The 51,861-nt window shown below is 59.8% G+C and carries 35 protein-coding genes and 2 tRNA genes; 15 read left to right on the plus strand and 22 right to left on the minus strand.

Annotated features, from left to right (window positions below):
- Window positions 1–312 precede the first annotated feature (312 nt).
- From RCI20_RS13825 to RCI20_RS13845, 5 genes are all read left to right on the plus strand, one after another.
- Window positions 313–2,382 (plus strand): site-specific recombinase, encoded by a 2,070-nt coding sequence (locus RCI20_RS13825; RefSeq protein WP_306606454.1) that lies wholly within the window; start codon window positions 313–315, stop codon window positions 2,380–2,382.
- On the plus strand, window positions 2,382–4,067 hold the full coding sequence (locus RCI20_RS13830) for an autotransporter assembly complex family protein (protein WP_306606455.1): 1,686 nt from the start codon (window positions 2,382–2,384) through the stop codon (window positions 4,065–4,067). The genes RCI20_RS13825 and RCI20_RS13830 overlap by 1 nt, the downstream gene beginning before the upstream one ends.
- On the plus strand, window positions 4,021–7,797 hold the full coding sequence (locus RCI20_RS13835; RefSeq protein ID WP_306606456.1) for a translocation/assembly module TamB domain-containing protein: 3,777 nt from the start codon (window positions 4,021–4,023) through the stop codon (window positions 7,795–7,797). Before RCI20_RS13830 ends, RCI20_RS13835 begins: the two co-directional genes overlap by 47 nt.
- 152 nt (window positions 7,798–7,949) lie before the next feature.
- Complete coding sequence (locus tag RCI20_RS13840) at window positions 7,950–9,173, plus strand: hypothetical protein (RefSeq protein ID WP_306606458.1); 1,224 nt, start codon at window positions 7,950–7,952, stop codon at window positions 9,171–9,173.
- A 77-nt stretch (window positions 9,174–9,250) separates the two neighbouring features.
- A complete protein-coding gene (locus RCI20_RS13845) occupies window positions 9,251–11,560 on the plus strand; it encodes a CHAT domain-containing protein (RefSeq protein ID WP_306606459.1) in 2,310 nt (769 codons plus the stop codon).
- A 41-nt stretch (window positions 11,561–11,601) separates the two neighbouring features.
- Here the strand turns inward: RCI20_RS13845 and RCI20_RS13850 are convergent, their stop codons facing one another.
- The 12 genes from RCI20_RS13850 to RCI20_RS13905 all read right to left on the minus strand — a co-directional run bounded on the left by RCI20_RS13850 (window position 11,602) and on the right by RCI20_RS13905 (window position 27,492).
- The gene (locus RCI20_RS13850) at window positions 11,602–14,685 is read right to left on the minus strand and encodes an efflux RND transporter permease subunit (protein ID WP_306606460.1); all 3,084 of its coding nucleotides are present in this window, start codon (window positions 14,683–14,685) and stop codon (window positions 11,602–11,604) included.
- Window positions 14,682–15,806, minus strand: coding sequence for an efflux RND transporter periplasmic adaptor subunit (locus tag RCI20_RS13855; RefSeq protein ID WP_306606462.1), 1,125 nt, complete (start codon window positions 15,804–15,806; stop codon window positions 14,682–14,684). Before RCI20_RS13855 ends, RCI20_RS13850 begins: the two co-directional genes overlap by 4 nt.
- Window positions 15,807–15,875: 69 nt before the next feature.
- Complete coding sequence (locus RCI20_RS13860; RefSeq protein WP_306606464.1) at window positions 15,876–17,531, minus strand: acyl CoA:acetate/3-ketoacid CoA transferase; 1,656 nt, start codon at window positions 17,529–17,531, stop codon at window positions 15,876–15,878.
- Window positions 17,532–17,610: 79 nt separating this feature from the next.
- A complete protein-coding gene (locus RCI20_RS13865; protein WP_306606465.1) occupies window positions 17,611–18,195 on the minus strand; it encodes a CBS domain-containing protein in 585 nt (194 codons plus the stop codon).
- Between the two features lie 178 nt (window positions 18,196–18,373).
- The gene (locus RCI20_RS13870) at window positions 18,374–20,998 is read right to left on the minus strand and encodes a hybrid sensor histidine kinase/response regulator (RefSeq protein WP_306606466.1); all 2,625 of its coding nucleotides are present in this window, start codon (window positions 20,996–20,998) and stop codon (window positions 18,374–18,376) included.
- A 235-nt stretch (window positions 20,999–21,233) separates the two neighbouring features.
- A tRNA-Ala gene (locus tag RCI20_RS13875) sits at window positions 21,234–21,309 on the minus strand.
- A 105-nt stretch (window positions 21,310–21,414) separates the two neighbouring features.
- Window positions 21,415–22,413 (minus strand): L-threonylcarbamoyladenylate synthase, encoded by a 999-nt coding sequence (locus RCI20_RS13880; RefSeq protein WP_306606468.1) that lies wholly within the window; start codon window positions 22,411–22,413, stop codon window positions 21,415–21,417.
- Window positions 22,413–23,564: a 5-(carboxyamino)imidazole ribonucleotide synthase gene (locus RCI20_RS13885; protein ID WP_306606495.1), complete on the minus strand. Its 1,152-nt coding sequence runs from the start codon at window positions 23,562–23,564 to the stop codon at window positions 22,413–22,415. The genes RCI20_RS13880 and RCI20_RS13885 overlap by 1 nt, the downstream gene beginning before the upstream one ends.
- 5 nt (window positions 23,565–23,569) lie before the next feature.
- A complete protein-coding gene (gene purE / locus RCI20_RS13890; protein ID WP_306606470.1) occupies window positions 23,570–24,067 on the minus strand; it encodes a 5-(carboxyamino)imidazole ribonucleotide mutase in 498 nt (165 codons plus the stop codon).
- On the minus strand, window positions 24,067–24,936 hold the full coding sequence (gene folD / locus RCI20_RS13895; RefSeq protein ID WP_306606471.1) for a bifunctional methylenetetrahydrofolate dehydrogenase/methenyltetrahydrofolate cyclohydrolase FolD: 870 nt from the start codon (window positions 24,934–24,936) through the stop codon (window positions 24,067–24,069). Before folD ends, purE begins: the two co-directional genes overlap by 1 nt.
- 73 nt (window positions 24,937–25,009) lie before the next feature.
- The gene (locus tag RCI20_RS13900) at window positions 25,010–25,621 is read right to left on the minus strand and encodes an indolepyruvate oxidoreductase subunit beta (protein ID WP_306606473.1); all 612 of its coding nucleotides are present in this window, start codon (window positions 25,619–25,621) and stop codon (window positions 25,010–25,012) included.
- Window positions 25,618–27,492, minus strand: a complete 1,875-nt coding sequence (locus RCI20_RS13905; protein WP_306606475.1) for a thiamine pyrophosphate-dependent enzyme — start codon at window positions 27,490–27,492, stop codon at window positions 25,618–25,620. Before RCI20_RS13905 ends, RCI20_RS13900 begins: the two co-directional genes overlap by 4 nt.
- Before the next feature lie 297 nt (window positions 27,493–27,789).
- On the opposite strand from RCI20_RS13905, the gene aceE reads away from it, so the two are divergent.
- The 4 genes from aceE (at window position 27,790) to RCI20_RS13925 (ending at window position 34,506) form a co-directional block, all read left to right on the plus strand.
- Window positions 27,790–30,459, plus strand: a complete 2,670-nt coding sequence (gene aceE, locus RCI20_RS13910; protein WP_306606477.1) for a pyruvate dehydrogenase (acetyl-transferring), homodimeric type — start codon at window positions 27,790–27,792, stop codon at window positions 30,457–30,459.
- Window positions 30,460–30,474: 15 nt separating this feature from the next.
- Window positions 30,475–32,115, plus strand: coding sequence for a dihydrolipoyllysine-residue acetyltransferase (aceF, locus tag RCI20_RS13915; protein ID WP_306606478.1), 1,641 nt, complete (start codon window positions 30,475–30,477; stop codon window positions 32,113–32,115).
- 12 nt (window positions 32,116–32,127) lie between these two features.
- Window positions 32,128–33,930 carry a dihydrolipoyl dehydrogenase gene (gene lpdA, locus RCI20_RS13920; protein ID WP_306606479.1) on the plus strand — a complete coding sequence of 601 codons (1,803 nt, stop codon included), beginning with the start codon at window positions 32,128–32,130 and terminating at the stop codon, window positions 33,928–33,930.
- Window positions 33,931–34,014: 84 nt separating this feature from the next.
- The gene (locus RCI20_RS13925) at window positions 34,015–34,506 is read left to right on the plus strand and encodes a thioesterase family protein (protein WP_306606480.1); all 492 of its coding nucleotides are present in this window, start codon (window positions 34,015–34,017) and stop codon (window positions 34,504–34,506) included.
- Between the two features lie 3 nt (window positions 34,507–34,509).
- On the opposite strand, the gene ppk2 is transcribed toward RCI20_RS13925, so the two are convergent.
- Entirely contained in the window at window positions 34,510–35,622 is a 1,113-nt protein-coding gene (gene ppk2 / locus RCI20_RS13930; RefSeq protein WP_306606481.1) for a polyphosphate kinase 2, read from the minus strand.
- A 58-nt stretch (window positions 35,623–35,680) separates the two neighbouring features.
- Complete coding sequence (locus RCI20_RS13935) at window positions 35,681–36,136, minus strand: histidine phosphatase family protein (protein ID WP_306606498.1); 456 nt, start codon at window positions 36,134–36,136, stop codon at window positions 35,681–35,683.
- A 25-nt stretch (window positions 36,137–36,161) separates the two neighbouring features.
- Here RCI20_RS13935 and RCI20_RS13940 point away from each other — a divergent pair, with 25 nt between their 5' ends.
- Together RCI20_RS13940 and RCI20_RS13945 are read left to right on the plus strand one after the other, a co-directional pair.
- Window positions 36,162–36,464, plus strand: coding sequence for a GIY-YIG nuclease family protein (locus tag RCI20_RS13940; protein ID WP_306606482.1), 303 nt, complete (start codon window positions 36,162–36,164; stop codon window positions 36,462–36,464).
- Window positions 36,465–36,466: 2 nt separating this feature from the next.
- Window positions 36,467–37,150, plus strand: a complete 684-nt coding sequence (locus RCI20_RS13945) for a HugZ family protein (protein ID WP_306606483.1) — start codon at window positions 36,467–36,469, stop codon at window positions 37,148–37,150.
- 50 nt (window positions 37,151–37,200) lie between these two features.
- Here RCI20_RS13945 and RCI20_RS13950 read toward each other — a convergent pair.
- The 8 genes from RCI20_RS13950 to RCI20_RS17750 form a co-directional block, all read right to left on the minus strand.
- A tRNA-Phe gene (locus RCI20_RS13950) sits at window positions 37,201–37,276 on the minus strand.
- Window positions 37,277–37,363: 87 nt separating this feature from the next.
- Complete coding sequence (locus RCI20_RS13955; RefSeq protein WP_306606484.1) at window positions 37,364–38,878, minus strand: sensor histidine kinase; 1,515 nt, start codon at window positions 38,876–38,878, stop codon at window positions 37,364–37,366.
- Window positions 38,856–39,527 carry a response regulator transcription factor gene (locus RCI20_RS13960; RefSeq protein ID WP_306606485.1) on the minus strand — a complete coding sequence of 224 codons (672 nt, stop codon included), beginning with the start codon at window positions 39,525–39,527 and terminating at the stop codon, window positions 38,856–38,858. The genes RCI20_RS13955 and RCI20_RS13960 overlap by 23 nt, the downstream gene beginning before the upstream one ends.
- A 269-nt stretch (window positions 39,528–39,796) precedes the next feature.
- Window positions 39,797–41,479: a cation acetate symporter gene (locus RCI20_RS13965; RefSeq protein WP_306606486.1), complete on the minus strand. Its 1,683-nt coding sequence runs from the start codon at window positions 41,477–41,479 to the stop codon at window positions 39,797–39,799.
- Window positions 41,464–41,793, minus strand: coding sequence for a DUF485 domain-containing protein (locus RCI20_RS13970; protein WP_306606487.1), 330 nt, complete (start codon window positions 41,791–41,793; stop codon window positions 41,464–41,466). Before RCI20_RS13970 ends, RCI20_RS13965 begins: the two co-directional genes overlap by 16 nt.
- 149 nt (window positions 41,794–41,942) lie before the next feature.
- The gene (gene groL / locus RCI20_RS13975; RefSeq protein WP_306606488.1) at window positions 41,943–43,595 is read right to left on the minus strand and encodes a chaperonin GroEL; all 1,653 of its coding nucleotides are present in this window, start codon (window positions 43,593–43,595) and stop codon (window positions 41,943–41,945) included.
- A gap of 76 nt (window positions 43,596–43,671) precedes the next feature.
- Window positions 43,672–43,962: a co-chaperone GroES gene (locus RCI20_RS13980; protein ID WP_306606489.1), complete on the minus strand. Its 291-nt coding sequence runs from the start codon at window positions 43,960–43,962 to the stop codon at window positions 43,672–43,674.
- Window positions 43,963–44,168: 206 nt separating this feature from the next.
- Entirely contained in the window at window positions 44,169–44,342 is a 174-nt protein-coding gene (locus tag RCI20_RS17750) for a hypothetical protein (protein WP_373691526.1), read from the minus strand.
- Here RCI20_RS17750 and RCI20_RS13985 point away from each other — a divergent pair.
- The 4 genes from RCI20_RS13985 to RCI20_RS14000 all read left to right on the plus strand — a co-directional run.
- Entirely contained in the window at window positions 44,341–44,490 is a 150-nt protein-coding gene (locus tag RCI20_RS13985; protein ID WP_373691527.1) for a hypothetical protein, read from the plus strand. The genes RCI20_RS17750 and RCI20_RS13985 overlap by 2 nt on opposite strands.
- A gap of 53 nt (window positions 44,491–44,543) precedes the next feature.
- Window positions 44,544–44,846 carry a hypothetical protein gene (locus RCI20_RS13990; protein ID WP_306606490.1) on the plus strand — a complete coding sequence of 101 codons (303 nt, stop codon included), beginning with the start codon at window positions 44,544–44,546 and terminating at the stop codon, window positions 44,844–44,846.
- Between the two features lie 186 nt (window positions 44,847–45,032).
- Entirely contained in the window at window positions 45,033–46,112 is a 1,080-nt protein-coding gene (locus RCI20_RS13995) for a TIGR03032 family protein (protein ID WP_306606491.1), read from the plus strand.
- 44 nt (window positions 46,113–46,156) lie between these two features.
- The coding region (locus tag RCI20_RS14000) for a DUF4347 domain-containing protein (protein ID WP_306606493.1) at window positions 46,157–51,861 on the plus strand (5,705 nt) is incomplete at its 3' end.

Here is a 51,861-nt window from a genome sequence, read left to right on the forward strand (position 1 = left end):
GTCCAGTAGCCGGTACGCCAGCACAGGTCGAAGCCGCTCTTGGCGACAACGTCACGCTGGTCGATCACATAAACGCGCTCTTGGGCAACGGCGGAAAAACCGATACCAGCGAGCAGGGCAACTGCCAGGGTTTTCTTGACGAAGTTCATTTATTTCTCTTCCTATTTGGATTCAGGGATTTGAGTTATGTGGCGCGTATTCTATTACGAATCGTTACTCACTCGACAAGCGTAGCCACGGGATATATGCATCATCCGCGTTACCATAGCATCATCGTCATTCGAGCGCCGCAGAACCAGCCGCACAACAAATTTGAAAACCGCCCTCTATCGACTGATCAGCCGCCTGCAAGGCCATCCCGCAACGACCAATCTACGCTTGATCAAAGCGCTGGATGATTTTCGCCAACCCGACATCGACGAATTGGCATTACTGCGCCAGCTTGTCGCTGTACTGCGTCCGGTTCATCCGGGCGACGAAAGCAGCAATCAGCGCTACACCCTGATGCTTGAGCGACTGGAGAACGATCCAGGCTTATGCGATGCATTTCGCCGTCACGTGATCCGCTTCATCGGTAGTCGACGCCTCCTCACCTTCTTCACAGACAGCGGCATTCTGCCGGGCACCGGTTTCTTTTCCGAATGGTGGCGCATTCTCGGCAATCGCATCCTGCCCGAAGCACCAGATGAACGGCGGATGAAAGACTGCCTTCACCTGATATTCGATCAGTGCGACGATTGGCGCTGGCTGGAAGACGTACCCACCGAACTATCGCAACGCCTCTGGGAGATCCTGGCGCCGGCCGAAAACGTCCTTGAAATGGACCGGCGTGGCATTCAGGAACAAATGCTTGATGCCGTGCTGCTCCTCGCCCATCGGGTCAGCGGCCTCGGGGTTGAAGGCGAACTGATGCGTGCCTCGCCCAATCTTGACGATGACTCGCCACGCTTCATTGCCCTGTCGGCAGAAGCGTTGGACTTCGTCAGTAGTTTCCGGGCCGGGCTGAATGGCGACGCGACCCGCTTCGACACAGGGGACCAATTGCTGGTCATAGCCGAGCAATGCACAAATACGCTGAACAAAATCAGAAAGCGGGCGCTGACAATTGGCACGAGCCTACATCTTTCCTATGTACTGACACGCAGCGAACAAAGCCTTACGCGCATTGCCGAACTGGTCTCCATACTTACCGCAGGTTTGCGATCAACCCCACACGAAACGGCAATTCGCGACTGGTCGGCCTTCTCCCGTGCCGTATTTCTGGCTGAAAACCGCCGCCACAGTCTGTCCCATTATCTGCAACAACTGTCTGGCGTGCTGGCTGTTCGAGTCACCGAAAATGCCGCGCGCTCCGGCGAACACTACATTTGCGACACCCATGCCGATTACCGCCGGATGTGGGGTTCGGCTGCCGGCGCCGGCGTCCTGATCGGCCTGATGGCGCTACTCAAGATCAAGGCCGCCGCACTCGGTGCCCCACTATTCGTCGAAGCCTTCATCTTCAGCATGATTTACGGCCTCGGTTTCGTGGTCATTTACTTGCTCGGTTTCACCGTCGCCACAAAGCAACCGGCCATGACGGCACAAACACTGGCAGGCATGCTCGGCGACCTGAAACCAACCCGACAGGCGGACCTCGAACGGATTGCCGATGTCGCCTCTGCGGTCAGCCGCAGCCAGGTAGCAGCAATCGGTGGCAACATCATGGTGGCTTTTCCGGTGGCAATTGCCGTCGGTACCGGACTATCGATGCTGTTCGGTCAACCGCTGGTCGGACTGGAAAAAGCAGCACACCTGATGGCCGATCTCGATCCTTTATCCTGGGCCATTCCGCACGCCGCCATCGCCGGCTTTTATCTCTTCCTGTCCGGCTTGATCAGCGGCTATTTCGACAACCGTGCGGCCTATGCCAGTATCGGCCCGCGCATTGCCCGCCTGCGCTGGCTGCGGCGACTGGCCGGGGATGAACGGGCAACGCGCATCGGCAGCGACATCGAGAATCGGCTGGGCGGCATCATGGGTAACTTCCTGTTCGGCTGCATGCTCGGTTCGACCGGCATGGTCGGTACGCTGCTCGGCTTGCCGCTGGATATCCGGCATATCGCCTTCTCGTCGGCCAATCTCGGCTATGCACTGACCGGCTTCGAGTTTGCCATGGCCTGGCAAGCCCTCTTGTGGGGCGCGCTGGGCGTCGCACTGATCGGCCTGACCAATCTCGGCGTCAGTTTTGCACTTGCCTTGCGTACTGCAATGGGTGCCCGGCATATCGAATTTGCCCACTGGTGGCCATTGATCAATGCCCTGTGGCGACGTTTCTGCCGACAGCCTGGCAGTTTCCTGCTACCACCCCGCCCCGCCAAGGACAACGAAACAAATCACTGATGCGCAAGAGCAGCGGCCTGTTTGTCCTGTTGTCAGCACTCACTGCCCCGGCAGCAATCAGCCAGGTCAGCATCAATGCACCAGCCGATCTGGCCGGGAAAATCACGCCTTACCTGCGGGGCAACAACAGTGCGCAGGGCAGCAAGAAACTGGCGGGTGAAATCCTCGCCACCGAAGGCTATTTTTCCCCCAGCTACGAACTGCTCGATGCAGAGGATGAGGATGGCCGGGGAAGTCTGAAAATCGATCCCGGACCACGCACCCTGATTAATCGGGTCGATCTTGCGGTCGACGGCCCAATCGACCCAAAAATCCGGCAAGCCTTGATCGACGATTGGCGCCTGCCGGTTGGCCAGCCGTTCCGGCAAGCCGACTGGAATAGTGCCAAACAACAGCTCCTGAGCGACTTGCTGGCCGTCGAATACGCCAGCGCCCGCCTGCTCGACAGTCAGGCCGCAATTGATCTGGAAAAACACCAGGCAGCACTCAGCGCCCATTACGATACCGGCCCACGCTATCGTTTCGGCCCCTTGCAGATCGACGGTCTGACGCGCTACTCACCCGAACTGATTGCGCGCTACAACCACAGCGTCCTGCCCGGTGAGCCCTACCAGGCGGAAAGCCTGACGAGACTGGTCAGCACTTTGCAAGCCAGCCCCTACTTCGCCTCAGTACAGGCCGAACTCGACCTTGTCACAGCCCGGGTCGCCGACGATGGCACGGCCGTAGCGCCAGTCCATCTGCGCGTCCGCGAACGCCCGGCGCACCGCGCCGCCTTCGGCGCCGGCTTCAGCTCCAACACCGGTGCCCGCGTCGAAGCCAATTACAAGACGCCGGACCTGTTCGGCCAAGCCTGGGCACTGGACAGCGGCTTGCGCCTGGAACAAAAACGGCAAACGCTCTACGGTGATGTCTTCCTGCCCCCGGATGCCCGACAGCGTCGACACAGCATTGGCGCGATGAGCGAAAGCAGCAATATCGAAAAGCTGAAAATCGACCGTTATGCACTCGGCGTGCAAAGCGTGCAACAACGCGGCAGCGTCGAACAACGACTGTCGCTGAACTGGCAGCATGAACGACGCACGCCGGAGGGCGCCGAAGCCGTAAGCAGCCGTGCCCTGGTGCCGAATGTCACGTGGACCTGGCGCCAGGTGGATCATCTGCTCGACCCGCGCGCCGGCAATGTCTTGCAACTGAGCCTGGGTGGCGGCGCCAAAGCCGCGCTGTCCGACCAGAACTTCCTGCGCCTGCATGGGCGCTGGCAACATTACCAGCCAGTCGGCCAGCGCGACACGCTGGCCTTGCGCGCCGAACTGGGCCGCACGCTGGCCGACTCGCGTCTGCGCATTCCCCAGGATTACCTGTTCCGTACCGGCGGCACCGGCTCGGTCCGTGGTTACGGCTACCAGAGCCTGGGAATCAAGGAAGGCGAAGCAACCGTCGGCGGGCGCTACCTGGCGGTCGGCAGCGTCGAATATACGCACTGGCTGGACAACGCCTGGGGCATCGCCGCCTTTGTCGATGCCGGTGATGCGGTCGACGCACTGCGCGAGGCAAAACTGGCCGTCGGTTACGGGCTGGGGGTACGTTGGCGTAGCCCGGCCGGACCAATAGCCGCCGACCTCGCCTACGGCGAGCGTGAGCGGCAACTTCAACTGCATTTTTCACTGGCTATTCCGTTCTGACATGCGCCGCCGCCTGATCCTTTTCACCATCCCGCTCATGCTGGCCGTCGCAAGCATTGTTTTCTGGTCGCTCAACAGCCAGAGCGGTTTGCAGGCGCTGCTCGGACTGGCCGGTAGCGCGACCGGCGGGCGACTGGAAATCAGCGGCGTCACCGGCCGGTTGAGCGGCCCGCTGGAAATCGAAGCGCTACGCTGGCGCGACGAAACGTTGCAAATTTCACTGACGCAGGTACACATCGACTGGTCGCCGGACTGGTTGAGCCAAGGGCGCATGTCGATCAAAACGCTGGAGATCGACAGCCTGCGCATCGACAGCATTCCTGGCAAAACCAGCAGCAAGCTACCGGATGAGATCGGCCTGCCTTTTGCGGTCGACATCGAAAAACTGCAGATTTCCCGCCTGTTCTATGGCGAACAGCTCGTAGCCAATGCGCTGAGCACGCGTTTTGGCAGCGACAACAAGGAATACCGGCTGGCTGACTTGCGTGCCCGCAGCCGCGATGTCCAACTGCACGGCAACGTACAGTTGGCCACCCGCACACCATTTCATCTGGAAGCCGGCATTGAGCTGCAGGGCCAACTGGAGCGCCATCCACTCGCGCTGGCCATCCAGGCCAGCGGACCGCTTGAGCGACTGCCACTGGTACTCACCGCCCGAGCTGGCATCGAGGGGCAAGCGCAAGTCGTCCTGACACCATTTTCACCAGCCATGCTTGCCAGTGCCCAAGTCAGCCTGCACAACATCAACCCGGCGGCCTGGCAGGATGGTCTGCCAAACGCCCGGATCACCATCACCAGCGATCTGGCCCCGGCCCCCGAGGGCGTCGCCGGCAGCTTTCACATCGTCAATCAACAACCCGGTCGATTCGACCAGCAGGCCCTGCCGTTCAGCCAGCTCGGCGGCGCACTGCTCTGGCACGGAGAGCAACTGAGCTTCCCGAAACTACATGCCATTTTGGCCGGCCAGGGCGAGTTGACCGGAAAAGGCGAATGGTTGGCGGCTCGGCCAGATCAAACGACCGATGGCGCACTGCAACTGGCACTGCAAGCGCGCCGGCTCGACGCGGCCCAACTGTTTTCCCGCCTGCGCCCGACCCAGCTCAGCGGCCCCTTGTCAGTCAGCATCGGGCAAAACCGGCAGACCCTGAACTTTGAACTGAAGGACAGCCGTTTTGCGCTGCGCGGCGAAGCCAGCCACATGAATGCTGCGGTCGACATCAAAAAAATCGAAATTAGCGCTGGCGAGGCTAGTCTGCATGGCACGGCCTCGCTCCAACTGGATGAACAGCGCTTCACGCTGGATGCCGCACTGCGCCACTTCGACCCAAGCCGTTTTGCCCACACGCCCGCCGCCCGGATCAATGCGCAGATTTCAGCCAGCGGACAGTTTGCCCAGCAAACCAGGATCGCCGCGCAATTCACCTTGCAAGATAGCCAATACAACGCACAACCCCTCAGCGGTCGGGGCGAACTGAAACTGGCCTGGCCACAGATTTCCGGCATCGACCTGGCGTTCGCGCTGGGCAAGAACCGGATCGATGCCAGCGGCGCTTTCGGGCGCCCTGGCGAACAAGTGAAAATCCGCATCGACGCACCGAAACTCGACGCCTTCGGTGCCGAGGGCGGCATCACCGGCCGACTGGCGCTGGGCGGCACAGCCAAACAGCCGACGCTCGATGCCGAATTGCGCGCGGACCAGCTTGGTCTGCCCGGCATATTTCGCCTGTACGGGCTGAACTTGACGGCCGGGTTAAACGAAAGCGCGAGAGGGGCCGAGACGAAAAATGCCCCGCTACGCCTCGAACTCGCGTTGGATCGACTGGAGGATGGCGCACGCAACGAACTCGTGCAACACATCCGGCTCATCGGCCACGGCAAACGCGAGCAACACCGCCTGCAGTTGGCAGGCGACTTGCCAAGTGGCGAACAATTCACGCTGGCCGCAGCGGGAGGGCTGTTCGACAAGGCATGGCGCGGCCAGTTGAGCGAGCTCCAACTGACGGCCAAAACCCCGGCCCGCAATATCCGGCTCGCCGAGGCGGCACCGCTGCATCTGGCCAGCACCGGCTGGTCGCTCGGCCCACTTCGCCTGAACGGCGCGCCGCTCGACTGGCAAGCCAGTATCGAAGCCAGCAGCAAGAACCAGCGTTTGAATCTGAATATGCAGGCCAGCGGCTCAAGGATAGGGCGCCTGGCCGGCCAGCTGGATGCCGCGCTGAAAACGCCCTGGCAACTGGCCGAAAACCAGGCCTGGCAAGGCAGACTGACGGCCGCTATCGCCGATCTCGACTGGCTGGGCGAACTGATCGGCGAAGGCTGGCATGGCGCGGGGCGCCTCGATGGCGAACTGCAACTGGCCGGCACGCCAGCCCAGCCGCTGCTCAATGGTCAAGTACGCGGCAAGGCACTGAGCATCCGCCAGGATGAAGGACTGAGCCTGACCGATGGCGAGTTGAACGCCGAGATCACGAACAATCTGCTCAGCGTGCGTCAACTCGGCTTCAACAGCCCGCACCGCCCCTTGCCCGGCCCCCTGCGCCAGGCGCTGGGCGCTGCCGCCGGCCAGCATGAAACGGCGGGACGACTGGAAATATCGGGCGAATTCCGCGTTGACCGCAATAATGCGGACGGCCAGGGCGCGCTGGACATCCGCCTGGAGCGGGTTGCCGCCTGGCAACGGGCCGACCAGTGGATCAGTCTTTCCGGCCAAGGCCGGCTGGGCTGGCAAAAAGACAAGACCAAGGAGCAGAGCGGAAAAGCTGACGACAGTTCCGACTTGGCACCGGAGAACACCCTGAACATCCAGGGCCAACTCGGCGTCGATGCCGGCTATTGGCAACTGGCTCCCAGCGGCGCCCCCCGACTATCCGACGATGTCGTGATCCTGCACCCCGGCAGTGAGGCGAAAAACAAGCTGCGGCCCCGCTTGGCGCTGGCCCTGGAGATCGATCTCGGCCGTCACTTCCTGTTTTCCGGCGCCGGCCTGAGCAGTCGCCTGGCCGGCCAGGTCCGCCTCAGCGCCAGCGGCCGCGACCTGCCGCGCGCCAGTGGCAGCATCCGGGCACGCGATGGGCGCTTCGAAGCCTATGGCCAACAACTGGAAATCGAGCGCGGCATCCTGACGTTCCAGGGCCTCCCGGACAATCCGGCCCTCGATGTCCACGCAGTCCGCAAAGGCCTGGCCGTCGAAGCCGGCGTGCAGGTGAGCGGCACAGCCCAAAAACCCGTCATCCGCCTGACCTCCGATCCCGAATTGCCTGATGCCGAAAAACTCTCCTGGCTGATTCTCGGGCATGGTCCGGAAAGTGTCGGCAGCGGGGATGCGACGGTTTTGCTATCAGCCGCCAGCAGCTTGCTCGGCAACAATTCAGCTAACGTCGTACAGCAATTGAAACGGACTTTCGGTTTCGACGAATTCGGTGTCCGCCAAGGCGCCCTGGATGGGAGTGGCGGACGCCAGGCAGCCAGCCGGATTGCCGGCAGCCGCATCGACACCACCGCGGCAACCGGCCAGCAGATTCTGAGCATCGGCAAACGACTCTCTTCCAACGCCACACTGAGTTACGAACACTCGCTGGGTTCGGCCGAAAGCATCGTCAAGCTGTCCATCGCGCTGACCCGCCAAATCACCCTGATCGGCCGGGCCGGCAGCGACAACGCGCTGGATATTTTCTACACCCTTACCTGGGGACGCCCGCCCGTCCGACGGGCCGAAAAAACCGGCAAGTAAGCACTTCGTGCAACGCATTCACCCGGTTAGCAACAAAAACAATTTTTTGCCGGGAAAAGACAGGGCTTTTCTTGAAAAGAAGGAATCGCATCGCTACTATCCAGCGCTATTGTTCGATGCTTCAAACCAAAACATACCCAGGGGGGAAATTCATGAAACTGTTCAAATTTTCGGTTGGTGCCTTGATGCTGGCCAGTGCCGCCGCAGCCTCGGCAGACGTCAGTTGCAATAAGTCCTATGCCTTCCGCGCCGACGTCAACAACACGGTTGGCCACACCATCTGTGACTCAAGTGCTGAAACCTTCCTCGACACCCTGTCCAACTTCAAAGCCAGCAATCTGAACTACACGGACATCTCGCAAGCCACCGTAGCCGGTCGTTTCAGCGATGTTTCGCTCAACCTCGCCTATTCCGCCAATTCGACCACCCTGCATTACAATTTTGTCGAACTGGGTGAATCCGGCAGCTTCACCGGCGCCACCCGCAAGGAGTCAGAAGACCAGTTCGAAGACTTCATCAAGAAAAAAGGCATCATCGGTCGCATCATGAACTATGAAGCCAAGCATTCCCCGACCAGCCCGATCACCGGCGCCGGTGGGATGATTCCGATGACCATTGCCGCCGATTTCGGTGCCAGCTTCAACCAGTCGCCGACCAGCGGCGCAGGTGCAGCGGCAAGCGGCTCGGCAAACAACAATCTGATCGGCGCATCGATCAATTACGGCTCCTACAAGGTCAGCGGTCGCGGCGATGACATCACGACGACCTCGATCCCCTTGTCTTACACGATCCGTAACGGCATTGATCCACGTCGCCAGTTGAATATCAGCGTGCCGATCACCCTCGTTCAGGTCGGTGATGCCAAAACAGCCCATGCCGGGCTCGGCGTTTCCTATCGCCTGCCAATGAGCGATCAATGGACACTGACCCCTGGGGTTCGCTACTCCGTCGTTGCCTCCGCCGACCGCGCCACCGTGGCGAGCGTTTACTCTGCCTCGCTGGCCAGCACCTACGTGATTCCGCTTAACAGTTTCGACGTCACCATCGGCAACATGGTCGGTTATTACACCACCGGCAAGATTTCCGCTGGCGACTACTCGTTCAATCCGGATATCAAGAACATCGCCGTGCGCAACGGCGTCATGCTGTCGCAACCGGTGAATATCGGGCGCAAGCTGACGGCTGAATATTCGCTGATCGATACACGCTACCTGGGCAGCGACAAGCCGTTCCTGGATAACTATCAGGAAATCGGCATCACCCTCGGCACCAACAAGAGCGCAATGGATGCCCGCAGCTTCGTGCGCGGCGGCCTGACCTTCATGCAAGGGCCGAAAACCTCCGGTGTCACGGCAAACCTCGGATACTGGTTCTAAAAACCGGTAGTCCTGACCCGAAGCGGCCGCCACTGTGCGGCCGTTTTAATTTCCGCAACCGATCCGGCAAAACACTTATGCGTACTCATAAAATTTTTACCAGTTTGCTGTTATTGATGCTCGGCATCCATCAAACGGCATTTGCGGACTTTTCCGGCGATCAGGTCCGACTGGCGGCAAGCGGGCGCTTCGATCTGCTGGAAAGCAGCATCGAAGACTATGCAAAAACCACGCCCCTGAAGACGCGGGATCTGCATGCGCTGTGTTTTGCCTATTCAAAGACCAAACGCTATTCACAACTGCAACAATGTCTCGATCAACTGGAAACCAAAATCCAGGCTGGGGACCGACGCACCCTGCTGTTCGGCCTGCACGATGCAACCCCGGCCCTGCATCTGATGCGCGCCGAAGCCATGATCGAGTTGGGCCAGTACGCAACAGCCATTGACCACGCCAACAAGGCACTGACCTGGTTGACCGATGACGACAGCGACGATCTTGATCTTTTCGCCAATGCGCTGTCCGCCTTGTCTATCGCCCACGCCTTCAAAGGCAATACCGAGCAAGCCTGGAATTACGAAAAACAGTTGCTCAAGCTCAAGATCGGCATGATGAGCGATTACGCCAGTGCCAAGGCTGTCGCCTTGGCTCGGACACGCATGGCTTTGCAAGATTACCGTGGCGTGATCGATGCCATTCAGGGCGATGCCACATTCGGCGTCAATGTCTTTCTCGACAAGTTATTCAGCGGCAGTTTTTTTACCGGCACCAATAACTGGGTCTGGGCTGAACTGCCGCGCGCCTTCATGCTGAACAAGGCCTTGCTGGAAACCGGCAGGACTGAAGAAGCCAAAGCCGGCTTCGACAAATTGCTCGGCATCCGTCAGGTTCAGGAAAACGGTGAAATCTACTGGCTGTTGCTCAGCGACAGAGGACGTATCGCCGAAGAAGCCGGGCAATTTGAAACGGCGTTGTCATTGTTTCGCCAGGCCATCGATGTGGTTGAAACCCAGCGGGCAAATATCAACACTGAGGCCAGCAAAATCGGTTTTGTCGGCGATAAACAGGCGCTCTACGGAAAAGTTGTCAAGCTAGCCCATCGCTTGCAGCAGCCCAAGCTGGCACTCGAATACATGGAGCGCTCAAAGTCTCGGGCACTGGTCGATCTGTTGGCGGCGCGCAATGAACTGACTCTGGAAGCCGCACGGGATGATGAATCAAAACGCGTTCTGAAGGATTATTACGCCCAACAATCGGAAGCCAGCGTTCAACGACCGATTGACATGCAGGCCGCCTTGTCCAAAACCCGCACCACGCTCAGCAGCCAAGCCTCGGCGCTGCGTCAGCAAAATGCCGAACTCGCCTCTCTGGTAACGGTTCAGGCACTCAGCTCACAGGAACTGGTCTCCCAAATCGCTGCCGATGAGGTGCTGCTGGAGTTCTTCAGTCACGGGAATGTGTTTTTCGGTCTGATCGCCGACCAGAAGGAAAGTCTGCTACTGGAAATCAAATCTGCACAACTCGAAGCCGACATCCGCGAATTCAGGAAACTGATTCAAGACCAGAGCCCGTTAGCCGCTGCTTTGGCCAGCAAGTTATATGGGCAACTTATCGCCCCGTTCGAGAAAATCATTGGTCAACGCAATCTGCTGATCATCCCGCACGGCCCGCTGCATTATCTGCCGTTTTCGGCCTTGAACGATGGTAAGCAAGTCTTGATCGCGCAGCGCAGCCTGCGTTTTTTACCCAGCAACAGCGTCCAGCAATACATAGCCAAGGAAAAAAATCGCAACAGCTTCAAGCTGCTGATCTTTGGCAATCCGGACCTGGGCAAGGCACAACTCGACTTGCCCAGCGCCGAAGAAGAAGCCAAGGCCATTGCAAAATCCATCCCGCAGAGCGAATTGCTGACCAGGAAAAATGCCACCGAGTCCGCTTTCAAGCAGAAAGCCACGCAGTTCAACTACCTGCACATTGCATCGCATGGGCAATTCAAGGCAGAAAATGCCCTGGATTCACGTCTGTTGTTGGCATCCGATGTTGAAAACGATGGCTCTCTGACGGTTCGGGAACTCTATCAACTGAACATCTCTGCCGACCTGGTGACTTTGTCAGCCTGCGAAACAGGATTGGGCAGCGTTTTGAATGGTGACGACATTCTTGGGCTGACTCGCGGGTTTCTTTACGCCGGTAGCCGGAACATCGTGGCCAGCCTCTGGGAGGTGGACGACGAAGCTACATCGCTGCTGATGCAAGGGTTTTACAGTCGTTTGCAGCAGGGGAAATCAAAGAAAGCCGCCTTGCGTGAAGCCCAACTGCAATTGCAGAAAACGCATCCGGACCCGTTTTACTGGTCGGCTTTTTACCTGACCGGCGCTGGCACCTGATGGCACCGCGTGAATCGCATCGCCCCGGTGGGCGATTCGATTCACGCAGCCCCGACCTGACGCTTTCTCAGCAAATACTGCCGACCCTTGACGATCAAGTCATCCACGTAAGTAAACACCACCGGAATCACCAGCAGACTGAGGAAAGTCGAGGTAATCAGGCCGCCAATCACGACAATCGCCATCGGCGCGCGGAAACTGGGATCGGCACCGATACCCAACGCAATCGGCATCATGCCAGCGCCCATCGCAACCGTCGTCATGATGATCGGCCGGGCCCGCTTGCGGCAGGCATCGAGCAAGGCCGGCCAGCGTTCGAGGCCGGGATGGCCGTCGATGCCACGGCGGGCGAGAATGACGTAATCGATGAGCAGGATGGAGTTCTTGGTGGCGATGCCCATCAGCATGATCAGGCCGATCATCGACGGCATCGACAAGGCCTGCTGCGTGATGAACAGCGCCAGGAAAGCCCCCGGCACCGACAGCACCAGCGCGGCGAGAATGGTCACCGGCTGGACGAAATCCTTGAACAGCAGCACCAGCACGACGTAAATGCACAGCACGCCGGTCGCCATCGCCAGGCCGAAGCTGGCAAACAATTCTCCCATCGCCTCGGCATCGCCGACCGTCGTCTGGATGATACCGGACGGCAAGTTCAGCAAGCTCGGGCTGCCCAGCACGGCTTTCTCCACCTCGCCGAGCGCCAGCCCGTTCAGTTCGATTTCGAAATTGATGTTGCGCAAACGGTCGTAGCGGTCGATTTCGGCCGGTCCGCCGCCGAGCGAAATATCGGCGATATTGGACAGCCGCACCGGCCCATGCTGGCCGGGCACGGTCAATTGACGCAACAACTCCAGGTCGGCGCGCGCCGCCACCGGCAACTTGACGACAATGGGCACCTGGCGCTGCGCCAGATTGAGCTTGGCCAGACCCTGATCGTAATCGCCAGCCGTGGCGATGCGCAGCGTGTCGGCAATCGCCGCCGAGGTCACGCCAAGATCGGCCATGCGCGCGAAATCCGGGCGAATGACCAGTTCCGGACGAACCAGGCTGGCTGTCGTCGTCACATTGCCGATGCCGGGAATCGCCCGCAGGTCGCGTTCAACCAGCCGCGCGTGTTCGGTCAGCAAAGGCCCGTTCTCGCTGGCCAGCACCAGCACGTATTTTTCGTTGGCCGAACCGAGGCCGACCTTGATGCGCGCCCCCGGAATGGCCTGCAAGGCATCGCGGAAAGTGGCTTCGATGTCCTGCTTGGTAGTCCCGGAGCGTTCGTTGCGCGGCGTCAGATTGACCGTTAGCGTGGCCTTGCGGACTTCGGCCGCGCCAGCCGGGGCGAACGGATCGCTGCCCGAAGCACCGCCCCCGATCGCCGTGTACACCAGACGAACATGCGGATTGGCCTGAACGATGCGCCGCGCCTGCTCGGCCGCCGCCAGTGTTTCGTCGAAACGCGCACCGGGTGGCAAGGCGATGTGCACCTGGGTTTGCGACAGGTCGTCCGGCGGCAGGAAGCCGGTCGGCAGCAGCGGTACCAACATGAACGAGCCGACGAAAAACGTACCGGCGGCGAGCAGCGTCAGTACCCGATGGCGCAGACACCAGTCCGCCCAGGATTCGTAAATCCCCAGCCAGCGCGGCGGCGCGTGATCGGCCACCGGCTTCAGCAGGTAGGCGGCCATCATCGGCGTCAGCATGCGCGCGACGACCAGCGAGAAAAACACGGCAATTGCTGCGGTCCACCCGAATTGGACAAAGAATTTGCCGGCGACGCCGCTCATGAACGCCGTCGGCAGGAATACGGCGATCAGCGTGAAAGTGGTGGCGATAACCGCCAGCCCGATTTCGTCGGCCGCTTCCATCGCCGCCTGCATGGGCGGTTTGCCCATGCGCAGGTGGCGCATGATGTTTTCGATTTCGACAATCGCGTCATCGACTAGGATGCCGACAACCAGCGACATCGACAGCAGGGTCACGACATTGAGCGTGAAGCCCATCAAATGCATCGCGGCAAAACTCGGGATGATCGACAGCGGCAAGGCCGTCGCCGCAACAAAGGTGGCCCGACCATCGCGCAAGAACAGCCAGACCACGATGACCGCCAGGATGGCGCCTTCAATCAGCAGCCACATCGAACCTTCATAATTTTCCGTCACCGGATCGACGAAATTGAAGGCTTCGGTGATCTCGATATCCGGATGCTCGGCGCGCAAGCGGGCCAGCACGACGGCCACGCCATCGGCCACTTCAACCTCGCCGGCGCCCTTGCTGCGCGTGATTTCAAAACCGACGACCGGCTGCCCGTTGAGCAAGGCAGCGCTGCGTTGCTCGCCGACCGTATCGCGTACTGAAGCCACCTGATCGAGGCGCAGCGTCCGCCCATCGGACAGCATGATGTCCATGGCCGCCAGATCGGCTGACGACTGCACCGTGGCAATCGTGCGTACCGATTGCTCGGCACCGCCGATATCGGCCCGGCCGCCCGAGGCTTCCTGCTGGATGCGGCGCAACTGGCGCGAAATATCGGCCGCCGTGGCATTCAGCGCGAGCATGCGGGCCGGGTCGAGTTCGATACGGATTTCCCGCGTCACGCCGCCCACCCGCGCCACCGCGCCAACCCCGCGAGCACTCAGAATGGCCTTGCTGACCGTGTTGTCGACAAACCAGGACAGCGCCTCGTCATCCATCCGGCTCGACGCCACCGTGTAGGTCAGGATAGGTGCGCCAGCCAGATTGGCCTTGGTGATGACCGGATCACGCAAGTCGCCAGGCAGGTCGGAGCGGATGCGCGACACGGCATCGCGCACGTCGTCGAGCGCTTCCTGTGGCGGCTTTTCCAGCCGGAACTCGACGGTTACGGTCGCCGTACCGTCCTGCACCTTGGTGTAGATGTGCTTGATGCCCTGCAAGGTCGCCACCGAATTTTCGATCTTGCGCGCCACCTCGGTTTCCATCTGCCCCGGCGCAGCGCCGGGCAGGCTGGCGACGACGGTGACCATCGGCAGGTCGACGTCCATGAACTGCTGCACCTTCATCGCCTTGAAGGCCATCAGACCAGCCAGCGTCAGCATGATGAAGAACAGGATGGCTGGTGTCGGATTACGGATCGACCAGGTGGAAACGTTCATTTGGCGCCATCCGCGACGATACGCACGCGGTCGCCGTCGGCCAGGAAGCCGGCGCCGCTGGCGACAATGCGGGCATCGGCCGGCAAGCCATCGACGATTTCCAGCAAATCGCCCTGCCGCCGTCCGGGCACGACCTTGGTTTGCGCCACGCGGTCTTCGCCCTCCAGTCGGTAAACGTAGGCGAAACCCTCGCGCAGCACGACGCTGGCTTGCGGCACGGCCAGCGCCGGGCTGGCCCCCAGATCGAACTCGCCGCGCGCGAACATGCCGGCCTTGACCGCGGATGCTGCGGTCGACGCCGGCAAATCGACATAAACCAGACCATTGCGGGTTTGCGGATCGACGCTTGGTGCCAGACTGCGCACCTTGCCCTCGACGGTCTCACCGGACGGCCCGGTCAGGCGGGCCAGCGTGCCGACCTTGAGTTTGCCGAAATCGGCCGAGGGCAGTTCCGCCCGCCACTCCAGCCGGCCGCCGCGAATCAGCCGGAACAACTCCTGCCCCGGCTGGGTCAGCGAACCCGCCGTGGCGCTTTTGGCCGAGATCACACCAGCATCCGGCGCAACCACCTGCGTCTTGTCCAGACGCAGTTGCGCTGACTGCAGACGCGCCCTGGCCGCCGCCAGACGGGCAGCGCTTGTCTGTTCGGCGCTCTGGTACTGGCTGTTCATCTGTTGACTGTAAAAACCGCGCGCCTGCAAATCACGCGCCCGTGCCGCATTGCCGCGCGCTTCGCTCGCCGCGGCTTGCTGTTCGAGTACTGCGGCTTGGGCCTCGGCCAGTTCGCTGGCCAGCGTGCTGGCATCGATGCGCGCCAGCACCTGTCCCTTGCCGACCGTATCGCCAACCTGGACCAGCACTTCGGCAATCCGCGTATTGGCCACTTCAGCGCCGATCGCCGCTTCCTGCCAGGCCGCGACATTGCCGTTGGCGGCCAGCGTCTGCGGCCAATCGGTTTTTTTCGGGCTCACCAAGGTAACGGTCAAGGCCGGCTGTGTTGCGGTTTTTGCCGCTTCGGTTGGGGCTGACTCGCCGCATCCCGCCAAAGCAAAAGCCGCCAGCGCAAACAAGGCATGGCTTGCCGTGCGCACAAGCAACAAGCGGGTGGATTGATTATTCATGCTGGGCCTGCATCGATCACAAAACCGGCTGATCATACCGCGTTGCAGCCAGGTCAGCAGCCAATGACATCAGCTTGGTGCTGACTGGCGCTCGATATCCGGTCGAAGATGCATGGGCAGATCGGAAAAAATGCGGGCATCCATCAATTTGGGCGCCGTATACATGATCGGACGAAAGGCCATCCGGTCGAGAATATCCCGCTGCAAATCGACGCCGGGGGCAATTTCACTGAGGACCAGCCCTTCCGAAGTCAGTTCGAAGACGCAGCGTTCGGTAATGTAGAGCACCGGCGTTCCGCGCTTGACGGCTTGCGGCCCGGAGAAAGTGCGATGCTCGACCGCACCGACAAATTTCTGTGCTGCACCATCCTGCAAAATACGCAGTTTTCCATCGTCGACCGCAATATTCAGCTTGCCCGCCGTAAACGTCCCGACGAACACCACCTTGCGCGCACTTTGCGAGATATTGATGAAGCCGCCAGCACCCGCCAAACGAGGGCCGAAACGGGAGACATTCAGATTGCCTTCTCGGTCGGCCTGGGCCAGACCGAGAAAGGCGATATCCAGACCGCCGCCGTCATAGAAATCAAACTGGCTGGGCTGGTCGATCACTGCCTGGGCATTGGTTGCCGCACCGAAACTGAGACCACCGGCCAGCACGCCGCCGATGACACCTGGCTCAGCCGTCAGGGTCAAGAGGTCAATGATGCCCTCCTCCGCCGCAACATCGGCAATGCCCTCCGGCATGCCAATACCGAGATTGACGATGGCACCGGGCGTCAGCTCCATCGCCGCCCGCCGCGCAATGATTTTGCGTTCGCTCATCGGCATGGGCGGAATGGCCGACATCGGCACCCGGATTTCACCCGCATATGCCGGGCTGTATTGCTCGACGAAAGTCTGCATGTGGTATTCGGGCTTCTCGGCCACCACCACGCAATCAACCAGAATGCCGGGAATCTTGACCTGGCGCGGGTTCAGCGAACCGCGCTCGGCAATGCGCTCGACCTGCACGATGACCATCCCGCCAGAATTCTTTGCTGCCATCGCAATAGCCTGCGCCTCCAGCGTCAGGGCTTCCTTTTCCATCGTCACGTTGCCATCGGGATCTGCCGTCGTGCCGCGAATGATGCCGACGTTAATCGGGAAGGCCTTGTAGAACAGGTATTCCTCGCCGTCGATTTCCATCAATCTGACCAGGTCGACCGTGGTTTTTTCATTCAGCTTGCCACCGTCAAAGCGCGGATCGACGTAAGTGCCCAAGCCGATGCGCGAAATGGTGCCCGGTTTGCCGGCGGCAATGTCGCGAAACAGGTGGGTAATCACACCCTGCGGCAGGTTGTACGCCTCGATGCGATTGGCTACCGCCAGTTCCTGCAGGCGCGGCACCAAGCCCCAGTGGCCGCCAATCACGCGGTCAACCAGGCCATCATGGCCAAAATGGTTCAAGCCGCGTTCCTTGCCATCGCCCTGGCCGGCGGCGTAAACCAGCGTCAGGCCGCGTGGGCTGCCCTGCCCGTGCATATCGCTTTCACGCGCCTCGATGAAATGCTGCTCCAGCGCCACCGCGATATTTTCTGCAAATCCAATACCGACAAAACCACCGGTGGCAACCGTATCTCCATCGCGAATCCGGGCAACCGCAGCACGCGCACTCATCACCTTGCCAGTTGTCCCTCCCTGCGCGTGGGTCGACGGGGACTGCGACAGGGGCAAGCTGGACATCGGGCAACTCCTGAATAAACGAAATCAATAGCCTGAAACTGGCTGGCGAGCGGCCTTAGCCCGCCAGCCTTGCAAGAACTTAATTGACCAGCGCGGCTTCGATTTCGGCAAAAGTCCGGGGCAGGTCGAAACTCAACACCGGCACGCCCAGCGCCCGGCCGATCTGCGTGGCAGAGAACAGGCCGCGCACCCGTGGCAAGCCGGTTGCCGGATCGTTGTCCTCGACCAGAATATGCTGCCGCCCCAAACTTTTCAGTGCATCGAGAATATCGGCGACATTGGCCTTCAGGACATCCCCCAGATACAGCGTATCGATGCTGCCGATTGGCGTCATCAAATCAGCCACCGTCAATTCATCCCGCTTGCCACCACGTGCCTGAACAATTTGCAGCGGCTTCTCGCCGACGATGTCACGCGCAGTAATCAGGCCGGCCAGCAAATCATCCTTGCCCACCACCATCAGCAAACGCACACCGCGCGAAATCATTCGCGCATTGGCCTCGTCGATCAGTGCATCCGGGGCAATGGTCACCGTCGTGACACGGGAAAAATCGGTCATCGCTTCGATTGCCGGTGAATCCGCAGCAATCAGATGAAAACCGGAAACGCACAGGGCAGCATTCGACGAAAGTTTGTGTGCACGAACATGAACGGGTAGGGGCATGATGTCTTCCTCCAACAAGCGTTATTATTTTGCGGCATGCGCCGCGTCAGTACGGATACCGCAAACGTTGCGGATCCTTGTCGTGCAGTATTCCGGGAAGCCTGCCGGGATGCAAGCCTCTGTCACATTATGGTTGTGATCTTCGGCCTGACCTCCGGTTCAGCAACGCCAAACCGGCTCAGGTGCGGTGACGACTGCCACGCCAGCGTGCCAGCATCGAGAACAGCACCTCGGGATCGAAGGGCTTGCTGATGTAGTCGTTCATCCCGGCAGCCAGACATTTCTCCCGGTCGGTGCTCATGGCATTGGCGGTGATGGCAATGATCGGTATATCCGCGGATATTTCCTCACGAATGCGTCGGGTCGCCTCATAACCACTCATCACGGGCATCTGGCAATCCATCAGCACCACATCGAAGCTTTCCGCCCTTAGCTTCGTCAAAACCTCCAGCCCATCTCCGGCAATGACTACTTCAGCACCAGCAATCTCGACCAGCAACTCCAGGGTCACTTGCTGGTTGATTTCGTTATCCTCGGCCAGCAGGATACGCATGCCGCGAATCGGCGATACCCAGCCCGTACTCTCGTCACCCGTTTCCACGATGGAAGCCGGCGTAGAAGCATTGCCGAAGATATTGGTAAAGGTATCAAGCAGCGACGAGGCGCTCACCGGCTTGGTCAGGTAACCATCGAGACCATACTGCAGTACGCGTTGCTGAACAGCCTCATTGCCGTAAGCCGTCACCATGACGATTCTCGGCTGAACGACATCGGGCGACTGACGGATGCGGCGCGCCGCCTCGAATCCATCCATCCCCGGCATTCGCCAATCCATCAAAAGCAGGTCGAAAGGCGTGGAATCGGCACTCCGCTGCAATTCGGCCAGTCCCTCTTCGGCAGAGGCCACCAACCTGGGGTGATAGCCCAGGCTGACGAGCAGGGCCTCGAATATCTCTCTGGCTGTGGCACTGTCGTCGATGACGAGGATACGCAGATACCGGATGTCCGGCGCAGGCAAGCGCGCGGCCACGGCGGCACAGGCACTGCCGAATACAGCGGTGAAGTAGAACTCGCTTCCTTTGCCCTCTTCGCTGCGGACCCCCATTTCACCGTGCATCAGATGCACCAGTTGCTTGCTGATGGCCAACCCCAGGCCCGTACCACCATATTTTCGCGTCACCGACGCGTCGGCCTGGCTGAATGGCTGGAAAAGTAGCGCAATCTGCTCCTCGCTCATGCCAATCCCCGTATCACGAACGGAAAACAGCAGCTTCACCATCCCGGCATCCGCGCCGACGAGTTTCACCGTCACGACGACAATTTCACCGCTGCTGGTGAACTTGACGGCATTGCTGCATAAGTTGATCAATATCTGGCCAAGCCTGAACGGGTCGCCGACCAATCGGCGGTCAACGTCGCCGGCGGTATTGATCAGGAATTCCAAGCCCTTTTCCTGCGCCTTGGGCGCGATGAGCGAGGTCACATGTTCAAGCACGTCCTCCAGTTGGAATTCGATCCATTCCATCTTCAACTTGCCCGCCTCAATTTTTGAAAAGTCGAGGATGTCGTTGATGATGCCTAGCAAAGCGCCAGCTGCTCCCTTGGCTTTACCCAGGTAGTTTCTCTGCTGGGGAGATAATTCAGTACGTAGTGCCAGATCGGTCATGCCGATGATGCCGTTCATCGGCGTGCGTATTTCATGACTCATGTTTGCCAGGAATTCGCTTTTGGCGAGCGTCGCCGCCTCCGCCTGCTCCCTTGCCAACTGCAACTCGCCAGTCCGTCGGGAAACAAGTTGTTCAAGTTGCGCCTGGTGTGCCTTCAAGGAAGCCTCAGCCTCAATCTGCCGAAGCAACGCAGCTCGAGCTACGAGGACAAGGAACAGCGAGACCAGCGCAATCAGTACGACGGCACTGCCATACCAGTAGACGTTCCGCCACCATTCGGCCAGATAATCATCCTCGGCAATTGCCGCCAGCACATAGAGCGGATAATCGCCGACCTGGCGAAAACTGTAGATTCGCTTGACCCCATCGGCCGGACTGTACTGGTCATAAACGCCCTTCTTGACCCCCTGCGCCCGCAATCGCGCTACGGGATGGTTTAGCATGACCTGCCCCATGTTCGCTTCGAGCCGCGGATGACGAACCATGAGTCGCATTTCGGCGTCACGCATCAGGACCGTACCGCGCGCGCCCATATTGACCGATGCGTAGAACGCCTCAATTTGATCAAGCCGCAGCGCCACGCTGACGATGCCGGCAAACCGGCCAGCCTCGTCGATGATCCGCCGGCTCAAGGAAATGCTCCAAGTCCCGTTAGTACGTGAAACCAGCGGTGGAGAAATGATCAGCCCGGACGCACTGTTATCCCGGTGCATCTGAAAATAGTCGCGATCCGAGACATTGATGCCCGGCACCGTTGCCAGCGAACTATGCAGGAAGTTTCCGTTCGCATCGACGATCTGGATCGCACTTGCCTCCGGCAGCGTGGCAAGCTTCTCGCGGAGCAGCCCGGAAAAGCGCCTGGCGGACGAGCTGGCCAAGCCGATTTCCTGGCCAGGGCCAACTTTCAGGTGACCGAGAACATCCTGCAACATCAGGTCAACTTTCTCGACCACCGCCAGCGCATGCTGCTCGAGAATGATGCTTACATTCTCCGTTTCCCGCAGCACCTGCCGCTCCCGATTCTGTCGATCATCGTACAAACTGAGACTGATCAGAATGGAAAAACCCAGCGCACTCAACGCACCGGCCAGCATGACAAGCCGAAACACGGGTACCCCGCGAAGCCTGTTGATCATCGTGCAACTCCGTCACGATGCCGTTGCGCACCGCCAAACGTGGGCGCCTCGGCGTCAATCTCCTCCGGACTTGTTCCCGGACAAGCGGTCCCGGACATAAACCACCTGCCAGCCAGCAAAATGCCGATGTACTGACCGAAGTATAGATTCGGAGTAGACGAATGGCAAAAGCATTAGTCATCCATTCCCGGCGAGGAGAATGACAAAGGCCAGAGCATGCTCTGGCCTTTGAAATTGGTGGACCGAATGAGGATCGAACTCACGACCTCCGCATTGCGAACGCGGCGCTCTCCCAGCTGAGCTATCGGCCCGTCGGGAGAAACTATAGCAGCCTGCCCAAGCGCAGGAAAGAGGGAGAAATTGCTGGTTTTAGCGCGTAGACCGCAGGACCAGCCGCTACAGCCGGGTCGCCGCAATCAGCCCTGCCCGGCGCCGACGGCGGCGCGGCGCAGGCGGTCGGCGACGGCGGCCCATTCGGCGGATTCGGGCAAGGATTCGACGACGATCAGGTCGACGCCGGCGTGGTCCATGTCGCGCAGGGCGGCATACAGTTCGTGGGCGTAGCCGACCGGGTCGGCCGGCATCATGCGCCAGGCGTGCGGCATGCCGGCTTGCGGTGGCTGGTTGCGGCTGATCACCGCGCAACGGCCGCCGCGATGGCGCTGGGCGTTGATGAAATCGAGCAGGCGCTCGGCGGCAATCATGCGCAGCGGGGTTGTCGGCGCGTAGTGCGCTTCCAGCGAGCCGGAAACGCGCGGCGCGCCCTTGGCGGTTTCGATGGCTGGCCGATGCCCGAGTACGGCTTCCAGGTGCAGCGGCGAGATGTGGCCGGGGCGCAAGACCACCGGGGCGCCGCGCGAGCAGTCGATGATGGTTGATTCGATGCCGACCGCACAGGCGCCGCCGTCCAGAATCATCGGAATCCGTTCGCCCAATTCTTCCGCGACATGCGCGGCGCTGGTCGGGCTGATGCGGCCGAAGCGGTTGGCCGACGGCGCGGCGATGCCGGCTGGCTGCCCCGGCTTTGCTGCGGCAAAGCGGCGCAGCAATTCGAGCGCCACCGGATGACCGGGCACGCGCAGCCCGACGGTGTCCTGGCCGCCAGTTACGGTCGACGGCACCCAGGCCTGCTTTTTCAGGATCAGCGTCAGCGGGCCGGGCCAGAAGGTTTCCATCAGTTCCCAGGCAATTGGCGGAACATCTTCCGCCCAGGCGTCGACCGCATCATGGCCGGCGAGATGGACGATCAGCGGGTGGTCGGCCGGCCGGCCCTTGGCGGCGAAAATTTTGCCGACCGCATCGGCATTGGCCGCATCCGCGCCCAGCCCGTAGACCGTCTCGGTCGGGATGGCGACCAGTTCGCCGGCGACCAGCAGGTCGACGGCACGCTGGTAATCGGCATCCGAGGGCGTCATCAGTCCTTGATGCCGATTGCGGCGCGGGCGGCGAGTGCGGCTTTTTGCACGGCTTCGGCGTTGTCGCCGATCACCGTGAAGTGGCCCATCTTGCGGCCCGGGCGGGCGTGATGCTTGCCGTACAGATGCAGTTTCAGGTTGGGAATGGCGTGCAGCAGCGACCAGTCGGGTTCGCGGTAGTTTTCACTGGGGTTGCCATTTTCGTACCACAGGTCACCGAGCAGATTGACCATCACCGACGCGGAGTGCGCGCGGGCTTCGCCCAGCGGCAAGCCGCACAGCGCCCGCACCTGCTGCTCGAACTGGTCGGTCACGCAGGCATCGATGGTGTAGTGGCCGCTGTTGTGCGGCCGGGGTGCCATTTCGTTGACGATCAACTGACCCCGGCTGACGAAGAATTCGACGCCCATGGTGCCGATGTAGCCGAGCTTTTCCGCAATGCGTGCGGCGATGTCTTCGGCGTCGCTCTTCAGGCAGCCGGTGGTCCGTGCCGGGACGATGGAGACATCGAGAATGCCGCGCGTGTGCTGGTTTTCGCCGGTCGGGAAGCAGCGCACATTACCTTGCGCATCCCGCGCCAGCACGACCGACACTTCGTAATCGAGCGTCAGGCGCTGTTCGAGCACGCACTGTTCGCCCTTGAAGTGACCGAAAGCGAGCAGCGCTTCCTCGAAGTTGTTCACCGTCGCCTGACCCTTGCCGTCGTAACCGAAACGGGCGACTTTCAGGATGGCCGGGAACAGTTCGGACGGCGCGGATTTCAGGTCGTTTTCGCTGTCGACCGCAATAAACGGCCCGTGCGGAAAACCGTTGTCGCGCAGGAAGGATTTCTCGCTGACGCGGTGCTGGCAGACGGCTACAGCAGCAGCATGCGGGCGTACCGGTACGAACTTGCCGAGGTAATCGAGCGTGGCGGCCGGGACGTTTTCGAATTCGGTGGTGATCGCGGCGCAACCGGCGGCAAATTCGTCGAGCGCGGCGTAATCGGCGTAATCGACGCAGAAATGACGCTCGGCGATCTGCCCGGCCGGCGAGTTTTTATCCGGGTCCAGCACCCAGACCTGGTAACCCAGTTCGTGGGCGGCAGTAACGAAGAAACGGCCCAACTGGCCGCCCCCGAGCATGCCCAGCGTGGCGGGCGGCAGGATCATGGTGTTCATACTTCGGGCAACTTCATGGCCAGGACCTTTTCGGTCTGGGCATTGCGGAAGGCTTGCAGCTTCGCGTTCAGCGCCGGGTCTTCATTGGCCAGCATGGCGACGGCGAACAGTGCGGCGTTGGCGGCACCGGCTTCGCCGATGGCGAAGGTGGCCACCGGGATGCCCTTGGGCATTTGCACGATGGAATGCAGCGAATCGACGCCGGACAAGGCCTTCGATTGCACCGGCACACCAAGCACCGGTACGGTGGTCTTGGCGGCGAGCATGCCCGGCAGATGGGCGGCACCGCCGGCACCGGCGATGATGGCCTTCAGGCCACGCGGACCGGCGGTTTCGGCGTATTCAAACAGCAGGTCGGGCGTGCGGTGGGCGGAAACGACGCGGGCTTCAAAGGCAACGCCGAAATCCTTAAGGATCACGGCGGCAACCTGCATGGTCGGCCAGTCGGAGTCGGAACCCATGACGATGCCGACGGAAATTTTCTTTTCGGTCATTAGCGCGCTCCTGCCTCGGCTGCCGCCTTGCGCTCGGCTGCTTCAATCGTATTAGCCAACAGCATGGTGATGGTCATCGGGCCAACGCCGCCCGGCACCGGCGTAATCTGGCCGGCAACGTTCAGACAGTCTTCGTAATCGACGTCACCGCACAGCTTGCCATCCGGCAAACGGTTGATGCCGACGTCGATAACCACGGCGCCCGGCTTGATCATGTCGCCCTTGACGAACTTCGGCTTGCCGACCGCAGCGACGACGATGTCGGCGCGGCTGGTGTGGAATTTCAGGTCGCGGGTGCGCGAATTGCAGACGGTGACGGTCGCGCCTGCATTGATCAGCAGTAGCGCCATCGGTTTGCCGACGATGTTGGAGCGGCCGATGACGACGGCTTCCTTGCCGTTCAGGTCAACATTGCCTTTCTCGAACATCTTCATGACGCCATACGGCGTGCAGGGAATGAAACGCGGATTGCCCTGGGCCAGCGCGCCGACGTTCTCGGCATGGAAGCCGTCAACGTCCTTGTCGGCGGCAATCGCTTCCAGCACTTTCTCTTCGTCGAAATGCTTGGGCAAGGGCAGTTGCACCAGGATGCCGTGGATCGCCGGATCGGCGTTCAACTCGGCGATCTTTTTCAGCACCGTTTCCTGGTCGACCGCAGCATCGTAAGTGATCTTCTCGGAGTGCATGCCGATGGCCAGGCAGCCATTGACCTTGTTGCGGACATAGACCTCGGAAGCCGGGTCTGCACCGACCAGAATGACCACCAGGCCGGGCTTGTGCCCTTTGGCCGTCAGCGCTTCCACGCGCGCCTTGAAACCCTGGCGCAGTTCTTCCGCCAATGCCTTGCCGTCGATAATTTGTGCCGTCATCGTCGCATCCATCAAAAAAGAAAACGGGAAAGGCGGTTGCCTTTCCCTTTGATTCGGCGCGGATTTTATCAGATTACGCGAGCGCTGCTTCAGCGGCACCGACAGCGGCCCGTCCGGCCTCGAAAGCCCGGCGATTCAGATCGACCATTTTCTCGCCCTTTCTGGCAAAACGCTGCAGCACACAAGCCAACAGCGTTTCGGCACCGAACGGCAGATGGTCGGCAATGGCGCCGAGCATCACGGTATTGCCCAGACGGATGTCGCCCAGTTCCTGCGCGATGGTCGTCGCATCGAAAGCAACGACCTTGTTGCCGCTCTTGCGGATTTCCGCCAGCGGGTCTTCCGGATAATCGAACAGCCCGAGTTCAACCACCGGCGGCACCAGCTTGGCAGTATTCATCAACGTGATGCCGCCCGGTTTCAGCATGTGCTGCCAGCGCATTGCCTCGGCCGACTCGAAACCGAGCAGCACGTCGGCGGTGCCCGGCGTGATCTGCGGCGACAGGACTTTCGGCCCGAAGCGCAGGTGGGACGAGACGACGCCGCCACGCTGCGCCATACCGGCGACTTCGGTTTTCTTTGCATCGTGGCCAAGCGCTATCGCCGCTTCAGCGAGAATTTCGGTCGCCGTCATGACGCCCTGGCCGCCAATGCCGACCACCAGAATATTGCTCACGCCGTTCATGCTGCACATCCTTTGCTGGCGAACTGGATGGGAGAAGTCGGCACGTGATGCACGATGGCATCCGGCGCACAAGGCTGCAGGCACAGGCCGCAACCGGTACACACCGACGACTCGATGCGCACGAAAGCCAGATCGACTTCGCGCCCACTCGGTTTGACTTCCTTGCCGCGCCGCGTGACGTGGATGGCCGGGCAGCCGACGTCGATGCAGTTGCCGCAACCGGTGCACTTGTCTTCCAGCACTTCGAAGGGCTTCAGCTTGTGGTAATCCTTGATCAACACGCAGGGCTGGTCGGTGATGATGACCGAGACTTCCGGCACCTTCACTTCTTCGCGCAGGGTCTTGAACAAAACCGGCAATTCATAGGGGTTGACCGTATGAATGCGCTCTTCCTTGACGCCGAGCGCCGAGACCAGCTTGGCGAAGTCAATACGCGGCGCATCATCGCCGTAGATATCGCGGCCGTTGCCCGGATTGTCCTGGCCGCCGGTCATGCCGACGGCGCGGTTGTCGAGCAGCAGCACGGTGACGTTGCCCTTGTTGTACACCATGTCGAGTAGACCCTGCATGCCCATGTGCAGGAAGGTTGAATCTCCGATCACGGCGACCACGCGCTTGTCCTTGTCGGCTTCGCCGCGGCCCTTGTCCATGCCCAGCGCGATGCCCATCGAAGCGCCCATCGAGACGCAGGTGTCGAGCGCATTCCACGGATGCCCGGCGCCCAGCGTGTAGCAGCCGATATCGCCGGAAATGTTCAGGTTACGCACTTGCGACAGCGTGTAATAGACGCCGAGGTGCGGGCAAGCGACGCACATGGTCGGCGGCCGCGGGAAAACATTCAATGCTACGGTCGACTGGGTTTCCGGCACCGGTTCGCCGAGCAGGCGGGCAATTGCGGGCTTCAGCACATTCGGCGACAACTCGCCCTGCAAGGGCAGGATTTCCTTGCCGATGACCTGGAGGCCCTGCGCCTTCAACTCGGTTTCGACCAGCGGCTCGACCTCTTCGACCACCACGACCTGATCGACCATGGCCGCCAGCTGGCGACACTTCTCGAACGGCACCGGGCAGGAGAAACCAAGCTTCAACACCGGCGCATCCGGGAAGGATTCCTTGACGTGCATGTAGGCCGGGCCGGAAGCGATGAAGCCGATACGCTTGTCGCTGCCATCCTCGATGAAATTCAGTTCGCTGGTTTCGGCCAGCGCACGCAATTCGCCATCGCGCTTGAACATCAGCGGAATGCGCTTGCCAGCGTTGCCCGGCACCATGACGTAACGCGCCGGGTCTTTCTTGAAGCCGGCACCGGCATGCGCCACGCGCTCACCGACGGTGACCAGCGACTTGACGTGGTTGATGCGCGTCGTCATGCGCAGGATGACCGGCACCTGGAATTGTTCGGACAGCGTGTAGGCGTACAGCGTCATCGCATAGGCTTCCTGCGAATCGGCCGGCTCGAGCACCGGCACATGGGCAAAACGCCCCCAATAGCGCGAGTCCTGTTCGTTCTGCGATGACGAAAGGCCGACGTCGTCGGCGATGGCGATCACCAGGCCGCCGCTGACCCCGGTCAGGGTCAGGGTCATCAGCGCATCGGAGGCGACATTCATGCCGACATGCTTCATGCAGCAGAAGGCACGCGAGCCGGCATAGGCCGCACCAATCGCCACTTCCAGCGACACCTTCTCGTTGACCGACCACTCCGCGTACAAATCCGGATAGGTCGACACGACTTCCATCATTTCAGTAGACGGCGTGCCGGGATACGCGGCGGCAACCTTGACGCCGGCTTCCCAGACGGCGCGGGCAACGGCTTCGTTGCCGGACAAAAGTAGCCGGCTGGCGGCTGGGGCGGGCATGACTGCGGCCATGGATGCTCCTGGTAGCAAATAGCAAAGCCCTCGATTATAGAAGGGCCAAGCCCGAACAATTTGATACAGCGCAAGTCGCCATGCTTTTGCTTTTTGTTTCACATTAAAAACCCAACAAGCAAATTTCCACCCCGCAAAAATATTGCACGATGCGAATTTTGTTTTTACAATGCGAAAAATCGAACAGAAATAAACGCGGGGTGCGATCCGCCCCGCAAAGCGTTAAAGTTGTCCTGCTTACCCGGCAAGACAGAATGCAAACCACCGCAGGTGAAAAACCCACGTAGGAGACAAACCATGGCCGACCAGCCGAACACCCAAGCTGCCGACACAGATCCGCAGGAAACAAAGGAATGGACTGACGCGCTGGAAGGCGTCATTACGAACGAAGGCGCCGAGCGCGCCCACTACCTGATCGAGACACTGATCGGTCAGGCCCGCGAGGACGGCATCGACATCCCGTACTCGGCCAATACCGAATACATCAACACCATTCCGGCGGACAAACAGCCCAAGTACCCGGGCGATCCGGACATGGAGATCAAGATTCACTCCTACATCCGCTGGAACGCCATGGCCATGGTTGTGCGTGCCAACAAGGACACCAACGTCGGCGGCCACATTGCCTCCTTCGCTTCGGCTGCCGCGCTGTACGACGTCGGCTTTTCGCATTTCTGGCGCAGCATCAACGATCCGTCCGGCGGCGACCTGATTTTCTTCCAGGGCCACTCGGTACCGGGCGTTTATTCGCGCGCCTTCATGCTCGGTCGCCTGACCGAAGAGCAGATGGACAACTTCCGCCAGGAAACCGACGGCAAGGGCATCTCGTCCTATCCGCACCCCTGGCTGATGCCGGACTTCTGGCAGTTCCCGACGGTGTCGATGGGCCTCGGCCCGATCCAGGCCATCTACCAGGCCCGCTTCATGAAGTACCTCGATTCGCGCGGACTGGCCAAGGCCGGTGATCGCAAGGTCTGGGCATTCCTGGGCGACGGCGAGACCGACGAAGTCGAATCGCTCGGCGCCATCGGCATGGCCGGCCGGGAAAAGCTGGATAACCTGATTTTTGTCATCAACTGCAACCTGCAGCGCCTGGACGGTCCGGTGCGCGGCAACGGCAAGATCATCCAGGAACTCGAATCCGAATTCCGTGGTTCCGGCTGGAATGTCATCAAGCTGGTCTGGGGCACGCACTGGGATGCGCTGTTCAACCGCGACAAGAAGGGCGTCCTGAAAAAACGCATGATGGAACTGTGCGACGGCGAGTACCAGACCTTCAAGGCCAAGAACGGCGCCTACGTCCGCGAACATTTCTTCAACACGCCGGAACTGCGCGAACTGATCGCCGATTGGACCGACGATGACGTCTGGCAACTGAATCGTGGCGGCCACGACATCTTCAAGATTTTTGCCGCCTACAACGCCGCCGTCACCCACAAGGGTGCCCCGACCCTGATTCTCGCCAAGACCATCAAGGGCTTCGGCATGGGTCAGGCCGGCGAAGCCATGAACATTTCCCACCAGCAGAAGAAGATGGACAAGGAGCAGATCGCCCGCTTCCGCGACCGCTTCGGCCTGCCGGTGCCGGACGACAAGCTGGAAGAACTACCTTACCTGACCTTCGCGCCGGATTCGGCCGAATACAAATACATGCAGGAACGCCGCGCCGCACTCGGCGGGTACCTGCCGCAGCGCCGCCGCAAGGCCGAGCCGCTGGCCATTCCGGCGCTCGACAGCTTTGCCGCCCTGCTCAAGGCATCCGGCGAAGGCCGTGAGCTGTCCACGACGATGGCCATCGTCCGCATCATGAACATGCTGCTGAAGGACAAGAACGTCGGCAAGAATGTCGTGCCCATCGTGCCGGACGAATCGCGCACCTTCGGCATGGAAGGCATGTTCCGCTCGGTCGGCATCTGGAATCAGCAAGGCCAGAACTACGTGCCGGAAGATCACGACCAGCTGATGTTCTACAAGGAATCGAAGACCGGCCAGGTGCTGCAGGAAGGCATCAACGAAGCCGGGGCGATGAGCGACTGGATCGCCGCCGCCACGTCGTACTCCGTGCATAACGTGCAGACCATTCCGTTCTACATCTGCTACTCGATGTTCGGCATGCAGCGCGTCCTCGACCTGTGCTGGGCCGCCGGCGACCAACGCGCCCGCGGCTTCCTGATCGGCGGCACCGCCGGTCGCACGACGCTGAACGGCGAAGGCCTGCAGCACGAAGACGGCCACAGCCTGATCCTGTCCAACCTGATCCCGAACTGCATCTCCTACGATCCGACCTTCCAGTACGAAGTCGCCGTGGTGACGCAGGACGGCATGCGCCGCATGTTCCAGGAACAGGAAGACGTGTTCTATTACCTGACGGTGATGAACGAAAACTACGAGCACCCGGAAATGCCGGTCGGCGCCGAAGCCGACATCATCAAGGGCATGTACTCGTTCAGGAAGGGCGCCGACTCCACCGGCCCGCGCGTGCAACTGCTCGGCTCCGGCACCATCTTCCGCGAAGTGATCGCCGCCGCCGACCTGCTCAAGCAGGACTGGGGTGTCGAATCTGACTTGTGGGGCTGTACCAGCATGAACGAACTGGCACGCAACGGGATCGATACGCAGCGCTGGAACATGCTGCACCCGCTGGAAGAACCGAAACTGTCGCACGTTGAGCAAAAGCTGGCTGGCGCCAAGGGTCCGGTCATCGCATCGACCGACTACATCAAGCTGTTCTCCGAGCAGATCCGCCCCTTCGTCAAGGCACCGTACGTCACGCTGGGCACCGATGGTTTCGGCCGTTCGGACACCCGCGAGAAGCTGCGTCATTTCTTCGAGGTCGACCGTCACTGGGTGACGCTGGCCGCGCTGAAGGCGCTGGCCGACGCTGGCGAAATCAAGCGCGAAGTCGTTGCTGCCGCTCTGGTCAAGTACAACCTTGACCCGAACAAACCCAACCCGATGTCGGTTTAATCAGGGAGAGACAACATGAGCCAAATCATTGAAGTCAAAGTCCCGGACATTGGCGATTTCGACAGCGTTCCGGTCATCGACCTGTTCGTGAAGGTCGGCGACACGATCAAGGTCGACGACGCGATTGCCACGCTGGAATCCGACAAAGCCACGATGGATGTGCCTTCCACGGTCGACGGCGTCGTCAAGGAAGTTCTGGTGCAGCTCGGCTCCAAGGTCAGCGAAGGTGTCGTGCTGATCAAGGTCGAAACCGGTGCTGCTGCCGCCGCGCCCGCACCGCAAGCCGCTGCCCCGGCAGTTGCTGCTGCGCCCGCCCCGGCGCCCGTTGCCGCACCGGTTGCTGCCCCGGCAACTGCCGGTGGTGGCGTGGTCGAGGTCAAGGTGCCGGATATCGGCGATTTTGACGAAGTCCCGGTCATCGAGTTGTACGTCAAGGTCGGCGACAGCATCAAGGTCGACGACGCGATTGCCACGCTGGAATCCGACAAGGCCACGATGGATGTTCCGTCCACCGTCGCCGGCACGGTCAAGGAAGTGCTCGTCCAGATCGGTTCCAAGGTCGGCGAAGGTTCGGTGCTGATCAAGGTTGAGAGCGGCGCGGCGCCAGCTGCTGCTTCACCGCAGGCTGCTGTACCGGCTTCAGCCGTTGCTGCCCCCCCGGTTTCTGCCCCTGCGGCGGTGTCGACCGCAACAATTGCCACACCGGCTGCGCTGGCGCCGGCCCTGCCGATTGGTTCGAAGGTTCACGCCTCGCCGTCGGTCCGTGCCTATGCCCGCGAACTCGGTGTCGATCTGGCCAAGGTACCGGCCACCGGTCCGAAAGGTCGCATCGTCAAGGAAGACCTGACCAAGTACGTCAAGGGCGTGATGTCCGGTGCCACCGCTGCCCCGGTCGCTGCCGGCGCCAGCCTCGGTGGCGGGCTCGATCTGCTGCCCTGGCCGAAGGTCGATTTCGCCAAGTTCGGCGAGATCGAGGTCAAGCCGCTGTCGCGTATCAAGAAAATTTCCGGCCAGAACCTGTCGCGCAACTGGGTGATGATCCCGGCCGTGACGTATCACGAAGATGCCGACATCACCGATATCGAAGCCTTCCGCGTGCTGCTCAACAAGGAAAACGAAAAGGGTGGCGGCGCCAAGCTGACCATGCTGGCTTTCCTGATGAAGGCTTGCGTCAAGGGCTTGCAGAAATTCCCGGAATTCAATTCCTCGCTCGACGGCGACAACCTGGTGCTCAAGAAGTATTTCAACATCGGTTTCGCAGCCGACACCCCGAACGGCCTGGTCGTCCCGGTGGTCAAGAACGTCGACAAGAAGTCAGTCTTCGAGCTGGCGCAGGAATCCGGCGAACTGGCCAAGCAGGCGCGTGACGGCAAGCTCAAGCCGGCCGACATGTCCGGTGCCTGCTTCACGATTTCCAGCCTCGGCGGCATCGGCGGCACCTACTTCGCACCGATCGTCAATGCGCCGGAAGTCGCCATTCTCGGGGTTAACAAGTCAGCCATGAAGCCGGTCTGGGACGGCAAGGCTTTCGTGCCGCGCCTGGTCCTGCCGCTGTCGCTGACCGCTGACCACCGCGTTATCGACGGGGCGCTGGCGACCCGCTTCAATGTATATATCGCGCAGCTGCTGGCCGACTTCCGTCGCGTCGCGCTGTAAGGGGAGAACACCATGAGCAATCTGGTAGAAGTCAAAGTCCCCGACATCGGCGATTTCGCCGAAGTGCCGATCATCGACCTGTTCGTCAAGGTTGGCGACAGCATCAAGGTCGATGACGCAATTTGTACGCTGGAATCGGACAAGGCGACGATGGATGTGCCGTCGCCGGTCGCCGGCGTGGTCAAGGAAGTGCTCGTTCAGCTTGGCGCCAAGGTGGGTGAAGGCGCGTTGCTGATCAAGGTTGAAAGTGGAGCGTCTGCCACGACCACAGAAACAACGGCTGGCCCTGGGGTCAACCCGGAAAATACGCCAAAAATGGAAACCCCGGCCGCGGCACCAGCCGCTGCCCCGGTCGCCGGCAGCCATGCCGGCGGTGCCGACATCGAGTGCGAGATGCTCGTCCTCGGCGCCGGCCCTGGCGGCTATTCGGCCGCCTTCCGTTCGGCCGACCTCGGCATGAAGACGGTCATCGTCGAGCGCTACGCCACCCTCGGTGGCGTCTGCCTGAACGTCGGCTGCATTCCGTCCAAGGCGCTGCTGCACGTTGCAGCCGTTATCGAGGAAGCGGCACACGCCAACGACCTCGGCGTCACGTTCGCAGCACCGCAAGTCGACATCGACAAGCTGCGCGCCCACAAGGACAAGGTGGTCGGCAAGCTGACAGGCGGCTTGGCAGGCATGGCCAAGGGACGCAAGGTCGACATCGTGCGCGGCTATGGTCACTTCCTTGATGCGCATCACATCGAAGTCGAGGAAACCACCGGCAGCAGCCAGGAAAAGACCGGCGTCAAGAAGGTCATCAAGTTCCAGAAGTGCATCATCGCAGCCGGTTCGGCCGCCGTGCATCTGCCCTTCATTCCGCGCGACCCGCGCATCGTCGATTCGACCGGCGCACTGGAGTTGCGCTTTGTGCCGAAGAAGATGCTGGTCATCGGCGGCGGCATCATCGGTCTGGAAATGGCGACCGTCTATTCGACGCTGGGCGCCAAGGTCGATGTCGTCGAAATGGCCGATGCGCTGATGCAGGGACCGGATCGCGATGCCGTCAAGGTCTGGGAAAAGCAGAACCTGTCACGTTTCGACAAGATCATGCTAAAGACGAAGACGGTCTCCGTTGACGCCAAGGACGATGGTCTGTGGGTGAAGTTCGAGGGTGACAACGCGCCGAATGCCGATGCAGTCCGCTACGACATGATCCTGCAGGCCGCCGGGCGCGCCCCGAACGGCAACAAGATCGCCGCCGACAAGGCCGGCGTGATCGTTGGCGAACGCGGCTTTATTCCGGTCGACGGGCAAATGCGCACCAATATCCCGCACATCTTCGCGATTGGCGATGTGGTCGGCAACCCGATGCTCGCCCACAAGGCGGTGCATGAAGCACACGTTGCAGCGGAAGCTGCAGCAGGGCAGAAAGCGGTGTTCGACGCGCAGGTCATCCCGGGCGTCGCCTACACCCACCCGGAAGTGGCGTGGGTTGGCTACACCGAAGACCAGGCCAAGAAAGAAGGTCGCAAGGTCGAGACTGCCAAGTTCCCGTGGGCTGCCTCCGGCCGCGCCATCGCCAACGGTGCCGACTACGGCTTCACCAAGCTGATTTTCGATGCCGAAACGCATCGCGTGATCGGCGGCGCCATTGTCGGCCCGAACGCTGGCGACATGATCGGCGAAGTCTGCCTGGCCATCGAGATGGGCTGCGATGCCGTCGATATCGGCAAAACCATCCACCCGCACCCGACGCTGGGCGAAACCATCGGCATGGCTGCCGAAGTCGCCCACGGCAGTTGCACGGATGTGCCACCGGCGCGCAAAAAATAAGTCTGCTGAATTACGCTGAGTTGGTTTAGCGTTCGGTTTGGGCGACGGGAACCCGTCGCCCTTTTTTATGTCTGTGACCACACAATGAACGCCACAACGACCCATCCCCGCCGCTCCAGCGCAGAGCAGGAGCGCCTTGAAACCGCCTTGCGCGACGTCTTCGAGCACAAACTCTGTTTCAACGAACTGCTCGGGTTCAAGGTCGAATCACTCGATCCAGAAGCCCCGCAGATCAGCTTTGCCATGCGTCCGGACCTGATCGGCCACTACCTCCACGGTCGCCTGCATGGCGGCGTGATCGCCACAGTGCTCGACACGGTTGGCGGCCTGGCCGCCACCGTCGCCATCGCAGAGAAGTTCAACAGCGAGAGCACGGAACAGGTTGCTCACCGTTTCGGCCGCATCGGCACCATCGACCTGCGCACCGATTTCCTGCATCAGGGGATCGGCAAAAAATTTACGGCCACCGGACGCGTCACGCGTCTGGGTGGCCGTATCGCTTCCGTGCAGATGACGCTGGAAAACGAAGCCGGTGTGCTGATTGCCACCGGCGGTGCCGCCTACGTCGTCAGCTAGGATTTACAGCAGCGGCACGCCCTGGTGCTCGCCACGCTCGTACACCACATTGGCCCGACCGACGATCAGCGGATCGAGATTGCCGATGCGCGTCGTGTCCTTGTTGGTGTACGGTAATTTATGCAGCACATAGCGCAGCGCGTTCAAACGCGCGCGTTTCTTGCAGTTCGACTTGATTACCGTCCATGGCGAATCCGCCGTGTCGGTATGGAAGAACATCGCTTCCTTGGCCTTGGTGTAGTCGTCCCACTTGTCGAGCGAGGCCATGTCAATCGGTGACAATTTCCACTGCTTGAGCGGATGCACCTTGCGTTCGCGAAAGCGGCGGCGCTGTTCTTCCTGGCTGACCGAGAACCAGAACTTGATCAAGTGCGTGCCGTTGCGCACCAGCATGCGCTCGAATTCCGGCGCCTGACGGACAAATTCGGCATATTCCTGATCGGAACAGAAACCCATCACCCGCTCGACCCCCGAGCGGTTGTACCAGGAACGGTCAAACAGCACGATCTCGCCATTGGTCGGCAGATGCTGCACATAACGCTGGAAATACCATTGGCCACGCTCAATTTCCGAGGGTTTCTCCAGTGCGACAACGCGTGCACCGCGAGGATTCAAATGCTCCATGAAGCGCTTGATCGTCCCCCCCTTACCGGCCGCATCACGGCCTTCGAACAGCACCACGACCTTCTGGCCGGTTTCCTTGACCCAGGCCTGCAGCTTCAGCAACTCCACCTGCAAGCGGTATTTCTGCCGCTCGTAATTGCTGCGCTCCATGAGGTTCTTGTAGGGATAGCCACCATCGCGCCAATCCTTGACCAGCTCCTCATCCGGATTGACGACCTGATCATCCAGCGCGATGCGCTGCTGTTTGAGCAGGCTTTTCAGCATGACCAGGGCTTCCTCATCCGGCGAGTTGGCGAGAATGTCGCGCATGGCGGCCATTTTTGCCTCTTGCGCCGCGTCGACCGCAGCATGCACGGAAAAGCCTTCAATCCCGGCGGGCGTCAGCGATGGTGCAATATCGCCTTTTGCTACGGCGCGCCGACGAACGGCCGGTGCGCGGGGTGTCGATGTCTCGGTCGACGGTGCAGCGATGTTCTTTTTTGCTGTAACCATATTGCCCTCTGTGTGCTGTTGCCAAAGGGTCTATTTCACGCTTCTCGGGACGCCTTGTCTAGTCCAGTAACTCAACCGGCATCATGCAGCGCAAGACTGTCTGCTTTTCACCTTGGCGCAGGCGATTGTTCAACCACCACACAGCGCCTTTCTTGATGCTCCAGTCAGCCTCCTGGCCGGCCAGCAACAGCGAAGCCATGCGCCCCAAAGCCGGCTGATGCCCGATCACCAGCACCGCCCCCCGCGCATCCGGCCAGCCGGTTGCTGCAATCAATTCTGAAACACAGGCATCCGGCCCGATCTTGCGCGCAGTTTCAAAAGGCAGCTTGAGCGCCTCCGCCGTTTGCTGGGTACGTACCGCCGGACTGACGATGATGCGCATATCCTTCGGTTGGTGCTTGCGCAGCCAGGCGGCCATCAACCCGGCCTGCTTTTCGCCGCGCTCAGTCAGACGACGTTTCATGTCATCCTCGCCATCTTCAGCTTCGGCGTGTCGCCACAGCAGCAAATCCATCATATCCTCCGGAAAAGACGGCATTATGTTGACCGGATGTTACCGCAGCATTTCAACTGACTTCACCCCCTTGAAACCCTGGTTCCTTTACCTGCTGGAATGCTGCGATGGCAGCATCTATACCGGCATCACCACCGATGTTGGTGCTCGCTTTGCCGCCCACTGTCGCGGCGATGGCGCCCGCTACACACGAGCCCATCCGCCACTTCGACTGCTGGGATTCGAATCTCACCCGGACCGCTCCGCCGCCTCGAAAGCCGAGTACCGGATCAAGCAACTAAGTGCCGCCCAAAAACGTCTTTTCGCCAACTCACTGGAGACGCCCTGATCATGCAAATTCCGCTCAGCGACCTGATTCACCTGATGCACGAAGCACCGCATGCCATTCTTTCGACGCACTCGACCCAAATGCCGGGGTTTCCCTTTGGTACGGCGGTTCCCTTGATTGTCGATGAACACCACCGCCCCATCCTGTTGATCAGCGCCCTCGCAGAACACACCAAAAACCTGCAGGCCGACGGCCGGGCAAGCTTGGCCATTCTTGCACCGGGCACCAGCAATGTTCAGGATGCCGCACGCGCCACGATGATCGGGACGTTCAGCCCATTCACTCCCTCGGCCAGCCTGGTAAAGCGCTACCTTCGCTATCAGCCTGCCGCCGAACAATACCTGCAACTCGACTTCAGCTTCTTCCGGATGGAGATCGAACGAACCCGTTATATCGGCGGTGTCGGCCGGATGGGATGGCTGGAAAAAACCGACTGGACGGACGCCTTCTGTATCAACAGCGATACCGAACAAGAACTTGTCACCGTCGTCGCCGAAAAACTACCGGCACATATCCGCGTACTGGGCATCGATGCCTACGGTGTCGATCATGAAGTCAACGGCATCCGCGAACGCCATCGTTTCAGCAACCCGACCGAAGCTTCGGAACTGGGCAACGCCTCGCAAGATTGGCCTGACGACTGGTCCCGCAGCGATGCAAATTCTGCGGTCGACGACAAAATATAGCCAAAATGCAAAAAGCCCGGTCAGAAGACCGGGCTTTTTGCATTAATACTTGGTGGCCAATCGCGGAATCGAACCACGGACACGCGGATTTTCAATCCGCTGCTCTACCAACTGAGCTAATTGGCCAAAACGAGGGCGCATTATAGCGGGGGGTTTGGACCTTCGCAAGGAAATATTGAAAATAAACCACTAACGCGACGACTGGTTCGAACTTCAAGGGCCAAGCGGTGGAGACTGGCGGTACAACTCCGAATAATCTTCCGGCGGCAAAGGCGGCGGCAGTGGCGGATACCATGCGGCAAAGGCAACACGTGCCACGGCACCCTTGCCCCGCGGATTTGGTCGCAGACTGGCTTGTGCATCGTGCTGATTGGCGATTTCCTGAACGATGGCCAAGCCCAGGCCACTGCCTTCGGTCGTCGCGTCATCGACCCGATAGAAGCGCTCGAAGACCAGCTCGGCCTGCTCTTCGGATATGCCGACGCCGTCATCTTCGATCTCTAGCAGAATGGTGCTCGACGTATTGATGATGCGGCAGGTGACATGCCCACCAGCAGGGGTATAGCAAATGGCGTTGTCGATCAGGTTTTTGGCCAGTTCGCGCAACAGGAAGGCATTCCCCAGAATGATGGCTTTGCCGGTCGACTCGTAACCGAGGTCGATATTCTTTTCCAGCGCACGCATCACCCAATCTTCGACAACCTCCCTGACCAACAGGGAAAAATCCAGTGGCTCATGCTTCTGCTGGCTGATTTCACTGCCTTCCGTTCTGGCCAGCGTGAGCAGTTGATTGACCAGGCGTCCAGCCCGGTCCACACCCGTGGCAATCTGGCGCAGCGCGTGCCGCAAGGCTGCCGGGTCCGTTTCACGCGCAGCGAATTGCGCCTGGGTTTTCAGTCCGGTCAGCGGCGTGCGCATCTGGTGGGCGGCATCGGCCACAAAGCGCTGTTGCGCCTCGACGTTACGCTTCATCCGCTCCAGCATTTCGTTGAATGCCTCGACCAACGGCTCCAGTTCTTCCGGCACGCGCCGGGTAGCAATGGGCGACAAATCGCCGGGGTCGCGATCTTCGATGGTATTGCGCAAACGAGTCAGTGGTCGCAAACCGCGCGACAGACCAAACCAGACCAGCATGACGGCAAGCGGGATGATGATGAACTGCGGAAGAATCACGCTGGCCACGATACGGTTGGCGAGTTGCGTGCGTTTTTCCGTTGTTTCAGCCACTTCGACCAAAACCCATTGCGCAACCGGCGCCTGCGGCTCAGCCAGGTAGGAATACGCCACCCGAAGATCCTGCCCCTTGTATTCCATGTCGCGGAAATAGATTTCCCCTGGCACCACATCGGCCAGCCTGGCAAACTCAGGCGCCGGCAGGTCATGATCGCCAACGACCAGGGCTTGATCCTGCGTCAAGACATGAAAATAGACGCTATCGAGTTCATCAGCCCGCAACATGGCCCGCGTCGAGGCGTGCAGCGACACCTGCGGCTCCCGGTTAACGAACTGGATTTGCCGACTGATCGTTGCAACGTGCTCACGCAAGGATTGGTCGTATGGGTAATTGGCGACGTTGTTCGCGAAATAATGGGTAAAGGCGATACTCAGCGGCCAGACGAAGAGCAAAGGAGCGAGCATCCAGTCCAGGATTTCGCCGAACAGGGAGCGCTCGGTCTCCGGCGACAGCGGACTGCCGCCGCCCGAATTACTCGCTTTGTGGTCGCTCAAGGCAATAACCCAAACCGCGCACAGTCGCAATCTTCACCCCGCCCGGCTCCAGCTTCTTGCGCAGGCGATGCACGTAAACTTCGATGGCATTGTGACTGACCTCTTCACCCCAGCCACACAAATGGTCGACCAATTGATCCTTGCTGACCAGCCGCCCCATGCGGGTCAGCAAGACCTCAAGCAAGCCGACTTCCCGCGCCGACAGCTCCAGCGGCGTACCATCGATCTGGGCCACACGTCCAATCTGGTCATAGGCCAGCGCACCGCACAGGATGGTCGGCGCTGTACCGGCCGAACGCCGGGTCAGTGCCCGCACCCGCGCTTCCAGTTCGGCCAGCTCGAAAGGCTTGACCATGTAGTCATCCGCACCCAGATCCAGCCCCTTGACCCGGTCGTGGGTTCCGTCCAAGGCAGTCAGAATCAATACCGGCAACTGCGAATTGCGCGAACGCAAGCGCTTCAGCACATCAAGCCCGGACAATTTTGGCAAGCCGAGATCAAGAATCAACAGGTCGTAAGATACGGTAAGCAAGGCCGTATCGGCATCCAGTCCATTCGCCGCCCAATCTACGGCATAACCGGCCTGACGCAAGGATCGGGAAAGGCCATCAGCAATGATCGCATCATCCTCAGCAATCAGAATTCGCATGTTTCGAAGCCCCCTTTGCTGGCGTAAGCATTTTGTAAGCCTGCCACAGTATTCTGCGCGGGCTGTTCTCCTTTTATGGTCTTGGAGTTCGAGGTGCAAACCCCGACTCAGGGGGTGGCCCGATCCTGCACTGGGTAACCCCCTACCGTTTTTTCCCTCAAAAGCCTTGCAAGTCTAGCAAATAACCGATGGCTCAGTTGGCCTCGGAGATTCTGTTATCGACCATAGCGCATGCGCGTTGATCTTCGGCATGAAAGTCCGGCACATTCTTAATGTGAGCGCGCCACCGATGCGCCAAGCCCAGTCTCCGAACGAATCAATTGATCCAGAAACAAGGCCCGCTCCTTTTCCGCTTGCGCCGACTTGTCGAGTACAGAAATACACCAGATCGAGAAGAAGGCCAGCGGCATGGAAAATATGGCCGGCGAAGCATAAGGAAACAACGCGCTTCCCGAAGCATTGCCCAGTACACGCTCCCAGACCGCCGGGGACAACACGGTCAGCAGCAAGGCCGTGATCAACCCGATGAAACCGCCTGCCGTCACGCCCCGGGTTGTGCAGTCCTTCCACAGGACCGCCATGAACAGAACCGGGAAATTGGCCGAACAGGCGATGGAAAATGCCAGCATGACCATGTAAGCGACGTTCTCATGCTCGAAAAGAATACCGAGCGCAACCGCAATGACCCCAAGCATGAAGGTCGTCATTTTCGAAACGAGTCGCTCCTTCTCCGAGGTCACCACGCCCTTGCACAACACTGTGGCGTAAAGGTCATGCGATACCGCGGAAGCACCGGATAAGGTCAAGCCAGCAACTACTGCCAAAATCGTGGTGAAAGCCACTGCCGCAATAAAACCCAGAAAAAGATCGCCGCCCAGCACATGGGCCAAATGCACCGCAGCCATGTTACTTCCACCCTGCAAGCCATTCCCAATTCGTCCACCCACGTAATACTCGGCCGGATACGGCACCAGGCTGACGATGGCACCAAAGCCGATGATGAAGGTAAGCACGTAGAAAAAGGCAATCCATGCCGTCGCCCAGGCAACCGATTTGCGTGCCTCACGAGCATTCGGAACGGTGAAGAAACGCATCAGGATATGCGGCAAGCCGGCCGTACCGAACATCAGCGCCATCCCCACCGAGATGGCCGATACGGGGTCCTTGATCAAACCACCGGGCGCCATCAGCGCATCCTTCAGTCGGTGCAAATCCGTGGCACGGGAAAACAGCGCATCAGGATTGAAATCGAAGCGGAACAGCACGAGGAGCGCCATCAACGAAGTTCCGAACAGCAACAGGACCGCCTTGTTGATCATGACCCAAGTCGTCGAGGTCATGCCACCCAGCAGCACATACATCATCATCACAATACCGACCATGATCACCGAATAGGCATACTCCAGCCCGAACAATATCTTGACCAACTGGCCAGCGCCGACCATCTGGGCGATCATGTAAAACAGCACGACAGCCAGCGAGCCCAAGGCCGCGAAGGTACGCACCGGCTTCTGGGAAAAACGATACGCGGCGACGTCGGCAAAGGTGAATTTTCCGAGGTTGCGCAAGCGCTCGGCCATCAGGAAAGTAATGACCGGCCAACCGACCAGCCAGCCAATGGAAAAAATCAGTCCGTCAAAACCACTGACGAAAACCAGCCCGGAAATGCCGAGCAAGGAAGCGGCCGACATATAGTCACCGGCAATGGCAAGACCGTTCTGAAAGCCGGAAACCCCGCCGCCACCCGCATAAAAATCGGCAGAAGAACGACTGCGCGCCGTCGCCAGACGTGTCATCCACAGCGTCAGGCCGACAAAAAACAGGAAGGTACTGATCGCCGACCAGTTCGTCGGTTGGCGCACTCCGCTACCGGAAGCCGACGCAGCAAACGCCAGGCCGGCCACCCCGAGCAGCGCACCAGCCAGCAGCAAAAACTTTACGATCTTGGACATTTCAGCGCCTGACGACGTATTTCGGCAGTCTCGACATCAAACTCCCGGTTTGCCCGCCGAACATATATCACGGTCAACGCGACAGTCAGCGCAATAACCCCGAGCCCCAGCGGCAACCCCAAAGTAACGGTCAAGCCATCAACAACAGGCAGAGCCATCCAGTCGGGGCGAAAGGCAATCAGAAAAATATAGGAAAAATAGGCCAGAACGACCATGGCGGACATTCGGAAAGCGTAACGATTGCGTTTTTTCACCAAGGCCTGAAAACGTGGATTTTCACGAATGTGGGCGTAACTTGAAGCGTGCTTTTGCACGAAACATCTCCATCAGGCCAGCGGCCCAGCAACGCAAGGGGCGCAAGAATAGCGCATTCCGGTTCGCAGCGCGAAATCATGAAGTTTGAACGAAAAAAAGCCCCGTGCGAAACGGGGCTTTTTCACAGCGCAGGGCGCTCAGGCAAGCATTACATGCCCATGCCGCCCATACCACCCATGCCGCCCATACCGCCCATGTCAGGCATGCCGCCGGCCGGCTTGTCTTCAGCCAGTTCAGCAACCATGCATTCGGTGGTCAGCATCAGGCCGGCCACGGAGGCAGCGTTCTGCAGTGCGGTGCGGGTCACCTTGGTCGGATCCAGCACACCCATTTCGACCATGTCGCCGTACTCGCCGGTGGAAGCGTTGTAACCGTAGTTACCCTTGCCACGCTGCACCTTGTCGACCACAACAGACGGCTCGTCACCGGCGTTGGCGACGATTTCGCGCAGCGGCTGTTCCATGGCGCGCAGCACGATCTTGATGCCGGCGTCCTGGTCGTGGTTGTCACCCTTCAGCTTGCCAACGGCAGCACGGGCACGGATCAGGGCAACGCCGCCGCCGGCGACAATGCCTTCTTCCACGGCAGCGCGGGTTGCGTGCAGGGCGTCTTCAACGCGGGCCTTCTTTTCCTTCATTTCGACTTCGGTGGCTGCGCCAACCTTAATGACGGCAACGCCGCCAGCCAGCTTGGCAACACGTTCCTGCAGCTTTTCCTTGTCGTAATCGGAAGTCGCTTCTTCGATCTGGATGCGGATCTGCTTGACGCGAGCTTCGATGGCAGCAGCTTCGCCGGCGCCGTCGATGATCGTGGTGTTTTCCTTGGCGACTTCGATACGCTTGGCCTGGCCCAGATCCTTCAGGGTTGCCTTTTCCAGCGTCAGGCCGGTTTCTTCAGCGATCACGGTACCGCCGGTCAGGATGGCGATATCTTCCAGCATGGCCTTGCGACGGTCGCCGAAGCCCGGGGCCTTGACGGCAACGGTCTTCAGGATGCCACGGATGTTGTTCACCACCAGCGTAGCCAGCGCTTCGCCATCGACATCTTCAGCGATGATCAGCAGCGGACGGCCGGCCTTGGCAACTTGCTCCAGGATCGGCAGCAGGTCGCGGATGTTCGAGATCTTCTTGTCGAACAGCAGGACGAACGGGTTTTCCAGCAGGGCTTGCTGCTTGTCACCGTTGTTGATGAAGTACGGCGACAGGTAGCCGCGGTCAAACTGCATCCCTTCGACGACGTCGAGTTCGTTGGCCAGGGACTTGCCATCTTCAACGGTGATGACGCCTTCCTTGCCGACCTTTTCCATGGCATTGGCGATGATTTCGCCGATGTCGGAATCGGAGTTGGCGGAAATCGAACCAACCTGGGCGATTTCCTTGGTCGTGGTGCAGGGCTTGGAGAAAGCCTGCAGTTCAGCGATGGTGGCGATAACTGCCTTGTCGATACCGCGCTTCAGGTCCATCGGGTTCATGCCGGCGGCAACGTACTTCATACCTTCGCGGACGATGGACTGGGCCAGCACGGTAGCGGTGGTGGTGCCGTCACCGGCGATGTCGGAGGTCTTGGAAGCAACTTCCTTGACCATCTGGGCGCCCATGTTGGCGAACTTGTCCTTCAGTTCGATTTCCTTGGCGACGGAAACGCCGTCCTTGGTCACCGTCGGGCCGCCGTAAGAGCGCTCGAGCACGACATTGCGGCCCTTCGGACCGAGGGTAACCTTGACCGCGTCGGCCAGGATGTTGATGCCTTCGACCATGCGGGCGCGGGCGGAATCACCGAATTTGACTTCTTTAGCTGCCATTTGTAGCTCCTGAATTTTGATCTGTATTGAACGTTGACCGCAGTACGGTCAGGCGTCGTGTCTTAGGCGGCAGAAATTACTTCTGCAGAACGCCCATGATGTCTTCTTCGCGCATGACCAGGACTTCCTGACCATCGACCTTGACGGCCTGACCGGCGTACTTGCCGAACAGAACACGATCACCGACCTTGACGTCGAGAGCGATCTGCTTGCCGTTGTCGTCGCGCTTGCCCGGACCGACAGCCAGCACTTCGCCCTGATCCGGCTTTTCACCAGCGGAATCGGGGATCACGATGCCGGAAGCGGTGGTGCGCTCGGCTTCAATGCGCTTGACGATCACACGGTCATGCAAAGGACGAATGTTCATAGATATCTCTCCTGAAATTGTGTTCATAACACTGGAAATTGGCCGGCTACACAAACTGCGCCGCCGGGACCGGCGCGGGCTATTATTAGCACTCGCGGCCGGTGAGTGCTAATAATAGGGACGGCAAGCCTGCTTTTCAAGAGCGGAGTGCAATAATTGTTTGGAACAAATATTGTTGCAGACAAAAAAATACAGCGTCAGACAACTCACTGGGCGGGTTCTAAATGAGCAATAGCGTCCAGCGTCGGCTGACCATTGCCTCCCAATTTTGGACTGATCAGACTTTGAATCGCCCCGGGGCGATTCATGTGGCTCAATTGACGGACTTGCACTGGCATACGATCAAGGCTATCGACCATCAGCGCTTGCAGCGTCAGCATGGCTGAGTTTGTCGCCGACGATGTACGCCGCCAGGAGATGGATGAATTTGCCTTGCACAAGGGACAGTGCTATGCAACGGTGGTGATGAACGCACAACGCATGCCTGTCCTCTGGGTCGTCGAAGGCAATAGTCGGGGCGACTCATGATATGCTCACGTCAAACCAATAGTGCCAACATATTTCCCACCATGGAAACCAGCTTGCCACCGTCGCATTCTGTGCCAGTCCCTTTGTCCAACGCACGCAGCTACTGGCTGACCGGCCTGTCGGGCACCGGCAAGAGCACGCTGGCGCAAGCCCTGGCCCAGCTTTTCGCGACGCCGGCCTTGCCGTTTGCGTATTGGATGGTGATGAGCTACGGCAGGGCCTGTGCCGCGATCATCGCCGAAGCTGTACACAGCATTCTTCGACTGCCACCGGTGCGCCACGCGCCAGCCGGCCAGCCCCGGAAACTCCATGTCCAACCGACGTGCGCAGTCGCGCATCCCTTCATGGATGATTGATCGACAGCTGGAACAGCATTTCGCATTCGAAGGAACGCTGGTTCAGCGCAATTCTCATCGGACGCTTTCAATAGTCAGTTCTTCACCGACTCAAAAAATTAAATTTCAATTAAACTTCAATCAATTACTTAAGACAATCCAGAGTCCGATGGCATTTTGGATCATTGCGAAAAGGTTTTATAAACAGTGCTGAAAGATGTGGTCGAACCTACAGGGAGTGCTGACGAGCGGAGCATCTATTGCTCGCCCAACTTGGCCGCATGGTTGGACGAAAACAAAGGTTTTCTGGCTATATCAACCTACGAGTCGGCAAAAGTCTATTTTGTGCTCTCACCGGATGGCAGGGAGACGAGGACCATCGAGCGTTTCTTCGGCCCAGCCATGGGCCTCGCATTTCAGGACAATGCCATGTGGGTTGGCTCGCGGGAGCAGTTGTGGAAATTCGTCAATGCTGGCCCTCTGGACTATCAGGGGACCCGATATGACGCCTTTTACATACCCCGATCCGGTCATTTCGTGGGCGCCTGCGATTCTCATGACTTAGCCCTTGATGCGGAATATGGCGGTAAGCGGTACAGCGTAATATTTGCCAATACCCGGCACAACTGCATCAGCACACTGGATGACTTTTACGCCTTCAAGCCGCTTTGGCGCCCGCCTTTCGTCGATGCCGTGGTCCCTGAGGATCGTTGTCACCTGAATGGTCTCTGCCTTGTGAACGGCGAACTGAACTACGCCACCGTCTGCTCCACCACCAATACCAGCCAAGGCTGGCGGAGTCACATAAACGGCGGAGGTGCGGTATTTGACATCAGGAACAACGAAATCGTCTGTTCTGGCCTTTCAATGCCCCACTCGCCAAAATGGCACGACAACCGGCTGTGGTTGCTGAACAGTGGATGCGGCGACTTCGGTTTTGTCGACCTAGCGCGAGGCAAGTTCATACCGGTAGCCCTCCTGCCGGGTTTTGCCCGCGGCCTGGTCTTCCACGGGCATTACGCCATCATTGCCCTGTCACGCATGCGGCCATCAGGCCTCACGACCGGCATGTTGCTGGAAAACAGGTTGAAGGCGGAAGAAATCACCCCCGTATGTGGACTAGTCATCTTCAATCTGAGAACGGGGGCCGTGGAGCACACCCTGTTCTTCGACAAGGCGGTAAACGAACTATACGACGTAGCGTTTGTGGCCGGCCCCAGGCTGCCCTATTCCCCAGGCTTTCAAGAGCCAGAAGTGCATAAAGACGTTATCCATTTTGCTGGCTGACGGTTTGGTTATCGATATTCAGGACATATATCCAGGAGTGAATTATGAGCAAACGTGAAGTTGTATTTATCGATGCATCGGTAATTGACGCACAGAAAATCATCAGCGGCCTCCCCGGATATGCCGACTATGTCCTGTTGCAACCAGGCCAAGATGGTCTTACCCAGATCAAGAACTGGGCCTTGACCCATACCGGCTACGATGCCATCCACCTGGTCAGCCATGGCAGCGACGGCATGCTCCAGATCGGTAATGCCAGGCTCACCGAGGCCACCCTAGACCAGCGTGCCGGAGACCTGGACATCATCCACACCGCACTGACTCCCGGCGCGGATTTGCTGATCTACGGCTGTAACGTGGCGGCCTCCGAGGTTGGCATTTCCTTTCTGAACAAGCTGTCCGGCATGCTCGGGGTCAATGTCGCCGCCTCTACCGACCTCACCGGCGGTGCCCAGGGAGATGAAGTACTCGAATTCGTGCATGGCGACGTCCAGACCCAGACTCTGGACCTGCCGGAACTCACCGCCAGCCTCGATCCCGCCGACCAGCCGGTGGTTTCCTATACCATCTCGGCTACCGATGCTTGGGGCGCTCGTGGTTATGCCACGGAGTTCGCCACCATCCTCACGGACAACTCGACCGCCATCTTGTTCAATAGTGGCAACACACTGCGCATCTACAATGCCTCGGGAACCCTCACCGGAACGGTCGATGTCAGCACCCTGTTGACCAATGGCGCCAATGGTGTAGTCGGCCTGTCCAACGGCAATATCCTGGTCTATGGGGAAAATCTCGGCGCCTCCCAACCAGCATCGTTCGCCATCGTAGGCAAGACCGGCAATACCGTGCTAGCACGCACAGTTGTCACCTCCGACACCTATGACAACAATTCGTGCATGAGTGTCGTCGAGTTGTCGAACGGCAACCTAGCCATCCAATGGTACGACAGCTCAGGCATGAACAAGGTTCAGGTCTGGGGCCAGAACGGTAGCCCGGTATCGGGCGTCATCAGTTTTGGGACGGGTGGAAACACCAATTACGACGCCCACCTGGCCGCCAGTTCGGATGGCACCTTCATTGCCGCCTATGCCTTCTACGGCACTGCCGAACATGCTGTCATCTACAACAACGACGGTTCCGTCCGGGTCAGCGACTTCCTCGTAGGATCTGCCTGGAACGATGGTTCGGCAAAAGTCTATGCCCTCGGCAATGGCGATTATTATCTCTATCAGCGGGATAACGGTGCCAAATTCGTCGACTCCCTGACCGGGGCAATCACTTCAGCCGGATATTCCCCAAGCTATTCGGAGCCGATTGCAATCGACCTGGCTTCCGTTAATGGAGGATTCGTTCGGGTTGTTACGAACAACCAATATGAGACTGCCCGGTCTGCGGCTGTCGCCAATAGTGGGACAGGGCCTCTTTCAACCTCTGGTAGTAACGCCAGCCTGGAATTATTGAAATACAGTAACAGTGCCGTGCAGTCACAGTCCCAAGTCTCTGACAGCGGCCTTTATTACCACCATTCCTTCACTCATGTCGAGGATTGGGGTGGTGGTTATTTTTATGCATACTCGGACGAATCGTATGGCCCGTCCATTTCTGCCTTCTCCGGGGATAGCACAGGCTATGGCACGATCTCCAAAGTCTATACCTCGGACTCCGCCTACACGGTCACGGTCCGACTGTACAACGTAGCATCCACGAACCAGGTCCCCACGCTGACCACGGTCAACAACGTCACCGGCGCTACGGAAGACACCCAGTTGGCCGTCAGCTTCGCCGACCTGCAAGGTCTCGCCAACGAAGCCGACAGCGACGGCACCGTCACCGCCTTCGTCGTCAAGGCCGTGTCAACCGGCACGCTCAAGATCGGAACTAGCGCCGGTACGGCCACGGCTTATAACGCTGGAAGCAACGCCACCATCGACGCCACCCACAATGCCTACTGGACGCCTGCCGCCAACGCCAACGGCAATCTCAATGCCTTTACCCTCGTCGCCAAGGATGACTCCGGCGGCGAATCGGCCACGCCGGTCCAACTCGTTGTCGTCACTGGCGCCGTCAACGACGCCCCCGTCCTCAGCGGCAACGGCAACCTGAGCGCTGTCAACGAAGACACCGCCAGCCCCGCCGGTGCAGCCCTCAGCGCCCTGGGCATCACTGCCAATGACACCGCCGATGGCGGAAGCATCGCTGGCTACGCCATCATCGGCAATACCGCCAATGCCGGCACTCAGGGGGCCTGGCAATACAGCACCAATGCCGGCGCCAACTGGTACGCCATCGGCAGCGTGGCTGATGGCGCCAGCGCCCTGGCCCTCTCGGCGACCACGCTGGTGCGCTTCGTGCCTGTGGCCAACTACAACGGCACGCCTGCCGGCTTGAGCATCCGTGCCCTGGACAACAGCTACGCCGGTGGCTTCAGCACGGCCGCCGGTTCGGAAACCCGCGTCACCGTCGACACCGGCAGTAACGGCGGTAGCACCGCCATCTCGGCAGCCACCGCCAGCATTGGCACCAGCGTCACAGCGGTCAACGACCCCCCTGTCGTCGCCAACCTCGCCAGCGACACCCTCAGCACCCCGGCTAGCGCCGCAGCCGCCCTCATCGACCAGGGCACGGCGGCCACTATCACCGACGTGGACAACGCCAACTTCAACGGCGGCACGCTCACTGTCTCCTTCGTAGCACGCACCGACGGCGCGGGCGACGTGCTCTCCATCCACACCGGCGCGGGCGTGACACTCTCCTCAGGCACCACGGTCGGCAGCACAGTCACGGTGAGTGGCACGGCCATTGGTACTATCGCCGCCAGCGGCACCGGTGCCGGCACCGACAACCTCATCGTCAATTTCAACAGCAGCGCCACGTCGGCTCTCGTTTCCTCCCTGCTGCAAAACGTCACCTACGACAACACGGCGGGCAGCCCGACGGCGGGCGACCGGTCCGTGCGCTTCGTGCTTACCGATGGCAGCGGTGGCGGCAGTGGCAACATCGACACCACCGTCAGCGTCACCACCAACCCGGCACCGGTGGTGACCACCCCGACGGCCATCAACCTGACCGATACGGCGGCAGCCGACAGCTTCAGCAACCAGACGGGCACGCTGAGCGCAACGGACGCCGACGGCATTGCCAGCTATGGCATCAGCACGCCGACCAGCACCAGCGCGAACTTCAGCGACAACGGCGTCACCTACGATATCTCCAAGACCGGTACCTACGGCACGCTCTACGTGGTGAGCATCGGTGCAGACAAAGGCAAGTACGTCTACGTCCCCAACGCCAGCCCCATCAACACCCTGGCCAGCGGCACGCCGACCGACACTTTCACGGTCACCGCCACCGATAGCAACGCCGGCCCGGCTACCGGCAGTGCCACGCTCACCGTCAACGTGACGGGAGCCAACGACACTCCGACCGACATCAGCCTGTCGGCGTCATCGGTCAACCAAAGCGGCGGCACCAACGTCACGGTAGGCAGCCTGAGTGCCACCGATGCCGACACCGGTCAGACCCACACCTACAGCCTGGTCACCGGTAACGGCAGCAACGATGCCGACAACGCCAGCTTCAACATCAGCGGCAGCACCCTGCGCGCCAACGATGCCGCGGCATTGGCCGCCGGCACCTACCACATCAACCTGCGGACCACCGACAATGGCACGGGCAACCTCAGTTACGACAAGGCTTTCACCATCACCGTGGTGGACAATGTCGCCCCCACGGTAAGCTCCATCATCCGCCAGACCCCATCTACCAGCCCGACCAATACCGATAGCCTGACTTGGCGCGTCACCTTCAGCGAAGCCATCACCGGTATCGATACGTCTGATTTCAGTGTGAGTGGCACTACTGCGACTGTGGCTTCCGTCACCCAAGTGGGAAGCACCAACGCCTACGATTTGGTTATCAGCGGAGGTGATCTTGCCAACCTCAATGCCACAGCGACGTTAGCGTTTGCTGGTGGGCAGAACATCACAGACACTGCCAGCACACCCAACGCACTAACTGTGACGACGCCCACTGGCAGCAACAACAACACCTTTATGGTGGATAACGCTGCGCCCGCACTCACTGGTGTAGTAACGATTGCAAGTAATAACGCAAATGCCGCTCAAGCCAAAGTTGGCAACACCATTACAGTTACGTTCACCACTGATGGCACACAAAACGGCAGTCCGACAGCTACTATCCTAGGGCACGCCGCCACGGTCGCCAATACCTCGGGTAATACTTACGCTGCCACCTACACACTGGTCAGCGGTGACACAGAAGGCGCAGTCACCTTTTCCATTGGTGCCAGCGATGTAGCTGGCAACGCCATGACTGCAGTCATGGCGACGACCGACAGCAGCGCTGTTGACTTCGACAAGACAGTACCCACATTGTTGATCAGCACGATCGCTGCAGACGACAACATCAACGACACAGAGGATGAGAACAGCATCACGATCAGCGGCACCTCCAGCGGTGCGGATGGTCAGACTGTAACGGTCAACGTGGGAGGGACTAATACAACAGGGACCGTAGCTGCGGGAGGTGCTTGGTCAGTCTCCTTGACGAGTACTGAAGTCAAAGCCCTAGTTGAAGGAAATGTTGGCATTGCTGCCGATGTGAATGATGCAGCGGGCAATTCAGCTACACAAGCCATCAGGACGGTCGTTTATGACCGAACTGCACCCGCTGCTCCCAGTGCTCCCGATATGACTTCAGGCACCGATACGGGGCGTTCTGATACTGACAACAATACAAGTAACACTACGCCAACCCTCACGGGAACAGCAGAAGCGAATAGCACGGTAAAACTCTATGACACAGATGGGGCAACCTTGTTGGGTACAGCTACAGCAGATGGTGCCGGTAACTGGAGCATTACGAGTGCAACACTGACCAATGCAGAGCATACCCTGACGGTCAAATCGATTGATGCCGCTGGCAATATTGGGGGAGCCTCAACTGCTCTGGTTGTCACGATCGATACCTTGCCTCCGACGAACACAATCGCCACGGCAAATTTCTCCAATGACACGGGAGCAAGTACAACTGATTTCATGACTAATACGGCGGCACAAACCGTCAGTGGTACGTTGGAGGGCAATCTTGCAACCAATGAGGGCGTGGAAGTCAGTTTGGATGGCGGCACAACTTGGATGACCGCCATAACGACAACCGGACAAAATACCTGGACTCTTGCCGGGCAAAACCTGACAGCAAGCAATTCTTTGAAAGTTCGCGTGTTTGACGCCGCTGGTCATGTCGGATCTGTGTTTGACCAAACTTATGTTCTGGATACTACTGCACCTGTCTTTGTTCCTGCTGACAGCACTCCCGCGGATGATGCCACCACCTTTGGTATCAACAGTGACATTGTTCTAAAGTTTGGGGAGCGCCTTGATGCCAGCAGCGATCTCACCAAGGTCTACCTCAAGGATGAGGTCACGGACACCTTAATTACGGCCTCAATTACCCTTAACGCCAATGGTGAGATTGTGATCAATCCCACAGGTAGCCTGTCGTACTCGACGGCCTACTACGTCACCTGGGATGCCGATGCGCTGAAGGATGCCGCCGGCAACGCGGCCACCGCAGTCAGCGACGAAACCACCTTCAACATCACGACGACGGCCGCTCCGCCGCCCCCCGAACCAACCCCGACACCGACGACTGCCCCGACGGAAACGCCGGCCGGCACCTACGACGGCGTCACGATCACCAGCAACACGCAGACGACCAGCAATGGCAC

Origin of the sequence: Azonexus sp. (assembly GCF_030824335.1) — a bacterium.
Classification (GTDB): domain Bacteria; phylum Pseudomonadota; class Gammaproteobacteria; order Burkholderiales; family Rhodocyclaceae; genus Azonexus.

Bases quoted from the DNA above. Each gene is read 5' to 3' on its own strand.
- RCI20_RS13830 (WP_306606455.1), top strand. From the start codon at position 2,382: ATGCGCAAGAGCAGCGGCCTGTTTGTCCTGTTGTCAGCACTCACTGCC.
- RCI20_RS13840 (WP_306606458.1), top strand. From the start codon at position 7,950: ATGAAACTGTTCAAATTTTCGGTTGGTGCCTTGATGCTGGCCAGTGCC.
- RCI20_RS13845 (WP_306606459.1), top strand. From the start codon at position 9,251: ATGCGTACTCATAAAATTTTTACCAGTTTGCTGTTATTGATGCTCGGC.
- RCI20_RS13850 (WP_306606460.1), bottom strand. From the start codon at position 14,685: ATGAACGTTTCCACCTGGTCGATCCGTAATCCGACACCAGCCATCCTG.
- RCI20_RS13855 (WP_306606462.1), bottom strand. From the start codon at position 15,806: ATGAATAATCAATCCACCCGCTTGTTGCTTGTGCGCACGGCAAGCCAT.
- RCI20_RS13860 (WP_306606464.1), bottom strand. From the start codon at position 17,531: ATGTCCAGCTTGCCCCTGTCGCAGTCCCCGTCGACCCACGCGCAGGGA.
- RCI20_RS13865 (WP_306606465.1), bottom strand. From the start codon at position 18,195: ATGCCCCTACCCGTTCATGTTCGTGCACACAAACTTTCGTCGAATGCT.
- RCI20_RS13870 (WP_306606466.1), bottom strand. From the start codon at position 20,998: ATGATCAACAGGCTTCGCGGGGTACCCGTGTTTCGGCTTGTCATGCTG.
- RCI20_RS13880 (WP_306606468.1), bottom strand. From the start codon at position 22,413: ATGACGCCCTCGGATGCCGATTACCAGCGTGCCGTCGACCTGCTGGTC.
- RCI20_RS13885 (WP_306606495.1), bottom strand. From the start codon at position 23,564: ATGATCCTGCCGCCCGCCACGCTGGGCATGCTCGGGGGCGGCCAGTTG.
- purE (WP_306606470.1), bottom strand. From the start codon at position 24,067: ATGACCGAAAAGAAAATTTCCGTCGGCATCGTCATGGGTTCCGACTCC.
- folD (WP_306606471.1), bottom strand. From the start codon at position 24,936: ATGACGGCACAAATTATCGACGGCAAGGCATTGGCGGAAGAACTGCGC.
- RCI20_RS13900 (WP_306606473.1), bottom strand. From the start codon at position 25,621: ATGAACGGCGTGAGCAATATTCTGGTGGTCGGCATTGGCGGCCAGGGC.
- RCI20_RS13905 (WP_306606475.1), bottom strand. From the start codon at position 27,492: ATGGCCGCAGTCATGCCCGCCCCAGCCGCCAGCCGGCTACTTTTGTCC.
- aceE (WP_306606477.1), top strand. From the start codon at position 27,790: ATGGCCGACCAGCCGAACACCCAAGCTGCCGACACAGATCCGCAGGAA.
- aceF (WP_306606478.1), top strand. From the start codon at position 30,475: ATGAGCCAAATCATTGAAGTCAAAGTCCCGGACATTGGCGATTTCGAC.
- lpdA (WP_306606479.1), top strand. From the start codon at position 32,128: ATGAGCAATCTGGTAGAAGTCAAAGTCCCCGACATCGGCGATTTCGCC.
- RCI20_RS13925 (WP_306606480.1), top strand. From the start codon at position 34,015: ATGAACGCCACAACGACCCATCCCCGCCGCTCCAGCGCAGAGCAGGAG.
- ppk2 (WP_306606481.1), bottom strand. From the start codon at position 35,622: ATGGTTACAGCAAAAAAGAACATCGCTGCACCGTCGACCGAGACATCG.
- RCI20_RS13935 (WP_306606498.1), bottom strand. From the start codon at position 36,136: ATGGATTTGCTGCTGTGGCGACACGCCGAAGCTGAAGATGGCGAGGAT.
- RCI20_RS13940 (WP_306606482.1), top strand. From the start codon at position 36,162: ATGTTGACCGGATGTTACCGCAGCATTTCAACTGACTTCACCCCCTTG.
- RCI20_RS13945 (WP_306606483.1), top strand. From the start codon at position 36,467: ATGCAAATTCCGCTCAGCGACCTGATTCACCTGATGCACGAAGCACCG.
- RCI20_RS13960 (WP_306606485.1), bottom strand. From the start codon at position 39,527: ATGCGAATTCTGATTGCTGAGGATGATGCGATCATTGCTGATGGCCTT.
- RCI20_RS13965 (WP_306606486.1), bottom strand. From the start codon at position 41,479: ATGTCCAAGATCGTAAAGTTTTTGCTGCTGGCTGGTGCGCTGCTCGGG.
- groL (WP_306606488.1), bottom strand. From the start codon at position 43,595: ATGGCAGCTAAAGAAGTCAAATTCGGTGATTCCGCCCGCGCCCGCATG.
- RCI20_RS13980 (WP_306606489.1), bottom strand. From the start codon at position 43,962: ATGAACATTCGTCCTTTGCATGACCGTGTGATCGTCAAGCGCATTGAA.
- RCI20_RS13985 (WP_373691527.1), top strand. From the start codon at position 44,341: ATGGCTGAGTTTGTCGCCGACGATGTACGCCGCCAGGAGATGGATGAA.
- RCI20_RS17750 (WP_373691526.1), bottom strand. From the start codon at position 44,342: ATGCTGACGCTGCAAGCGCTGATGGTCGATAGCCTTGATCGTATGCCA.